The organism is Actinokineospora inagensis DSM 44258 (assembly GCF_000482865.1).
In the GTDB taxonomy this organism is placed as follows: Bacteria; Actinomycetota; Actinomycetes; order Mycobacteriales; family Pseudonocardiaceae; genus Actinokineospora; species Actinokineospora inagensis.
In genome coordinates this window covers 1-57,671 of sequence record NZ_AXWW01000025.1, presented here as the reverse complement: position 1 = coordinate 57,671, position 57,671 = coordinate 1, and the positions used below count along the sequence as shown (strand labels likewise).

The 57,671-nt window shown below is 69.4% G+C and carries 55 protein-coding genes, 2 tRNA genes and 1 riboswitch (1 of these 58 running past the window's edge); of the genes, 17 read left to right on the top strand and 40 right to left on the bottom strand.

Going from position 1 to position 57,671, the window contains the following annotated elements; translation table 11 throughout:
- A protein-coding gene (locus H504_RS0110640) for a 4-(cytidine 5'-diphospho)-2-C-methyl-D-erythritol kinase (RefSeq protein WP_026422760.1) crosses the window boundary here: on the top strand, positions 1-722 show its 3' portion. It extends 247 nt beyond the left edge of the window; 722 of the gene's 969 nt are visible here — the last part of the coding sequence; its start codon lies off the left edge, out of view; the stop codon is at positions 720-722.
- Positions 723-1,164: 442 nt separating this feature from the next.
- Here the strand turns inward: H504_RS0110640 and H504_RS0110635 are convergent, their stop codons facing one another.
- From H504_RS0110635 to H504_RS0110595, 9 genes are all read right to left on the bottom strand, one after another.
- A complete protein-coding gene (locus tag H504_RS0110635; protein WP_026422759.1) occupies positions 1,165-2,172 on the bottom strand; it encodes a methionine ABC transporter ATP-binding protein in 1,008 nt (335 codons plus the stop codon).
- 201 nt (positions 2,173-2,373) lie between these two features.
- A riboswitch (SAM riboswitch) is annotated at positions 2,374-2,463 on the bottom strand.
- Positions 2,464-2,572: 109 nt separating this feature from the next.
- On the bottom strand, positions 2,573-3,427 hold the full coding sequence (gene rsmA, locus H504_RS0110630) for a 16S rRNA (adenine(1518)-N(6)/adenine(1519)-N(6))-dimethyltransferase RsmA (RefSeq protein WP_035303940.1): 855 nt from the start codon (positions 3,425-3,427) through the stop codon (positions 2,573-2,575).
- 920 nt (positions 3,428-4,347) lie between these two features.
- Positions 4,348-5,901, bottom strand: coding sequence for a resuscitation-promoting factor (locus H504_RS43600; RefSeq protein WP_026422757.1), 1,554 nt, complete (start codon positions 5,899-5,901; stop codon positions 4,348-4,350).
- 298 nt (positions 5,902-6,199) lie between these two features.
- Entirely contained in the window at positions 6,200-7,060 is an 861-nt protein-coding gene (locus tag H504_RS0110620; protein ID WP_026422756.1) for a TatD family hydrolase, read from the bottom strand.
- On the bottom strand, positions 7,057-8,850 hold the full coding sequence (metG, locus tag H504_RS0110615) for a methionine--tRNA ligase (RefSeq protein ID WP_026422755.1): 1,794 nt from the start codon (positions 8,848-8,850) through the stop codon (positions 7,057-7,059). Before metG ends, H504_RS0110620 begins: the two co-directional genes overlap by 4 nt.
- 141 nt (positions 8,851-8,991) lie before the next feature.
- A complete protein-coding gene (locus H504_RS0110610; protein WP_026422754.1) occupies positions 8,992-9,972 on the bottom strand; it encodes a glycoside hydrolase family 183 protein in 981 nt (326 codons plus the stop codon).
- Between the two features lie 13 nt (positions 9,973-9,985).
- A complete protein-coding gene (gene rsmI / locus H504_RS0110605) occupies positions 9,986-10,813 on the bottom strand; it encodes a 16S rRNA (cytidine(1402)-2'-O)-methyltransferase (RefSeq protein WP_035303938.1) in 828 nt (275 codons plus the stop codon).
- Positions 10,810-11,220, bottom strand: a complete 411-nt coding sequence (locus H504_RS0110600; protein WP_026422752.1) for a hypothetical protein — start codon at positions 11,218-11,220, stop codon at positions 10,810-10,812. Before H504_RS0110600 ends, rsmI begins: the two co-directional genes overlap by 4 nt.
- 22 nt (positions 11,221-11,242) lie before the next feature.
- Positions 11,243-12,106: a helix-turn-helix domain-containing protein gene (locus tag H504_RS0110595; protein ID WP_026422751.1), complete on the bottom strand. Its 864-nt coding sequence runs from the start codon at positions 12,104-12,106 to the stop codon at positions 11,243-11,245.
- A gap of 188 nt (positions 12,107-12,294) precedes the next feature.
- Here H504_RS0110595 and H504_RS0110590 point away from each other — a divergent pair, with 188 nt between their 5' ends.
- Positions 12,295-13,863, top strand: a complete 1,569-nt coding sequence (locus H504_RS0110590) for a dolichyl-phosphate-mannose--protein mannosyltransferase (RefSeq protein ID WP_026422750.1) — start codon at positions 12,295-12,297, stop codon at positions 13,861-13,863.
- 242 nt (positions 13,864-14,105) lie between these two features.
- A complete protein-coding gene (locus tag H504_RS0110585) occupies positions 14,106-15,062 on the top strand; it encodes a GlxA family transcriptional regulator (protein ID WP_026422749.1) in 957 nt (318 codons plus the stop codon).
- A 6-nt stretch (positions 15,063-15,068) separates the two neighbouring features.
- Here H504_RS0110585 and H504_RS0110580 read toward each other — a convergent pair whose 3' ends face one another.
- A complete protein-coding gene (locus H504_RS0110580) occupies positions 15,069-15,281 on the bottom strand; it encodes a KTSC domain-containing protein (RefSeq protein WP_026422748.1) in 213 nt (70 codons plus the stop codon).
- Between the two features lie 287 nt (positions 15,282-15,568).
- Here H504_RS0110580 and H504_RS0110575 point away from each other — a divergent pair, with 287 nt between their 5' ends.
- Complete coding sequence (locus H504_RS0110575) at positions 15,569-17,401, top strand: serine/threonine-protein kinase (protein WP_026422747.1); 1,833 nt, start codon at positions 15,569-15,571, stop codon at positions 17,399-17,401.
- A gap of 456 nt (positions 17,402-17,857) precedes the next feature.
- On the opposite strand, the gene trxA is transcribed toward H504_RS0110575, so the two are convergent.
- Positions 17,858-18,232: a thioredoxin gene (trxA, locus tag H504_RS0110570; protein WP_026422746.1), complete on the bottom strand. Its 375-nt coding sequence runs from the start codon at positions 18,230-18,232 to the stop codon at positions 17,858-17,860.
- A gap of 228 nt (positions 18,233-18,460) precedes the next feature.
- On the opposite strand from trxA, the gene H504_RS34400 reads away from it, so the two are divergent.
- Complete coding sequence (locus H504_RS34400) at positions 18,461-19,741, top strand: GAF domain-containing protein (RefSeq protein ID WP_157440332.1); 1,281 nt, start codon at positions 18,461-18,463, stop codon at positions 19,739-19,741.
- Here H504_RS34400 and H504_RS0110560 read toward each other — a convergent pair.
- Complete coding sequence (locus H504_RS0110560; RefSeq protein ID WP_211239298.1) at positions 19,691-20,332, bottom strand: TetR/AcrR family transcriptional regulator; 642 nt, start codon at positions 20,330-20,332, stop codon at positions 19,691-19,693. The genes H504_RS34400 and H504_RS0110560 overlap by 51 nt on opposite strands.
- Positions 20,333-20,407: 75 nt before the next feature.
- Between H504_RS0110560 and H504_RS0110555 the strand changes: the two genes are divergently transcribed.
- Complete coding sequence (locus tag H504_RS0110555) at positions 20,408-20,974, top strand: TIGR03086 family metal-binding protein (protein ID WP_026422744.1); 567 nt, start codon at positions 20,408-20,410, stop codon at positions 20,972-20,974.
- On the opposite strand, the gene H504_RS0110550 is transcribed toward H504_RS0110555, so the two are convergent.
- The 4 genes from H504_RS0110550 to H504_RS0110535 are packed head-to-tail and all read right to left on the bottom strand — an operon-like array spanning position 20,931 to position 25,238.
- Complete coding sequence (locus H504_RS0110550) at positions 20,931-21,773, bottom strand: putative RNA methyltransferase (protein ID WP_026422743.1); 843 nt, start codon at positions 21,771-21,773, stop codon at positions 20,931-20,933. The genes H504_RS0110555 and H504_RS0110550 overlap by 44 nt on opposite strands.
- Position 21,774: 1 nt before the next feature.
- Positions 21,775-23,133 (bottom strand): dihydrolipoyl dehydrogenase family protein, encoded by a 1,359-nt coding sequence (locus H504_RS0110545; RefSeq protein WP_026422742.1) that lies wholly within the window; start codon positions 23,131-23,133, stop codon positions 21,775-21,777.
- Positions 23,126-24,316 carry a glycosyltransferase 87 family protein gene (locus tag H504_RS34395; protein ID WP_084467529.1) on the bottom strand — a complete coding sequence of 397 codons (1,191 nt, stop codon included), beginning with the start codon at positions 24,314-24,316 and terminating at the stop codon, positions 23,126-23,128. Before H504_RS34395 ends, H504_RS0110545 begins: the two co-directional genes overlap by 8 nt.
- A gap of 22 nt (positions 24,317-24,338) precedes the next feature.
- Positions 24,339-25,238, bottom strand: a complete 900-nt coding sequence (locus H504_RS0110535) for a M48 family metalloprotease (RefSeq protein WP_084467528.1) — start codon at positions 25,236-25,238, stop codon at positions 24,339-24,341.
- A 268-nt stretch (positions 25,239-25,506) separates the two neighbouring features.
- Between H504_RS0110535 and H504_RS0110530 the strand changes: the two genes are divergently transcribed.
- The 3 genes from H504_RS0110530 to H504_RS34390 all read left to right on the top strand — a co-directional run bounded on the left by H504_RS0110530 (position 25,507) and on the right by H504_RS34390 (position 27,680).
- The gene (locus H504_RS0110530; protein ID WP_026422740.1) at positions 25,507-25,887 is read left to right on the top strand and encodes a hypothetical protein; all 381 of its coding nucleotides are present in this window, start codon (positions 25,507-25,509) and stop codon (positions 25,885-25,887) included.
- 135 nt (positions 25,888-26,022) lie between these two features.
- Positions 26,023-26,787 carry a maleylpyruvate isomerase family mycothiol-dependent enzyme gene (locus H504_RS0110525; protein WP_026422739.1) on the top strand — a complete coding sequence of 255 codons (765 nt, stop codon included), beginning with the start codon at positions 26,023-26,025 and terminating at the stop codon, positions 26,785-26,787.
- 44 nt (positions 26,788-26,831) lie between these two features.
- Positions 26,832-27,680 carry a hypothetical protein gene (locus tag H504_RS34390; RefSeq protein ID WP_051385707.1) on the top strand — a complete coding sequence of 283 codons (849 nt, stop codon included), beginning with the start codon at positions 26,832-26,834 and terminating at the stop codon, positions 27,678-27,680.
- Positions 27,681-27,684: 4 nt separating this feature from the next.
- On the opposite strand, the gene H504_RS0110515 is transcribed toward H504_RS34390, so the two are convergent.
- From H504_RS0110515 to H504_RS0110485, 7 genes are all read right to left on the bottom strand, one after another.
- Positions 27,685-28,086, bottom strand: coding sequence for a DUF3806 domain-containing protein (locus H504_RS0110515; RefSeq protein ID WP_169735367.1), 402 nt, complete (start codon positions 28,084-28,086; stop codon positions 27,685-27,687).
- Between the two features lie 129 nt (positions 28,087-28,215).
- Positions 28,216-29,433: a serine--tRNA ligase gene (gene serS, locus H504_RS34385; RefSeq protein WP_245614174.1), complete on the bottom strand. Its 1,218-nt coding sequence runs from the start codon at positions 29,431-29,433 to the stop codon at positions 28,216-28,218.
- A gap of 439 nt (positions 29,434-29,872) precedes the next feature.
- Positions 29,873-29,945, bottom strand: a tRNA-Ala gene (locus H504_RS0110505).
- Positions 29,946-30,000: 55 nt separating this feature from the next.
- Positions 30,001-30,660, bottom strand: a complete 660-nt coding sequence (gene sepX, locus H504_RS0110500) for a divisome protein SepX/GlpR (RefSeq protein WP_026422737.1) — start codon at positions 30,658-30,660, stop codon at positions 30,001-30,003.
- A 184-nt stretch (positions 30,661-30,844) separates the two neighbouring features.
- Positions 30,845-31,498, bottom strand: a complete 654-nt coding sequence (locus H504_RS0110495; protein ID WP_026422736.1) for a GNAT family N-acetyltransferase — start codon at positions 31,496-31,498, stop codon at positions 30,845-30,847.
- On the bottom strand, positions 31,491-32,705 hold the full coding sequence (gene glp, locus H504_RS0110490; RefSeq protein ID WP_026422735.1) for a molybdotransferase-like divisome protein Glp: 1,215 nt from the start codon (positions 32,703-32,705) through the stop codon (positions 31,491-31,493). Before glp ends, H504_RS0110495 begins: the two co-directional genes overlap by 8 nt.
- Positions 32,706-32,738: 33 nt before the next feature.
- Complete coding sequence (locus H504_RS0110485; RefSeq protein WP_425394050.1) at positions 32,739-33,629, bottom strand: UTP--glucose-1-phosphate uridylyltransferase; 891 nt, start codon at positions 33,627-33,629, stop codon at positions 32,739-32,741.
- A 24-nt stretch (positions 33,630-33,653) separates the two neighbouring features.
- On the opposite strand from H504_RS0110485, the gene H504_RS0110480 reads away from it, so the two are divergent.
- The 4 genes from H504_RS0110480 to mscL all read left to right on the top strand — a co-directional run bounded on the left by H504_RS0110480 (position 33,654) and on the right by mscL (position 35,868).
- On the top strand, positions 33,654-34,262 hold the full coding sequence (locus H504_RS0110480) for a 5-formyltetrahydrofolate cyclo-ligase (protein ID WP_026422733.1): 609 nt from the start codon (positions 33,654-33,656) through the stop codon (positions 34,260-34,262).
- Between the two features lie 108 nt (positions 34,263-34,370).
- A complete protein-coding gene (locus H504_RS44010) occupies positions 34,371-34,721 on the top strand; it encodes an FmdB family zinc ribbon protein (protein WP_084467526.1) in 351 nt (116 codons plus the stop codon).
- Between the two features lie 116 nt (positions 34,722-34,837).
- A complete protein-coding gene (locus H504_RS0110470; protein ID WP_026422731.1) occupies positions 34,838-35,410 on the top strand; it encodes an SAF domain-containing protein in 573 nt (190 codons plus the stop codon).
- 59 nt (positions 35,411-35,469) lie between these two features.
- On the top strand, positions 35,470-35,868 hold the full coding sequence (mscL, locus tag H504_RS0110465) for a large-conductance mechanosensitive channel protein MscL (protein ID WP_026422730.1): 399 nt from the start codon (positions 35,470-35,472) through the stop codon (positions 35,866-35,868).
- A gap of 62 nt (positions 35,869-35,930) precedes the next feature.
- Here mscL and H504_RS34380 read toward each other — a convergent pair whose 3' ends face one another.
- From H504_RS34380 to H504_RS0110405, 12 genes are all read right to left on the bottom strand, one after another.
- Complete coding sequence (locus tag H504_RS34380) at positions 35,931-36,176, bottom strand: hypothetical protein (protein WP_035303933.1); 246 nt, start codon at positions 36,174-36,176, stop codon at positions 35,931-35,933.
- 5 nt (positions 36,177-36,181) lie between these two features.
- Entirely contained in the window at positions 36,182-36,682 is a 501-nt protein-coding gene (locus tag H504_RS0110455; RefSeq protein ID WP_035303932.1) for a MogA/MoaB family molybdenum cofactor biosynthesis protein, read from the bottom strand.
- A gap of 89 nt (positions 36,683-36,771) precedes the next feature.
- Positions 36,772-37,089 carry a hypothetical protein gene (locus tag H504_RS0110450; protein ID WP_026422728.1) on the bottom strand — a complete coding sequence of 106 codons (318 nt, stop codon included), beginning with the start codon at positions 37,087-37,089 and terminating at the stop codon, positions 36,772-36,774.
- Between the two features lie 1,281 nt (positions 37,090-38,370).
- On the bottom strand, positions 38,371-40,038 hold the full coding sequence (locus H504_RS41020; protein WP_157440331.1) for a S1C family serine protease: 1,668 nt from the start codon (positions 40,036-40,038) through the stop codon (positions 38,371-38,373).
- 84 nt (positions 40,039-40,122) lie between these two features.
- Positions 40,123-41,175 carry a galactose-1-phosphate uridylyltransferase gene (galT, locus tag H504_RS0110440; protein ID WP_026422727.1) on the bottom strand — a complete coding sequence of 351 codons (1,053 nt, stop codon included), beginning with the start codon at positions 41,173-41,175 and terminating at the stop codon, positions 40,123-40,125.
- Positions 41,172-41,984, bottom strand: coding sequence for a DeoR/GlpR family DNA-binding transcription regulator (locus H504_RS0110435; RefSeq protein ID WP_026422726.1), 813 nt, complete (start codon positions 41,982-41,984; stop codon positions 41,172-41,174). Before H504_RS0110435 ends, galT begins: the two co-directional genes overlap by 4 nt.
- Before the next feature lie 66 nt (positions 41,985-42,050).
- The gene (locus H504_RS0110430) at positions 42,051-43,445 is read right to left on the bottom strand and encodes a sensor histidine kinase (RefSeq protein WP_026422725.1); all 1,395 of its coding nucleotides are present in this window, start codon (positions 43,443-43,445) and stop codon (positions 42,051-42,053) included.
- The gene (locus H504_RS0110425; protein ID WP_026422724.1) at positions 43,445-44,152 is read right to left on the bottom strand and encodes a response regulator transcription factor; all 708 of its coding nucleotides are present in this window, start codon (positions 44,150-44,152) and stop codon (positions 43,445-43,447) included. Before H504_RS0110425 ends, H504_RS0110430 begins: the two co-directional genes overlap by 1 nt.
- Before the next feature lie 41 nt (positions 44,153-44,193).
- Positions 44,194-44,805 (bottom strand): trimeric intracellular cation channel family protein, encoded by a 612-nt coding sequence (locus H504_RS0110420; protein ID WP_026422723.1) that lies wholly within the window; start codon positions 44,803-44,805, stop codon positions 44,194-44,196.
- A 23-nt stretch (positions 44,806-44,828) separates the two neighbouring features.
- Entirely contained in the window at positions 44,829-45,989 is a 1,161-nt protein-coding gene (locus tag H504_RS0110415) for a GNAT family N-acetyltransferase (protein WP_051385706.1), read from the bottom strand.
- Complete coding sequence (locus H504_RS0110410; protein WP_026422721.1) at positions 45,983-46,825, bottom strand: 3-hydroxyacyl-CoA dehydrogenase family protein; 843 nt, start codon at positions 46,823-46,825, stop codon at positions 45,983-45,985. The genes H504_RS0110415 and H504_RS0110410 overlap by 7 nt, the downstream gene beginning before the upstream one ends.
- A complete protein-coding gene (locus H504_RS0110405) occupies positions 46,822-47,139 on the bottom strand; it encodes an EthD family reductase (RefSeq protein WP_026422720.1) in 318 nt (105 codons plus the stop codon). Before H504_RS0110405 ends, H504_RS0110410 begins: the two co-directional genes overlap by 4 nt.
- A 52-nt stretch (positions 47,140-47,191) precedes the next feature.
- On the opposite strand from H504_RS0110405, the gene H504_RS0110400 reads away from it, so the two are divergent.
- The gene (locus H504_RS0110400) at positions 47,192-47,833 is read left to right on the top strand and encodes a histidine phosphatase family protein (protein ID WP_026422719.1); all 642 of its coding nucleotides are present in this window, start codon (positions 47,192-47,194) and stop codon (positions 47,831-47,833) included.
- A gap of 390 nt (positions 47,834-48,223) precedes the next feature.
- The gene (locus tag H504_RS0110395) at positions 48,224-49,792 is read left to right on the top strand and encodes a GGDEF domain-containing protein (RefSeq protein ID WP_245614172.1); all 1,569 of its coding nucleotides are present in this window, start codon (positions 48,224-48,226) and stop codon (positions 49,790-49,792) included.
- Here the strand turns inward: H504_RS0110395 and H504_RS0110390 are convergent.
- A complete protein-coding gene (locus H504_RS0110390; protein ID WP_026422717.1) occupies positions 49,768-50,415 on the bottom strand; it encodes a response regulator in 648 nt (215 codons plus the stop codon). The genes H504_RS0110395 and H504_RS0110390 overlap by 25 nt on opposite strands.
- A gap of 198 nt (positions 50,416-50,613) precedes the next feature.
- Here H504_RS0110390 and H504_RS0110385 point away from each other — a divergent pair, with 198 nt between their 5' ends.
- Positions 50,614-53,352 carry a penicillin acylase family protein gene (locus H504_RS0110385; RefSeq protein WP_026422716.1) on the top strand — a complete coding sequence of 913 codons (2,739 nt, stop codon included), beginning with the start codon at positions 50,614-50,616 and terminating at the stop codon, positions 53,350-53,352.
- A gap of 53 nt (positions 53,353-53,405) precedes the next feature.
- Here the strand turns inward: H504_RS0110385 and H504_RS0110380 are convergent, their stop codons facing one another.
- Both H504_RS0110380 and H504_RS0110375 read right to left on the bottom strand, forming a co-directional pair.
- Entirely contained in the window at positions 53,406-54,605 is a 1,200-nt protein-coding gene (locus tag H504_RS0110380; protein ID WP_084467524.1) for an ABC transporter permease, read from the bottom strand.
- Complete coding sequence (locus H504_RS0110375; protein ID WP_026422714.1) at positions 54,602-55,522, bottom strand: ABC transporter ATP-binding protein; 921 nt, start codon at positions 55,520-55,522, stop codon at positions 54,602-54,604. Before H504_RS0110375 ends, H504_RS0110380 begins: the two co-directional genes overlap by 4 nt.
- A gap of 166 nt (positions 55,523-55,688) precedes the next feature.
- Here H504_RS0110375 and H504_RS0110370 point away from each other — a divergent pair.
- Positions 55,689-55,761: transfer RNA gene (locus tag H504_RS0110370), tRNA-Arg, on the top strand.
- Between the two features lie 403 nt (positions 55,762-56,164).
- On the opposite strand, the gene H504_RS38565 is transcribed toward H504_RS0110370, so the two are convergent.
- Both H504_RS38565 and H504_RS34365 read right to left on the bottom strand, forming a co-directional pair.
- Positions 56,165-56,500 carry a hypothetical protein gene (locus H504_RS38565; protein ID WP_026422713.1) on the bottom strand — a complete coding sequence of 112 codons (336 nt, stop codon included), beginning with the start codon at positions 56,498-56,500 and terminating at the stop codon, positions 56,165-56,167.
- A 226-nt stretch (positions 56,501-56,726) separates the two neighbouring features.
- Entirely contained in the window at positions 56,727-57,563 is an 837-nt protein-coding gene (locus H504_RS34365; protein ID WP_051385705.1) for an IS982 family transposase, read from the bottom strand.
- Between the last annotated feature and the right edge of the window lie 108 nt (positions 57,564-57,671).

Below are 57,671 nucleotides of genomic sequence, written 5' to 3'. Positions count from 1 at the left end.
CCCGGCACGTGGGTCGGGACGCGGACGAGCCGAAGGTGCGCATCGTCATCCGCAAGGGGATCCCGGTGTCCGGCGGCATGGCGGGCGGCAGCGCGGACGCGGCGGCGACGCTGGTCGCGCTGGCGTCGTTGTGGCGGCTGGAGATCGGGCGGGACGAACTGGCCCAGGTCGCCGCGAAGCTCGGCAGCGACGTGCCGTTCGTCCTGCATGGGGGCACTGCTCTGGGGACCGGCCGCGGCGAGCAGTTGGTGCCGGTGCTGACCCGCCACACGTACCACTGGGTGCTGGCGTTCGACCGCCGCGGCCTGTCGACCCCCAAGGTCTACGGCGAACTCGACCGGCTGCGCGACGAGGGCGACCCGCCGCGCATCGGTGGTGTCGAACCGGTGCTGGAGGCCCTGGCCACCGGCGACCCGCGGCAACTCGCGCTGCTGCTCGGCAACGACCTGCAGGCCGCCGCCGTCTCGCTGCGCCCCGGACTGCGCCGCACGCTGCGCGCCGGGGTCAACGCGGGCGCGCTGGCGGGCACCGTCTCCGGTTCCGGCCCCACCTGCGCTTTCCTCTGCGAGGACGCCGACGCCGCCCTCCGCGTCGCCGCCGAACTCTCCGGCGCGGGCGTCTGCCGCACCGTCCGCGTCGCCCACGGCCCCGTCCCCGGCGCCCGCGTCATCACCGGCGACGACGCGCCGCGGACCATTCCCCCACCCGAAGCCCACGCCTGACCCGCGTCCCCGGCTCCTCGCGCGCGAGTTGTCCACACCCCCTCCGGCTTTCCACAGCCCACCTCGCCCCACCCTGTCGATCACCGCAAGCCGGTAGACTGGCACCGGGGTCGCCCCCCGGGAAGGGTGGGGGCCGCCCGGAGGGCTAGGGGCGGGGCAGCGGTTTGTCAAGGGGTGGCGGCGGGGGTGTGGGTTGTTGCTGGGAGACGGCCACCGGCGGGGCTCAGCGTGATGGGGCGTCGAGTGGTCGTTCGGGGTGAGCTTGCGGTGTCGGGCGAGGAGTTCAGCCGTGCGGGCTGTTTGACGAACCTTGTGCTGGGTGGTTGATCGGGGCAGTGCGGGCGCGGACATGGTGGTCTTGCTGACGGTGTCGCGCCGCGGAGCAAGGTCGGGGAATGAAACCGGCCGCCCACGGGAGAGTGGGCGGCCGGGGGGCGTCGGGTCAGGCGGCGATGGCGGCGGTGAGGGTGGGCTGTTGGCGGATGACGGCGCCGCGGGTGGTGAGCCAGGTGAGGGTTTCTTGGGCGTGCGGGCCGGTGAGGCCGACCAGGAAGCGGGCGACGGGGGTCTCGCCGACGCGGGTGAGGCCGCCGCCGAGGATGGCGATGGGGGTGGCGAAGCGGGCGGTGGCCTCAGGGAGGAGGGCGCCGACGGCGGCGAAGCCGATGAGGGTGATCTCGGCGGAGCGGTCGTGGCCTGCGGTGGCGCCCTTGGGGGCGTCGATGGCGGGGAGCAGGGACTGGGCGACGTGGCTGGTCGGGTCCTGGACCAGGGTCAGCAGGTTGCCCGCCTCCTGGACCCGGCCGCCGTCGAGGAGGGCGACGTCGTCGGCGATGCGGCGGATGACGCCGGTGTCGCTGGTGACCACCAGCACAGTCGCGCCGAGCTCGGCGCGGGCCCGGTCGAGGACGGTGAGGACACCGGCGGCGGCGTCGGCGTCGAGGGACCTGGTGGGGTCGTCGGCGAGCAGGAGGCCGGGGTCGCCGACGAGGGCGCGGGCGACCTCGATCCGGGCGCGCTGGCCGGGGGTGAGGGTGTCGGGGTAGTGGGCGGCCTTGTCGGTGAGGCCGATCAGGTCGAGCAGCTTGCCGACCTTCTCGCGGCGCTGCGGGCCATCGACCCCGGCCTGCTCGAGTGGCAGGGCGATGTTCCCGGCGGCGGTGCGTTGCGGCAAGAGGTCGCCCTGGGTGACGACCCCGATTCGTCGGCGGGCGGCGCGCAGTCTGCGCGGGTCGAGGGCCGCGGTGTTGAACCCGTCGACCCGGATGACGCCGCTGTCCGGGCGTTCCTGCAGGGCGATGAGGCGGGCCAGGGTCGACTTCCCGGACCCGGCGGGTCCGACGACGCCGGTGATGGCGCCGGTCGGCACGTCCAGGGTGACGTCTTCGAGGGCGACGACGGGGCCTGCGTTGCCCCAGAAGGACTTGCTGAGGTTCTCGACGGTGATCACAGTGCTACTCCAAGCGGGCGCGCGACGGCATACCGCGAACCGGTCGGTCCACAGGGGACAGTCCGGTGCGGAAAGGGTGGCGAAAGACGTGGTGCTACGCGGAAATCAGCTAGCTACGCACATCGGTCGACATGCCGTCACGGTTCGCCTGCACTGGTCGATGACCCGCCGCGTCGTGAGGATCGGCATCCGCTCTCAACTCCTCCATCGCTCCTGGCGGTAGCACCTGCCCACGGTGGGTGGTTGCTGCGGCGTCAACGAGCCAGGTCTCTCAGCCGCTCGGGATGGAATGCCCACAGAGTAGACCTGACGCGGACCACCAAAATCAAGCACCGGAGGGCAAGACGAGGTCACCCCGTTCCACACATCACACCGGGGGAGTAATCCGGGCAGGTCAGCCCTACGACACCCGAGTGAACGCCTGGGCTATTCGGACGAAGTCGCTTACCGACAACTGCTCACCCCTTACCGCCGGGTCAACCCCCGCGGATGTGAGCACCGCCTCGGCTTTCGCGGGTGAACCGGCCCAATCGGACAGTGCGGCGCGCAGCGTCTTCCGCCGCTGCGCGAACGCGGCGTCGACCACGCGGAACACGGCGGCCCGGTCGACCCCCGTCGGGCTGGGGCGACGGGTGAGCAGGACCAGCGCGGAGTCGACGTTGGGTACCGGCCAGAACACGCTGCGCGACACCGTGGCGACCCGCCGGGCCTCGGCGTACCAGGCGACCTTGACGCTGGGCACCCCGTACACGCGGCTCCCGGGTCCCGCCGCCATCCGGTCGGCGACCTCCGCCTGGACCATGACCAGCACCGTGCGCAGGCTCGGCAACTCCGCGAGCAGGTGCAGCACGACGGGGACCGCGACGTTGTACGGCAGGTTCGCGACGAGGGCGGTGGGTTCGTCACCGAGCTCGGGGCGCGTGACGCGCATGGCGTCGGCGTGGACGACGGTGAGGCGGTCGGCCGTGTCCGGGGCGCGGTCACCGACGGTGTGGGGAAGTCGGGCGGCCAACACGGGATCAAGCTCGACGGCGACGACGGAGGCGCACGCGGGCAGCAGCGCGAGGGTCAGGGAGCCGAGGCCGGGGCCGACTTCGAGTACCCGGTCGGTGGGAGCGAGGTTCGCCGTGGTGACGATGCGGCGGACGGTGTTGGGGTCGTGGACGAAGTTCTGGCCGAGCTTCTTGGTGGGGCGGATGTCGAGATCGGCGGCGAGCCTGCGGATGTCGGCAGGGCTGAGCAGCGCCGGGGTCATTGGGGGGAGGGTACGGGATTGGGGGGAGGGGGTTCTTGGCGGGAGTGGGCTGGGACTCGGGTGTGGATGGGTGTTCCACATGTGAGTGGTGTGCCATACGCGAGTGGGGTGGGGGTTGTGGATCGGTGTTTGTGGATGGAGGTTCCACAGGGATGTGGGTGGGTGATCCACAGGGGGTGTGTGTTCTACAAGGGGGTGTGGATGGGTGTTCCACAAGGGGGGTGGGTGTGCACAGGGGCGGGTTGTGCGGGGGTGTTGGTGGGGGGATCTCTCGTAGGCTGGATTCGGGGGGTGCATTTTTGGGGTGCCGGGTGACTGCTTGTCGCCTTCGGCGACGCCGCTGGATCGCGCCAGATTTTCGCGGGCTGTGCCCGCTGGGGTGAAGTTGTTTTGTTTGGGGCCCCTGTGCGGTGGCCTGGGTAAGGCTAAAAGGCGGGGCCACTGGAAAGCGTGGCCTTACCCGCCAGCCGGCTTAGGCCACCGCCTCCCCCAAACAAAACAACTCCACCCCAGCGGGCAGTTGGTATCGGCGGGTTTCGAGGCGCGCGGGGTGGGTTGGCGGCCGTCGTCGATGTAGGACGGGATTTGAGGCGCGCGGGCAGGCTGGCGGGCTTTGTCGATGTAGGACGGGATTTGAGGCGCGCGGGGCGGGCTGGCGGGCTTTGTCGATGTGGGGTGGGGTGTTTCGAGGCGCGCGGTGTTGGTTGGTCGTGGTGGGTTGTGGTGCGGTGGTTTGTTGGGGGGCGGCGCGGGGTTGGCGGGCTGGTGTTGCCTGAGCTACTGCTGGGTGAGGTGGGATATTTCTAGGTTTTTGTCAACTTGACTGTTGGTATCTGAAAAGTCGCTGCGCGATGGGGTTCAACAGAAAAGGCGGTCCCCAAGGGATGGGGACCGCCAGTGGAAAGAAGAAAAGTGGGGGGTCAGGTGGGGAGGCCGAGCTTGGCGGCGCAGGCGGGCCAGGCGCTGTAGCCGCCGCGGGCGTCGCGGACCTTGGTGGCGATGGCGATTTGTTGTTCGCGGGTGGCCTGGCTGGGGAGGGGGGCGTAGGCGCCGCCGCCGTTGGAGAGCCAGGTGCCCTTGTCGAACTGGAGGCCGCCGTAGTAGCCGTTGCCGGTGTTGATGGCCCAGTTGCCGGTGGCCTCGCAGTGGGCGAGGGAGTCCCAGACCGAACCGTCGGAGATGACGGGCTGGGGGGGTTTCTTGGAGCCGACCTTGATGATCTTGGGCTTGGGGTCGACGAGGGTCTTGGCGCCGATTTCCTCGCGCTTGACGACCTTGCCGTCCTTCTGGGTGATCCGGTAGGTCACCATCCGCTGGCCGGGGGTGCCGGGGTCGACCACGGTCTGGGTGCCCTTGTCGGCGTCCGGGTCGTCGACCGTCTGCACGGGGGCGTCGACCGGCTCGGCCTGGTTGATGACGGTGACCCCGGTGCGGCTGATGTGGATCTCGGCGCCGTCCTTGAGGCCCGGGTCGGTGCCGGACTGCAGGGCGTCCTGCGGGCCGAGGGACAGCTTGAGCTGGTCGAGCAGCTCCTGGACGGTCACCGCGGTGGTGTGCACCGGGGAGGGGGCGTTGCCGCCGTCGTACAGGGTGACGGTCTTCGGGGTCTTGATCTCGACGGTGAGGCCGGAGAGCGGGACGGCGGCGTCGGCGGCCGCGGACATCCAGGAACCCTCGGGAAAGGCGGTACCGGCCTGGCGCAGCGCCTCGCCGAGGTTGTCGGCGCGGACCCAGACGTCGCGCTGGGCACCGTCGACGGTCAGGTGGAGCTGGCGGCCGCGCTGCAGGACGATCTTGCCGTCGTCGCCGATCTGGGCGTTGGGCGACGGGCTGAGCGAGTCGTGCGGGCCGACCTGGACGCCGTCCTCGGCGAGGACCTCGCCCACCGTGTCGGCGTAGGTGTTGACCCGGTGGGCCTGGCCGTCGACCTCGACGGTGACCGAGTTGTTCATCGCGATCGCCGCGCCGCCGCCACCGATGAGGGAGACGAGGACGGCCGCGATGGTGGCCTTGAGGAAGGTGCCCTTCCACCGCTTGACGGCGGCGATGAGGCCGGGGGCCGGGGCGTCCGGGTCGGTGACCTTGAGCGGCTGCGGCGCGGCGGACAGCTCGTCCGGGAGGGCGGGCAGCACGGTCGTCTCGGCGTTGATGAGCCGGATCAGCTCGTCGACGTCGACACCGGCCGTGGCCATGATCTCGTCGGCCTGCGGGCCGAGTGCGTGCCGGACGTCCTGGTCGGTGATGGCCAGCGAGGACGAGTAGCCGGACTCGTCGAACTCGCGGCGGACGTCGTAGAAACCCGTGGACTGGGCGTCGGGGAAGTTCGGCAGGCTCGGGAACTCCGACTGCCAGGCCCGGAAGTCCTCGTCGAGCTCGGTGCCACCCGGCGCGGCGACGGGGGTGAACCAGTCGGTGTCGGCGAAGAAGCTGTCGTTCCCGGGGCGGTCGAGACCGCCGCGCTGTTTACCGCTCACAGGGTCGATTCCTCCAGCGGGCGCGGGCTCCGGCCCCAGCACGGGCGTGGCTGTCGGTCGGGTCTTGCCACCGGCGTCCACTCCCTCTCGTGCTCGGCCGCTCTCGCGCCTCGTGTGTGTCCGACGACCCGTAGCGCGCCACCCCGACGTGCTCGCTGGCTGACTGCGGGCCGACTCGGGGCTGGTGCCCCTAGTCGTACGGTCACGGGACAGTAACGAGGGGAGGCGGGTTGCGCAAACACATCGAGCGATCTCGTGAGTCCTGTCACACCCCTGTCCGCGATTCGCCATCCCCCGATCATCGCAATTTCTCACCGTTGGTCAGGTCCGATGTCACGGAGCGGAGTCGGAAGAAGCGGTCAGCGGTCGTGGACACCGCGCCGGCCAGTTCCGCGACGTCGTCGCCGCGCAGCGCAGCGATCTCCCGCAGCGTGTAGGCGGCGCAGTAGGGCTCGTTGGGCCTACCGCGGAACGGGTGGGGGGTCAGGAACGGCGCGTCGGTCTCGACGAGCAACTGGTCCCGGGGCACGAACGCGGCGGCCTCGCGCAGCGGCGCGGCGTTGCGGAAGGTCACCGGGCCCGCGAACGACAGCAGGTACCCCCGCTCGACGCACTGCCGCGCGTAGCCGAGGTCGCCGGAGAAGCAGTGGAAAACGACCTTTTCCGGCGAACCCTCCTCGGTGAGGATCCGCAGGATGTCGTCGTGCGCGTCGCGGTCGTGGATCATCAACGGCTTGCCGACGCGTTTGGCCAGGTCGATGTGCCACCGGAACGCCTCGTGCTGGGCCTCGGGCGGGCTGTAGTCCCAGTAGTAGTCGAGGCCCGTCTCCCCCACCGCGACGACCCGGGGCTCGCGCGCCAACCGCTCGACCTCCGCCTTGTCCGCGTCGGTGAACGACGCCGTGCGGGTCGGGTGGACGGCGACGGCGGCGAACACCCGGCTGTCCCAGGTGGACGCCTCGGCCGCCCACCGCGCCGACGCGAGGTCGTCGGCGACGGTGATCACCCGGTCGACGCCGACCGACGCGGCCCGGTCGACCATTGTGGACACGTCGGCGGAGTCCTTGGCACCACAGGCGTCCAGGTGGGTGTGCGCGTCGACCACCGGTACCGGGAGTGGCTCCGGGACCGGTGGTCGCTCACCGCGGCGGGGGGTCACTTCTGGATCGGCGCCCACTCGGGACCGGTCTCGCCGAGCTCGGGGTCGAGCTTGGCGAACAGCGGCACCGGCTTGTCCAGCGGCCTGCCGACCTCGATGTCGACCGACTTCCACGCGGCCTGCTCGCCCGCGTAGTCACCGGTCAGCACCGGGTACCGGATCGACGGGTCGTCCAGGTCGTCGACCTCGCGGACCTCCGGCTGGGCCGCCCACACGCCGGTACCGCCGAGCGCCTCGTGCACCTTCTGCGCCGAGTGCGGCAGGAACGGGGTGAGCAGCGTGTTCGCGTCGGACACGACCTGCAGCGCGGTGTGCAGGATGGTGTCGCGGCGGTCCGGGTCGTCCTTGCGCTTCCAGGGCTCCTCGTCGGACAGGTACTTGTTCGCCGCGCCGACCACCCGCATCGCCTCGGTGGCCGCCGCCTTGAACCGGGACCGGCGCAGGTTGTCGCCCACCGTGTCGAAAGCGGCCTTGGCCAGCGCCTTGAGCTCCGCGTCCGCCGCGGTCGGGCTGGTCGGCTTCGGCACGGCGCCGACGTTCTTGTGCGCCATCGAGATGGACCGGTTGACCAGGTTGCCCCACTCGTTCGCCAACTCGAAGTTGGTCCGCCGGACGAACTCGTCCCAGGTGAAGTCCGTGTCCTGGTTCTCCGGGCCCGCGACCGAGATGAAGTACCGCAGCGCGTCCGGGCCGAACTCGCGCAGGAAGTCACCCACGTAGATGACGGTGCCGCGCGAGGTGGAGAACTTCGAGCCGCTCATGGTGAGGAACTCGCTGGAGACGACCTCGGTGGGCAGGTTCAGCGCGCCGAACCGGCCGGGGGTGCCGCCCTTGTCGCCCGCCCCGTTCTGGCCGAGCAGCAGCGCGGGCCAGATCAGCGAGTGGAAGACGATGTTGTCCTTGCCCATGAAGTAGTAGCCCTGGGCGGACGGGTCGGTCCAGAACTGCTGCCACGCGTCCGGGTCGCCGGAGCGGCGGGCCCACTCGACGCTGGCCGACAGGTAGCCGATGACCGCGTCGAACCACACGTAGAACCGCTTCATCGGCAGGTCGCGCCAGCCGTCCAGCGGGATCGGGATGCCCCAGTCCAGGTCGCGGGTGATCGGCCGCGGCCGCATGTCGTCGATCAGGTTCTGGCTGAACTTGAGCACGTTCGGCCGCCACTCCGAGCGGGTGGACAGCCACCGGCCCAGCGTCTCGGTGAACTGCGGCAGGTCGACGAACAGGTGCTCGGTCTCGACGAACTTCGGCGTCTCGCCGTTGATCCGCGACCGCGGGTTCTTCAGGTCGACCGGGTCGAGCTGGTTGCCGCAGTTGTCGCACTGGTCGCCGCGGGCGCCGTCGTAGCCGCAGATCGGGCAGGTGCCCTCGATGTAGCGGTCGGGCAGGGTGCGGCCGGTGGACGGGCTGATGGCGCCCAACTGGGTCTGCGACTGCACGTAGCCGTTGCGCCAGAGCGCGAGGAACAGGTCCTGCACGACCTGGTAGTGGTTGCCGGTCGTGGTGCGGGTGAACAGGTCGTAGGACAGGCCGAGCCCGTGCAGGTCCTCGGCGATCACCCGGTTGTACTTGTCGACGAGCTGGCGGGCGGTCAGTCCTTCCTTGTCGGCCTGGACGAGGATCGGCGTGCCGTGCTCGTCGGTGCCGCTGACCATGAGCACTCGGTGGCCGGACATGCGCATGTAGCGGGAGAAGACGTCCGAGGGGACACCGAATCCGGACACATGACCGATATGGCGGGGGCCGTTGGCGTAAGGCCAGGCCACCGCGGTCAACACGTTGGCGCTCATGGGCCACTAGCGTACGGAGCCCGGCCCGAGCTGGGCCATCGGGTTACACGCGGCGCAGAGCGGTGGCCGACAGTTGCTGGTGAACAGTGCCGCGACCACCCGCGCAAACGCTTGCAGCCATCATGGCCGTCGTCCGGAGGCTTAAGACAGGTCTGCCCGCATCAGGTAGACGTTGTAGGGGGACCACTGCGACATCGTGAAGTGGATGACCGGGCCGTGTGCGGACGCCGGGTGGAGGAAGCCGCCGTAGAGGCCGGGGTAGTCACGGCCGGTGGCCAGCACCTCGGGTTCGCTCCACGGTCCGGTCAGCTCGTCCGCGCGGCGCAGGACCAGGGCGGCAAGGGCCTCGTCGAGGTGTACGGCCAGCCATTGTCCGAAGTGGACAGAGTAGATGACGGACAGCTCGGCGACGTTGCCGAGCAGCACCGGGGTCGCGCGCAACTCCTCGCGTGGGTACCAACCGGCGCCGTTCCAGTAGTCGTAAGAGCGGAGGTTTAGTACGTCGTTCTTGGGCACTCGGGCGAGGCTGGCGCCGTTCCATCGACCGTTTTGTGTGCCTAAGAGGTAGAGGTAGTCGTCGGCGAGGGCGAAGGCGCCCATTTGGAACGGGTGGTCACGTTCGGCTCTGTTGGGCCATCTGGCGCCTACGGGCTTGTCCCAGGTTTCGCCGTCATCGGTGGAGACAGCGATACCGCCGTAATTGGTGGCCCACCGGCCTCGGCTGCCCCACGCGTGCACTGACATGTAGTGCAGGTAGTGCGTATCCCCTATCGCGACCCCCGAGCACGGGATGACGGTTTCCTCGGTGCCGTAAGAGTCGCGGTCGAGGATTTGACGGGCGTGGCCGTTGGGTCCGGCGATGACGTAGTCGAACTTGAGGCCGTTGTCCAAGTCCTCGTCGGTGGATACGGCGAGGAAGTTGCACCGCCAGTCGCTGCCCTCGGACGGACCGGCGCCGTCACCGCACCAACCGTGGCCATAGGTGTCGCCGAAAGCCACGAACGTGCGGCCGCCGCCCCCGTCCCACATGACACCGAGGTCCGTGGCGTGCACGCCGAACCGCGCCGCCGTGTCGTTGACCGAGCCGTGCCCGGTTATCCGCTCGACCAACTCCGCTGCCATGCTCGACTCACTCTCATGCCCGACTGACGGCCGCGTCGTACAGGGCCTTCTTGCTCATCCCCGTCGCGGCCGCGACCTCGGCGGCGGCGTCCTTGAGCCGGGTGCCCTCCGCCGCCAGCGCCCTGACCCGACCGACCAGGGTGTCCAGGTCCAGTGTGCGCGGCTCGGCGCCCGCCAGCACGACGGTGATCTCCCCGCGCACCCCGTCCTTGGCCCATTCGGCCAGTTCGGCCAGGGTGCCGCGCTTGACCTCCTCGTACGACTTGGTCAGCTCCCGGCACACCGCGGCCCGCCGCTCGCCGCCGAGCACGTCGACCGCGTCCGCGAGCAACGCGTCGATCCGGTGCGGCGCCTCGAACAGCACCGCCGTCCTCGGCTCGTCGGCCAAGACCTGCAGCCACTTGCGCCGCTCCCCCTGCTTCCGCGGCGCGAAACCCTCGAAGCAGAACCGGTCACACGGCAGCCCGGACAACGCCAACGCCGTCGTCACCGCTGACGGTCCCGGTAGGCACGTCACGGGCAGGTCGGCCTCGACGCACGCGGCGACCAGGCGGTAACCGGGGTCGGACACGCTGGGCATGCCGGCGTCGGTAATGAGCAGAACGGTTTGACCGGTGCGGATAGCGTCAACGAGCGCGGGCGCCCGAGCGGTCTCAACAGCGTCGTAGAAGCTCACGACCCGACCGACCGGAGTGACACCGAGCGCCACAGCGAGCGACCGCGCTCGCCGTGTGTCCTCAGCCGCGATCACATCCGCCGACCCCAACGCCTCCACCAACCGCGCCGAGGCGTCCCCAACCTCACCGAGCGGGGTCGCCGCCAACACCAACCGACCGCTCACACAACTCCTTCGACAACAGACCTGACCGGCAGCGCGCGCCAGTCGACCGGGAACATCCAGACCGGCACCCGGTACCGCAGACGCCGCGCTGCCCAGCGGGAGAAGAAGTCGCCGTTGTGGTCGACCTCGCCCGCGCGGAACCGCAGTCGGCCCCGTCGGTACTCCTGGAAGTCCACCCAGTGGTAGGTCAGGCGGAATCCGTTGGCCACGTACTCGCAGCCGTCCTCGGTGACCGCCAACCACTGGCGGCGAGCGTTGACCGCACCGATCACCAGCCACATCACCCCGGTGAACCCGATGGCGATGGGATCCGGGCGCGGCAGGACCAGCAAGACCGCCGTGGTTACCAGGGCCAGAACCGCACCGAGCCCCAGCACGATGCTCCAGCGCGGGCGGTAGGTGGTCACGGTCGAAGGGTACTCGCCCAGGTCACGCCGGATCTCGGGAAGCGGAGACGGCCAACTCGGTGATCAGGTCGGCGGATTCCGGTGCGGGCAGCGCGGCCGCCGCGATGCGGTCCCAGGCGTGGCGGTGGGTTTGGACGGCGCTGTCGTCGTCGAGGAACAGGGTGCGGGAGCGGTGCTCGGTGTAAACCAGGGACCGGTCCTCGGCGAAGTCCATCAACAGGAACGACCCCTCCAGCCCGGGGTGGGCTCCCGCCGCCATCGGCACGACACGGACCACCACGTGCGGTTTGCGGTTCAGCTCCGCGAGGTGCCGCAGTTGCGCGGACGCCACGGCCTGGCCGCCGACCGGGATGCGCAGCGCGGCCTCGCCGATCAGGGCGTGCAGTGACGGCGGTCGCTCCCGGCTGAGGATGCCCTGCCGGGCCAGCCGGGCGGCGACCTTGCCGTCCAGTTCGACGTCGCTGGGCCGGACGGCGGCGGTGTCCCGGATCGCGGCGCGCGCGTAGTCGGCGGTCTGCAGCAGGCCCGGCACCAGGCCGCCGTGGTGGGCGCGCAGGGCCAGCGCCTTGGACTCCCAGTCGATCAGGGTCTGCCACTGCTCGGGCAGGCCGCGGCCGTGCACCTGCACCCAGCCCGGCTCAGCGGCCCGGCGGACCAGGTCCAGGATCTCCTCTTGGCGCGGCTCGGGCACCCGGTAGAGGCCCAGCATGGCCTGCACGTCGCGCAGCCGCAGCCCGCTGCTGCCGGTCTCCACCCGGCTGACCTTGGCCTGGGACAGGCCGAGCCGGGCGCCGACCTCGCCCGTGGTCAGCCCGGCCTGCTTGCGCAGCCTGCGCAGCTCGCCAGCGACCTGCCGCGACCTGATGGTCGGCCGTCCAGGAGGCACCGTGCACCCCGCCCGTGTGTTGACCCGCGGTCCCGTCGAGCGCGGCTGATGATCCTCTTGTACCGTGCCTGAACTGGGCAAACAACTACACGATCAGTTGATCCCACGGCGGCGGCCGGACTGCGACCCGGCCCGATCGAGGAACTTCCGACGCGGATACCACACCGGTCCGCCTACGATCTCCCCCCGTGAGCGCCCTGCTAGCCCAAGACGAGGCCAGCCGCACCCTGTCACCCGACCAGGTGACGCCGGACGCGGACCCGATCGAGGCCACCCGCGCGCGGCTGGTGGGCACCCCGCTGCCGACCGACCGCCTGCGCGGCTGGCTGGTGACCGCGTTCGTCGGCGTCCTGGCCGCGATCGTCCGGTTCCAGAACCTGGGGTTCCCCACCGACAAGGGGACCCCGGTCTTCGACGAGAAGCACTACGTGCCGCAGGCGTGGCAGATGCTGCGCAACGGCTGGTTCGAGGACAACCCGGGGTACGAACTGACCGTGCACCCGCCGCTGGGCAAGGTCATGATCGCCATCGGCGAGGCCCTGTTCGGCTACAACGGCTGGGGGTGGCGGTTCACCGCGGCGCTGTGCGGCGCGCTCATGGTCGTCATGGTGGTGCGGATCGCGCGCAGGTTGACCCGGTCCACGCTGCTCGGCGGGATCGCGGGCATCCTGCTGATCGCGGACGGTGTGTCGCACATCCAGTCCCGGATGGGCATGCTCGACATCTTCCAGGCGTTTTTCGTGCTCGCCGCGTTCGCGTGCGTGCTGCTCGACCGCGACCTGGTGCGCCAACGGCTGATGCGGGCTGTCGAGGCGGGCTGGGCTACCGAGTCCCCTTACGGCCCCCGGCTCGGGGTGCGCTGGTGGCGTCTCGCTGGTGGGGCGCTGTTGGGCCTGTCCTGTGGGGTCAAGTGGTCAGGTCTGTACTTCATGGCCGCCTACTTCCTGCTCACGATCGTGTTCGACCTGACCGCGCGGCGGGCCGTCGGCGTGCGGCACCCGTGGTGGGGGACACTGCTGCGGGACGCCCTCCCCGGGCTGCTGGCGTTCCTGGCCCTGCCGATCGTGGTCTACGTGGCCTGCTACGCGCCGTGGTTCGCCAGCGAGACCGGCGTCTACCGGCACCGGGTCGAGACCGGTGGCACCGACGCGTGGTCGGTGGTCAAGGGCGCGGTCGGGTCGCTGTTCCAGTGGCACGAGAAGGTGCTCGACTTCCACGAGCACCTGGTCACCAGACCCGAGTCGCAGCACCCGTGGGAGTCCAAGCCCTGGGTGTGGCCGATGAGCCTGCGGCCGATGCTCTACTACTACGAGGGCGGCACCACCGCCTGCGGCGAGGCCAAGTGCGTCTCCGCGACGATGCTCATCGGCACGCCCGCCCTGTGGTGGTTGTCCCTGCCGATGCTCGGCTGGGGTCTCTGGCGGATGTTCAGCCGGTTCGACTGGCGCTGGGCCGCCGTCGTCACCGCGTACCTGGCGGGCTACCTGCCGTGGTTCCTGAACCTCGACCGGCAGATGTACTTCTTCTACGCCACCCCGATGGCCGCGTTCCTGGTCCTCGGCATCACGCTCGGTCTGGGGCACGTGCTGGGGAAGGCGACCGACGGGCCGGAACGCCGTCGTACCGGCCTGCTCGCCGTCGCGCTCTACGTGGGCCTGGTGGTGGCCAACTTCGCCTGGCTGTGGCCCATCCTCAACGGCGACTCGATCACCGAGTGGCGTTGGCAGGCGGAGCTCTGGTTGCCGTCCTGGCGGTAGGCCTGCTGGAGGGCGGCCAACTCGGCGGCCACCCGTGCCCGGTCGCGATCTTCGACGTGGCTGCCACCGGCCGGTTCCCGGGTGCGGACGTGGTTGCGGTTGAGGCCGTAAGTCACCGCTGCGACCAGGGTGACCAGCACTAACACTGTTGTCATGGCACTAAGTTTGCGTTGGCGGATTTACTGCCAACAGTGGCAGTTCTGACCTTGTGCGATAAAATCCTGCCAGCTACTCTTCTCGGCATGTTGAAGACCGTGGCCGCCGTGCTGATCGACGGCGTGGCCCCGTTCGAGTTCGGCGTGCTGTGTGAGGTGTTCGGCACCGACCGGACCGAGGACGGCGTGCCGCCGATCGAGTTCCGTGTGTGTGGCGCGCAGGCAGGCGTGCCGGTGCCCAGCACCGTCGGCGTGCCGTTGATCCCGCCGAACGGTCTTGACGCGTTGATCGGCGCGGACCTGGTAGCCGTACCAGCCACCAGAATCCGTGAGCACTACCCGCCGGTGGTTCTAGAGGCGCTGCGGGAGGCCAACCGGGCGGGCAGCACCATCCTGTCCGAGTGCAGCGGCGCGTTCGTCCTCGGCGCCGCGGGCCTGCTCGACGACCGCGCGTGCACCACCCACTGGCGCCACGTGAGCGAGTTCGCCGAGCGCTTCCCCCGCGCGCGGCTCAACCCGGACGTCCTCTTCGTCGACGACGGCGACATCGTCACCAGCGCGGGCACCGCCTCGGGCATCGACGCCTGCCTGCACGTCATCCGCCGCGAACAGGGCTCGGCCGCCGCCACCGCCATCGCCCGCCGGATGGTCGTCCCCCCGCAGCGCGACGGCGGCCAACGCCAGTACGTCGAACTCCCCATCCCCGAGTGCTCCGCCGACAGCCTGCAGCCGGTGCTCGCGTGGATGCTGGAGAACATCGCCGACGACCACAGCGTCGCCGCCCTCGCCCAGCGCGCCCGGATGTCCGAACGCAGCTTCGCCCGCCACTTCGTCGCCGAGGCCGGGACCACCCCGCACAAGTGGCTCTCCACCCAGCGCGTCCTGCACGCCCGCAGGCTGCTGGAGCAGACCGCGCTCCCGGTCGACGAGGTCGCCCGCCGCTGCGGCTTCGGCAGCGCCGCGCTCCTGCGCCACCACTTCCAACGCATCGTCGGCGTCGCGCCCAAGGACTACCGCCGCACCTTCGCCGACCAGGCGGGCTGACCGGGCTCAGTCGACCGACCTGGCCTCGTAGCGGTCCTTGATCTCGTGGTTGAGGAAGGCGCCGAGGCTGGGCGCGGACGCGAACTGCCAGTACAGCTTCTTCGGCACGTCCAGGTACTGGTAAACCCGCCCGTTGTGGAACTCCACCTCCAGCACGCGCGCGTCGGCGTCGTAGCCGATGGCGGCGACGCTGGTGGAGGCGACCGGTCTGCGGTCCACGGTCAGGTCCCGGGTGGGACGCGGCCGGGGGGCTGGTTCGCGTTGTACCGCACCGGTTCCGGGCGGGTGGGGCAGTCCATGGGCGGCCTCCGTCGCGTGCGCCTGGGACCACCATGCCACCAAAGCGGGCCCGTCGTGGCCGTAGGGCGCACGGGGACGGCTCGATAGACTGGCCGTGGCGACCGCCACCACAACCCCGGCACCGGCTGTGGCGTCCTGTGGACAACCGACCGGGTTCCGGTCGCGGTTCGCCTACCCTGGAGCCCGCGTGTGCCGGGGAACGGCCGGTGGAGAGAGGAGCTGGGGACGCGGTGCTGGAGCTGGCTGCCTCACTGCTGTCCTTCGCGCACAGCATCTTCGGGCCGGGCATCTGTCCGGGCGACTGGGTGTGGGCGACGGGCACGGCTGGCGCGTTGATCGCGTTGTTCCCGGTGCTCGGCACGGTGATCATCGCCCTGGTCCGGAAGTTCACCGGCAACACATACAACGCGGCGACGCTCACCGCGTTCGGCGTGGTGGGCGGGGTCACCGCGTTCCTGCTGCCGTGGCTGCTGTTCAACGGCGTCAGCAGCGTGTTCCGCAGCCTGTTCACCGGCGACGGCGAGGTCGCGCTCAGCGGCGTCGAGCTGCGGTCGTTCCACGAGGGCACCTGCTGGGTGAGCGCGCAGGACCGGTATCTGGGTGGCGGCGCCACCGGGTACGAGGTGCTGTTCCACCCGTTCGAGTCGTGGCCGCTGTACCTGCTGCGGATCGGCGCGCTGGTCGTGCTGCCCGCGGCGAGCCTGCTGTTCGTCATCCTGCAGGTCCGCGCGGCGACGCGGCGCGGTCCGCGCTGGCCGGGCAGGCTGGTGTGGGTGCCGTTCGCGGTGATGGCGTTGCTGAGCCTGCCGGTTGAGGCGAACACCGCGGGCTACCTGTGGCTGGGGTTCCTGCCGATCAGCGTGTTGGGGTTGATTCCGGTGTACGTGATCGGGCCGCCGAGTTGGTCCACCGTCGAGCGCAACTACCAGCGGCCCGAGTCGGGGCCGCCGCAAGCCCAGCAACAGCAGCCGCCGGGGCCGCCGCCGTACGTGCCGCCGCCTCCGGTGCCGCCGTATGTACCGCCCGCCTCGACGAGGAAGGCGCCGTTCGGGGCACCGCCGTTACCGCCGCGCCGCGAGCCCGAGCCGGATCGGGCGCAGTTGGCCGCCGATCCGGGGCCGTTGCCGTTCACGCCGCGAGGGGCGAAACCGCCGCCTCCGCCGGTCCGGCCTGCCGGGGGGCGTTTCCGCAAGGTTCGCGCGCTCGGGCATGGCGGGTTCGGGACGGTGTGGCTGGCCGTGGACACGCAACTCGACCGGACTGTGGCGGTGAAGACGGCGCACGCTCCGGACGCGGAGACCGAGGAGCGGATGCTGCGGGAGGCGCGCGCGCTGGCCGCGGTGCACCACCCGAACTGCGTGCGTGTGTACGACATCGTGTCCGAGCCGGATGGGCTCGGGCTGGTGATGGAGTACATCGAGGGGCAGCCGCTGGCCGACCGGGTCACCAAGGGTGGGCCGTTGGACGACGTGTCGGTCGCGCGGTTGTGGATCACGATGGCGGGGGCGTTGGCGGCGGCGCACGCCAAGGGGGTGCTGCACCGGGACGTGAAGCCGTCGAACATCATCATCGATCCGGACGGGAACGCGCACCTGATCGACTTCGGGATCGCGCGGTCGAAGGGGGACTCGACGCTGACGGCGACGGGGATGATGGTGGGGACACCGGACTTCCTGGCGTCGGAGACGGCCGCGGGGGAGAACGCGACTCCGGCTTCTGATGCCTGGCAGTTGGCGGCGACGGTGAGCTATGCGTTGACCGGGAAGCCGCCGCGGGGGAATCGGGAGAACGCGATGGCTGCGTTGATGGCTGCGGCCAAGGGGGAGCGGTTATCGGAGCTTCCGTTGCATAGTGCGCATCGGCGGCTGCTTTATGCGTCGCTTGATGCGGATCCGGCGCGGCGGCCTACCTTGCGGACGGTGGCGCGGGAGTTGAGTGATTGGTTGGCGCGGGAGGGGCATACGGAGACGGGGCCGGTGACGCAGATTGTTCATCGGAAGGCTATTGGGGATGTTGATCGGACTCGGCCGATGCGGTGAGTTCACTGGGCCTGGGGGACTGCTTGTCGCCTTCGGCGACGCCGCTGGATTGCGCGGGTTTTCGGGCTGTGCCCGCTGGGGTGAAGTTGTTTTGTTTGGGGCCCCTGTGCGGTGGCCTGGGTAAGGCTAAAAGGCGGGGCCACTGGAAAGCGTGGCCTTACCCGCCAGCCGGCTTAGGCCACCGCTCCCCCCAAACAAAACAACTCCACCCCAGCGGGCAGTTGGTATCGGCGGGTTTCGAGGCGCGCGGGGCAAGTGTGGGGCTTCGTCGATGGGGCCGGGGGTTCCGAGGCGCGCGGTGCGGGGGTGGCGCTTCGTCGATGCGGGGTGGGTTTCGAGGCGCGCGGGGCCGGTTGGTCGTGGCGCTTTATCGCGGGCGGATTTGGTTTGTTCCGAAATAGAGTGAAGGCCCGGCGGGATGCCGGGCCTTCGGTTTAAGTCGTGAGGGTGTCCCTGTTACTCCGCTGCGTTGGGTTGGGCGGCGGCGACCTGGGCGTGGACCTCGTCCATGTTGACGGCGCGGACTTGGCCGATGAGGTCTTCCAGGGCGGGGGCGGGGAGGGCGCCGGGCTGGGCGTAGAGGACTACGCCGTCGCGGACGGCCATGACGGTGGGGATGGAGGTGATGTTGAAGGCGGCGGCGAGTTGCTGCTGGGCCTCGGTGTCGACCTTGGCGAAGACGATGTCGTCGTGCTTGGTGGAGGCGGCGTCGAAGACGGGGGCGAACTGGCGGCAGGGGCCGCACCAGGAGGCCCAGAAGTCGACCAGCACGGTTCCGCCACCGCCTACGACCTCGTCGAAGTTCTCGGTGGTCAGCTCGACCGTTGCCACGGGGCCTCCTCAGGGGGCGGGGTTCGCCAAGGTGTTCGGAGCTACAGCGGTACCAACGAGCCGGGATGGGTAAACATTCCCGGGTGGTGCCACCAGTCGCGGGACGTGGCGCGTGGGTACCTGGTCATTCGGCCTCCTGGGTTGGGGCGACCAACGTTAGGTGCGACACCGTTGCAGTCGGGTTGCACGGGCTGCGGCGGGCGGTGGCGGGACCGCACCATCGGGGTGATGAGTGAGCCGACGCGACACCACCGCGTAGTGGACGAGGCGCCGCCGATCGCGTACGCGGCGGATGACCTGGTGGAACTGCGGGCCGGGCACCCGCTGGCGGGGGTGCTGCCGGTGCTGCGGGCGACGCTGGTCGACATCGCCGACGAGGCCGAGCACGTGATGGTCGTGGCGGACGCGGCGGCGACCGTGCTGTGGCGGGAAGGGCGGTCGGACGTGCGGAACCGTGCGGACGGGATCGGGCTGACCGAGGGTGCTCGGTGGAGTGAGCAGACGGCCGGGACCAACGCCATCGGGACGGCCTTGGCGGCGGACGCTCCGGTCGCGGTGCACGGGGTCGAGCACCAGGCGTCGGCCGCGCACCCGTGGACCTGCGCGGCGGCTCCGATCCACGACCCGGACACCGGTGCCGTGCTGGGCGTGGTCGACGTGACCGGGCCCGCGCACACCCGGCATCCCACGACACTCGCCCTGGTCACGGCCGCCGCCCGGCTAGCGGAGGCCGGTTTGCGTGAGCTGATGACTACCCGCGACGAGCGCATGCGGCAGCAGTACCGGCTCCAGGATGGTGTTGCTCTGCTGAGTTCGACAGGCAGGGTTATCGCGGCTGAGGGCTGCGGGCTGTTGCCCGCCCGGATTGACCTGACGGCGCCCACCGGGGCTCTAGAGCCCATCGCGGGGGGCTACCTGTTCCACGCTCATGCTCGACAGCGGCATCTGCGTCTGGACTTCCTCGGCGCTGATAGCCCTGTCGCGGTACTGGACGGCGTGCTCACCCCGTTGTCCATGCGGCACGCGGAGATCTTGGCGTTGTTGGCCATCCACCGAGATGGGCTTACCGCCGATCGGCTCGCTCTCGCGCTCTATGGCGAGTCGGGCAATCCGGTTACCGTGCGCGCCGAGGTCCACAGGCTGCGTGCGGCTACCGGCATTGTGCTCACCCGGCCCTACCGGCTGTCGGCAGAGGTAACGGCGGACTTCCTGGAACTCCCCCACCTCATCAGGTCGGGCAAACTGCGGGAGGCTGCTGCTCGCGGGCCGCTGCTGCCGCGCTCGGACGCACCTGAGATCCGCGCACTACGAACCGAATTGGTCACCGCGGTGCACCGCGCCGTCATCGACACGGGAGACCACGAGGACCTTTGGACGTTGGTCCAAGGCCCTACCGGCTCATCGGACCTGGAGGTCGTGCAAACGCTCTTGGATGTGCTGCCACGCACGGATTCCCGGCTACCGATCATCCACGCCCGGCTCACGCGCCTGTTGGCTGACTCCGCCTGACTCACCCAACCGCGCGCGGATGGCGGTAAGAGCGCGGTCGTAGTGGATGTTGGCGTTGGTGAGAACGCCGTCGTGGTTGGCGGCGCGGCCGAAGGCGTTCAACTCGAAGGCGAGCTGGGCGACGTCAGTGTCTTCGGGGAGGTGGCCTTCCTCGACGGCCTCGGACGCGAGACGCTGCAGCAGGTCCATCCACACCTGCCGCCACTCGACCACGACGTCGTGCACCCGGCCTTCCCGCGCGTCGAACTCCGCGGTGACCGCCGAGAAGAAGCAGCCGCCGGTGAAGACCCGGCCGCGGGAGAAGGCCATCCACCGCTCGAACAGGGCCAGCAGCCGGGGTTTGCCCCTGGGCATCTGGAACGCGGGCCGCAGCACGTGCTCGGTGAAGATCTCCTCGGCGAACGCGATGGTGGCCAACTGCAGCTCCTCCTTGGAGCCGAAGTGGGCGAAGATGCCGCTCTTGCTCAACCGCAGGTCGGCGGCCAGCCCGCCCAGGGTCAGCCCGTCGAGGCCGGACACGGTGGCCAGGTCGACCGCGCGGGCCAGGGTGACGCGGCGGGTGTGGATGCCGCGGGCGTGTCGTCCGTCCACGCGAAACAATGTAGACGGTCGTGCCGGGTTCTGACACTATTTGACCGATCGTTCGAATACTCCTGGAGGGGACTCGTGGACATCAGGGACCTGGACCGGCGCGCGGTCGAGTCGACCGGCGCGATCGTCGCCCGGCTCACCGACGCCCAACTGGACGCGCCAACGCCGTGCGAGCGGTGGACCGCCCGAGACGTGGTGGCGCACATGAACGACAACAAGCGCAGGCTCCTCACCCGGCTCACCGGCGGCGCCCCGGAACCCACCGGCGACGTGCGGGCCGAGTTCGCCCACCTGGGCGCGACGCTGGCCAGGGCGCTGGCCGACGAGTCGGTGCTGGACTTGCCGATCGAACTGCTCGGCAAGCCGTACACCGTGGGGGTCGCGCTCGGCGTGCACTTCTCCGACACGCTCGTGCACGGCTGGGACCTCGGTAGCGCCATCGGCCTCGACGTCCGACTGCCCGAAGACCTGGTGGCGGCCGTCTCCAAGGTCATGTCGCAGTTCCCCAACGACGGCACCATCTGGGGGCCAGACGGTCTGTTCGCCGAACAGTTGTCGGTTCCCGAAGGCGCGACACCGCAAGAGCGGATGTTGGCGTTTACCGGCCGCCCGGCACAGTGGACTCCGGCAAGTACGTCGTAACCGTCACCGAGCCGGTAACCGTGACCGGTTCCGGCAACGCCAACACCTGCGCGGTGATGGTGTCTGCATCGGTATGAAACGCCGTAGGACCCATACCGACCAAGGCTGCGGCATCACGATGGGACAAGGTCATCGTGAACTCGCGCAACACGCGGTTTTCCTCGGTGAAGTAAGGCGCGAGCCGCGTGGAGACCTGTTCACCCTTGCCCGCCGCGACCGTCAACATGTCCACTGTGGACATCAGCTCGCCCAGGTGGCGTTCGGTCGGCGCAACGACGACGAGTCGGCCGGATGGATGCAGGACCCGGTGCAGTTCAACGGGATTACGTGGAGCGAACACGTTCAACGCAAGACCCGCCGAGCCTGTCCGCACCGGTAGCGGCTGCCAGGCGTCGCACAGGACAGCGCCAAGTCGCGCGTGCGCCCGAGCGGCCCTACGCAACGCGGGTTTAGCCGCGTCCAATGCGATGCCAACGCGATCGGCGCGCGCGTCGAGAACGGCGGCCAGGTAGTGCCCGATACCCGCGCCGACGTCCAACACACACCCGGGACCCGGTTCAACCGCGAGCAGTTCGCGAACGATCGAGGCGTAGTGGCCCGCGCCGAGGAACGCGGCCCGCGCCTCGATCATCGCGCCGGTGTCACCGGTGAACGAGGTCGCCGCGCGCAACAGGCTCACATAGCCCTGTCGTGCGACGTCGAACGTGTGCCCGTCGGCGCAGCGCAACGATGAACCGATTTGCCCAAGGGCGCCGCCGCAGTGCGGGCAGACCAGGTACGGCAGGACGTCGGCGAGCACGCTAGGCGCGCAGGTCGGCCAACGCCGACTCGATGGCCCGGTGGAACGTGGGGTACGCGTAGATCATGCGCCGCAACTGGTCGACCGGGATGCGCGCGTGCACGGCGAGGACAAGAGCGCCGAGCACCTCACCCCCGGTCGGACCGACCGACGTGGCCCCTACGAGCACGCCCTGGTCGGCATCCTCGACCAGCTTGATAAGCCCGTCGGCCTTGTGCAGGAACCCGCGCGTGGACGACGACAACGGGGTAAAGCCCGTGCGCACGTTAAGACCGGCGGCGCGCGCAGCAGCCTCGGTAAGGCCAACAGAGCCGATTTCCGGGTCGGTGAAGGTGACCCTGGGTACGGCGTGGTACTCGGCGCCGGGGTTCTCCTCGCCCAGGATGTCGGCGGCGGCGATGGCGGCCTGGTACATCGACATGTGCGTGAAGGCGCCCCTACCGGCGATGTCGCCGATCACCCATAGACCGTCCGCGGCGCGCATGTGCTCGTCCACGGTGACCCCGCGCGCGGACTCGTCGAGCCCGTAGGCGCCGATCCCCAGCTCGGCCAGGTCGGACTTGCGGCCCGCCGCGACCAGGACCTGCGCCGCGGTGATCGGCTCCGCGGCCGCCAACTCCAGGGTGAACCGCTCGCCGTCGTGGCGCACCGAGGTGATCTTGACGCCGGTCCGCACCCGGATGTCCTCGGCGGCGAACCGCTCGGCGAGCAGCGCGCCCGCCTCGGGCTCGTCCTGGGGCAGCAGCCGGTCGTTGGACTGCAGCAGGGTCACCGCCGCGCCGAACCGGGCGAACACCTGGGCGAACTCGCAGCCCACCGGACCGCCACCGATCACCACCAGCGACTCCGGCACGGCAGTGGCCCGGACCGCGTCCCGGTTCGTCCACACCGGAGTGTCCGCGAGCCCCGGCACCGGCGGGACGGCCGGATCGGTGCCCGGGTTCAGCACGATGCCCCGGCGGGCCCGCACCACCCGGTCCGCCACGGCGAGCAGCCCCGGCTCGGTGATCTTCGCGCGGCCGCGCACGACCTGGACCCCGGCCGACTCCAGCCGGTCGACGGCGGCCCGGTCGTCCCAGTCGGCGGTGATCTCGTCGCGCACCCTGGCCGCGACCTTGCCCCAGTCCGGGGTGACCTGCGCGGTCCCGGCGAGGTCGGGCACCCGGCGGGCCTCGGCGAGCACGTCGGCGGCGCGGATCATGGCCTTGGTCGGCACGCACGCGTAGTACGGGCACTCGCCGCCGACCAGCCGGGACTCGACGCCCGCGACCGCCAGCCCGGCCTGGGCGAGCCTGGTCGCCAGCGCCTCACCGCCCGGACCGAGGCCGACCACAGCGACGTCAACGACCAACTCAGCCACGTCCACCAACTCCTCGACTCGACTCCGGCACAACCCCAGCACGTAGTACCCGGCCGCGCAGGGTCAACACAACCACGACCGGGGCGGCGAGCACCGCGGCGATCACGTACGAGTTGCCGAGGAGGATGTCCGCCGCCGTCCACCTCAGTTCACTCTTGGCACCGCTGGGAACCAGGCGGAACTGCCACCCGGTGAACACGACGGCCACCGCCACCAAGGCCCACCAGTTCCGGCGCGTGATGAGGTAACCGATGAACGGTATAACCCACACCCAGTGATGCGTCCAAGACACAGGGCTCACCAACAGGCCGACAGCCGCGGTCACCAGTAGCGCGCCCAGGTTGTCGCCGTCGCGGTGCAGCCGCCGCACCAGCAAGGCCCCCACGGTTAACGCCACCAGCGAAGTGACTGCATAGAGGGCCAGTGCGGAATGACTTTCACCGGTCAATCGCTGGAAGATGCCGTTGAGGGACTGGTTGCCGATCCAGGAGTTGGTGGTGGCGTCGTTGCCGTCGATAAGAGCGTTGGTCCAGAAATCGACGGTGTCGCGCGGTAGGACCAACGCGGCGATCAGGTTGAGTGCGACAAAGGTCCCGAACGCGCGCGCCGCGTCGGCCCAACGTCGAGTGAGGGCCAAGTGCGCCACGAAGATCAGCGGGGTGAGTTTGACCGCGGCGGCCACTCCGATCAAGAAGCCGGCACCCTTGCGGCCACGCAACAGCAGGACATCGACCATCACCATGGCCATGAGCAGCAGGTTGACCTGCCCGAGCCCCAACGACCGCCACACCGGCTCCAAGACCAAAGTGGACAGCAGCAACGCGCCGAACCGCCAGCCGGACCGCAGTCTTTCCGGCAGACTTTCCCGGAACGCGAACCCGAGCGCGAGAGCCGACAACGCGGCCAACAGACCCCAACCCAACTGCGACGGTAGGGCTGTCAGCGGGAGGAACAACAGACCGGCGATAGGCGGGTACGCGAAGGGCAGCGGCGGCGCCCACGAGTCCTCTGTCGTAAGAGGCGCGTAGAGAGAGTCACCGTGCAAGAGGGTCAACGCGCCTGCGCGGTAGACAGAGCTATCGACGCCTAGACCACGGTCCGCGTACCAGTAGGCGACAGCGAGCACGACAAACGCCCCGGCCATCACCAACGCGGCGTGCGGCACCCGTCGCGCAACCCCCATGCGGTCACCCTAACGGCGCAGCTCACCTGGCCGCGCGCAGCCTGCGGATCCGATCGGCCGTGGCCGGGTGGCTGGCCAGCATCCGCACCCGCCACGGCCTGCGCCGCCCGTGCTCGGCGGCCAACCAGCCGGACAGCACGTCGACCAGCGCGGGCCCGTAGCCGAACCCGGCCGCGGTCGCGTCCGCCCGGTACTCGCCCAGCCGGCTCGACCACGCCAGCAGCGGGCTGAGCAGCGGCATCAGCAGCAACCACGGGTTCAAAGCGATCAACCCGACCAGCAGGACCAGGCTCACCAGCACTGACGCCAACGCCCCCGCCGCGCTGCCGAACCGGGCGAACACCCGCCCGACCAGCAGCACCGCCCGGGTCGCCAACCCCACCAGCCAGATCGACGCCCGCGCGGGCAACTCGTACCACCACGCCAGCAGCGACACCCGCGAGTGACCGGACAGGTGGTGGCCCAACTCGTGCGCCAGGATCGCCTCCAGCGCCCGCGCGGGCAGCTCCACCGCCCGCCTGGTGACCGCGACCGTCCGGCCACCGGCCGCGAACGCGTTCAGCTCCCGCGACTGCTCGACCCACAGCACGTACCGCGCACTGTCGACCCCGGCCGTCGCGCACACCGATTCCCACAACGGCCCCAACCGGGTCATCTCCACCGTCGAGGGCCTGCGCATGTCGAACATCCCGCGCGCGAGCAGCGACTCGACCGACGGGAGGAACGTGACCGCCCCGGACAGCACCCACAGCGCGACGACCGTCCACACGACCCAGGGGGCGGCCCAGATCAACCGGGCCACCAGCGCCACCACGACCGCGCTGCTGACCAAGGCGGGCAACGCGAACAACACCCCCAACACCGCCGAGGCGTCCGGCCGCACCCCCCGCCGGGGCTCACGCGGGATCCAGGTCCCCTCCACCGCGCTCCTCACAAGATCGACAGCAGTCGCCCCAGCCTGGCGTCCACCGACCCGGCTGTCCACCCCGGGCGCCGGGTACCGCACGATGGCAATATTTCTGGAGCATTGATATGCTGTGAATCCGCTGTGCACCGCGCATTTATGGTGAATTTAACACCCATTGGGCCGCATAGCGGTAATTGATACTTTGTTTGGGAGGTCCGCGCGGACCGGGCACCCCGCCATCATGGGTTCTCCATATTCCCGACAACGATGGAGGAACCCACCCGTGAGGTTGACCAAACGCACCCTCGCCCTCTTGGGGGTGAGCGTCACCCTGGCGTCCCTGGCGTGGACGGGCACCGCGTCCGCCGACGACAACCCCACCCCACCGCCGCCGGACCACCCGCACCCGCCGTCACTGCTGTGCGCCGTCGGGTTCGACCCGCACCTGCCCAAGATGGTGATGGGCAGTTGCGTCGGCGAGGGCGCGTTCGTGCTGCAGGCGTTCTGCGCCGACCCCGGCCCGCACATCAGCTCGCCGATCCGGTTCCACGGCCAGGCCGACACCTTCGTCGCCGCCTGCGCCCACGGCCCGACCTGGGCCAAGGTGTTCGAGTTCGACGAACACGGCGGCCCGCAGAAGGAGCTCGCCGCGGCCAACGTGTAAGCGACAGGTGGGGCGCCGGGATGTCTGCTACACACCCCGGCGCCCCACCCGATTGTCCCAGTACCGCTGTCGAACGCGGCCATCCCGCTCCGTCATCCTCGCCACCGGAACCACCCCGCCCGTGAGGAGCAGCCGATGCTGACCGACGCCGACCTGCGCGCCGAGATCGTCACCCAGACAGCCCTGCTGACCAGCACGATCGCCGACGCCGACCTGCGGACCCCCGTCCCGTCCTGCCCCGGCTGGACCGTCGGCATGCTGCTGCGGCACATCGGCCACGGCCACCGCTGGGCCGCTGAGATCCTCACCACCCGCACCACGGAGCCCCTGGCCGACGCCGCTCTCCGGGACCTGACCGGCTACACGGACGAGGACCCCGCCGTCCTGTCCCCCTGGCTCACCGAAGGCGCCCACCTCCTGCACGACGCCCTCGCCGCCACACCCGCGTCAACCCCGCTCTGGAGCCCCATTCCCGGTGGCAACGCCGGGTTCTACGCCCGCCGCTTCACCCACGAAACCCTCATCCACCGCGCCGACGCCACCCTCGCCCTGCACCGCCCGTTCACCGTGACCGCCCCGGTCGCCATCGACGCGATTGACGAATGGATGGCGCTGACCACCCTCCCCGCCATCCTCGATTTCTACCCGGAACGCAAAACTCTTCTCCACCACCCCAAATCCATCTCCTATTCCGCCACCGACGCCCCCATTTCCTGGCAGGTCGACTTCTCCGGCCCCGTTTTCAGGTACACCACCCACACCACCCCCGCGACCGCCACCGTCAGCGCACCCCTCACCCTGCTCCTCTTGGACCTCTACCGGCGTCTCGCCGACCCCCTCCCCGCCACCGGCGACCAGTCCCTCGTGTCCGCCTGGCGCACCCACTCCACCTTTGGCTGACGCCCTGACTAGAGTTCCCGTGTGCTTCGTTGGCTGGATGAGCCGTGAGTGAGTACCAGTACTTCGAGTTCCTGGCGATCGACCGGCCACTGGACGATGACCAACTAGCCGAGGTCCGGTCGCTGACGACCCGGGCGAGCATCACCGCGACCAGGTTCGTCAACGAGTACCACTGGGGCGATTTCAAGGGAGACCCGCACCAGTTGATGGAGCGCCACTACGACGCGCACCTGTACCTGACCAACTGGGGCACCCACCAGGTGATGTTCCGCCTACCCCGCGACGTTGTGGACCTCGGCACCATCGAGGACTACTGCGTCGGCGACCAGGTGACCGCCTGGACCACGGACGAGTCCGTCATCCTCGACTTCACCATCGAGGAATGCCTCGACGATTTCGACTACGAACCCGAGACTTTGCTGCCCGCGATAGTCGGCGTACGCGCCGAACTCGCCGCCGGTGACCTCCGCCCCCTCTACCTCGCCTGGCTGGCCGCCTACGGCGTGTGGGAACGAAACGAAGACGCCTTCGGCCCCGAAGCCGACGACGACATCGAACCCCCCATCCCCCCAGGCTTGAACGCGCTCACCACCCCTCAACGCGCCCTAGCCGACTTCCTACACCTCGACACCGCCCTACTCACGATCGCCGCCGCCCCCTCTCAACCCCTGAACGAACGCGTGGACGCCCCCGACGACCTCGCCACCTGGATCACCCACCTCCCACCCACCGAAAAGGACCGACTCCTCACCCGAGTAGCCCAGGGCGCACCAGTCCACCTGGAACTCCTCCGCCGCTTCCACCAGGAAACAACCCCACCCACCCCCACCCCACCCCACCGAACCGTCGCCCACCTACTCGACACCACCGCCCACCACCGAGCCACCCACTAGCCAGTCACTTGGCGGTCCCCCGAATCCCATCAACTCGTCGGACAACGTCATCCACGAACCCCGGCAGAAACCCGCGCTCCCGAACAACCCACCGCTTCGCGACAACATTCGTCGGATAGATCAGGACATCGCCAACCTCCCCGTAAACAGCGATCTCCGCCCCCTGCCCGTCCTCCACCACAACCCAGCGCAGCCCACACCGCCGCACCAGGTGCTCCCCCAGCCCCAACCCAATGAGGTTGATGGTCGGATTCGGATCCAACCCAACGTTCTCCCCACCCACCCCCCACTCGTCAAGCTGGGCGTCATAAAACTCCCCCAACCACCCACCATCCCCAACGTCAACCCCCAAGTCCCCAAGAACCCCCAAATTCCCCAAAACCCACTCCCACTCCCCCTCACTCAACGGAAGCACCCCACCCGGCCGTCTCCCCCACCTAAACCAAGCCACACCCACTCCTAACGCCAACCCCGTGCACCGGAATTCGGGGCAAGCGTCCTATGTGATCGCGATACGCCACCGCCCTGATCTTCATCAGCTTGTCCTTCCGTCAGGGTTGATCCGCGCATAGCCGAGATACGGGGCGAGTGCTTTAGGCAGCACGACCGAGCCGTCCGCCTGCTGCCCCTGCTCCAGGATGGCGACGAGAGTCCGGCCGATCGGCAAGGCAGAGCCGTTGACAGTCGCGGCGTAGCCCCTCTTCCCGTCTTTGCTCTTGACGCGGATGCCCGCACGACGCGCTTGGAACGTCGAGCGATCCGAGCAACTGGAGATCTCGCGGTAGCGCTGCTGGCTGGGCAACCACACCTCGATGTCGTAGGTGAACTGCGCCGAGAAGCTGATGTCCCCCGCAGGCAACGCGACAACCCAGTAGGCGAGACCCAGGTCCTGGAGACACGCTTCGGCGTGTCCCAACATCTTCTCCAGCTCCTGGCTTGACGTCTCCGGATCGCAGAATCGCACCATCTCCACTTTGGCGAACTGGTGCTGGCGGATCAGGCCACGGGTGTCGCGTCCGTAGGAACCGGCTTCCGACCGGAAGCAAGGTGTCCACGCTGTGTAGGCGAGCGGAAGGTCGTCAGCGGCCAGCACTTCGTCCGCGTGCAGGTTGGTCAACGGGACTTCCGCGGTAGGCGTCAGGAACAGTTCCCGGTCGCCGATACCGGTCTTGAACAAGTCTTCCTCGAACTTCGGAAGCTGACCGGTACCGGTCCTCGTCTCGCGGGTAACCAGGGCGGGCAGCGAGAACTCGGTATAGCCGTGCCGTTTGGTGTGAATGTCCAGGAACAGTTGAGCGATCGCTCGCTCAAGCTGGGCGCCGACGCCTTTCGCGACGACGAACCGAGGCCCCGAGAGTTTGGTCGCCCTGGCAAAGTCGAAGATCCCGATGCGTTCACCGATGTCCACGTGATCCGCAGGCGTGAAGTCGAACGCGGGAGGCGTGCCCCACGTCCGCACCTCGACGGCAAACTCGTCCGAATCCCCGTCAGGACAGCGGTCCTCGGGCAGATTCGGCACTCCGAGCAGAAACGCCCGCAGCTCGCCCTCGACCTTCTTATGGTCCTCCTCGGCCAAGGCGATCTCAGCCTTCAGCTCACGGGCCCGTTCGACAAGACTGGAGGTGTCCTCGCCGGCTTTCCCCGCCGCACGGACCTCACCGGCGATCCGGTTGGACTCGGCGCGAGCATCGTCCCGACGTTGGATCAGGGTGCTTCGACCAGAGACCAGACTGCAGGGCACTTCCGAACCCACCAGTACCAAGCGAGGTGCCGTTGGCGATCAAGGTTCGCCGCTCCCGCAGTCGCTCGGCAGAAGATGGCGCAAACCACGAGGTCCTTTCGGACCCGTCACCACTCGTGTGCACAAGCACCCGGACTCACATCGTTCGTGACATCCGACGCCACAGCCCAGCGCATGCCCCGCACCTCACCAGGGTCCAAGCGCCTGCCCCAGCTAGAACCATGGGGGCTTGGACCCCCGAACCCGAACCAAGAATGGCGTCCGCTCCCCTCGAGCACCCACCCACACTCGCGGAGCAACCACAGTTTTGTTCAACCCCGACCCACTCACCGCAACCACAGCCGGGGGTTCGGGGGCGCGAGCCTCCCGAGCGGGGTTTGGGGTCGCACCCCCAATATGATCGCGAAACGCAAACGGCCCGCGCCCTCTGCGGGCACGGGCCACCTATGCGTGGAGCTGCGGGGAATCGAACCCCGGACCTTCTCGATGCGAACGAGACGCGCTACCAACTGCGCTACAGCCCCTTGTTCGTGCTCGCAGAGCTTAGCAGTCCTGGCGGCGGGTGCCGCGCAGGGGGTCTTATTCGCCTGCGGCGCGGCGGTAGGTGGCGGTGGGTTCGTCGAGGTCGTCGAACCAGGGGTCTTCGTCGTCGAGGGAGACGATGGTGGCGGTGGGGTGGAGGCGGGTCGGGGGGACGTGGTCGGCGACCGGGGCCTCGGTGGGGCGGGCGTGGGAGCGGCGGACGGCGGTGGCGCGGGCGGCGCGGCGTTCGCGGATGTCCTGTTCGATGCGGACTTGGCGGCGCAGGTAGGTCAGGTAGCCGACGAGGGTGGCGCCGACTAGGGCACAGGCCCACCAGAGCAGCGGGATGACGAGGCCTGCGGCGACGCCGGTGCCGATGGCGGCGAGCAGCATGAGGACGACCACGCGCTGCCGGAAGGCGTACTTGGCGCGGGCGGAGCGGGCGGCGGCGTCGGGGTCGTAGCCGCCGCGGCCGGGGCGGTAGCGGGGGGTGTCGACCTCGTCGTACTCGGGGTCGTCGTACTCGGGCTCGGGGTCGAAAGACGCGTCGGGCTCCACGGCGGCTTCCTCCCGGGGCTGGGCACCGCTGCGGACGACGCGGGCGGCGAGCGCGGTGTCGGTGGTCCGGGCCACCTCTTGGCGCTTGCGCACGACCATCGGTACGAGGACGACGAGCCAGGCCACGACCAACCCGACCACGATCAGCGAACTCGGCATGGTCCCGTCACCTCCCCCTGCTCAGCGGCGTCCTGGTGATCGCCACGTTAGTCACAACAGTCACACGTGCGGCGGAGGCGCGCCGACCTCCGCCGCACGGGGTTACCCGATCGGGTAGTTCGCTTGTGGACCGTTCCCCGTAACGGGGGTGATCAAACTTCACCCGGGGAAAACATGAATCCGACTACGGCCGGGTGGCCAGTCCGGCCGCGACCAGCCGGGACACCAGGCCACCCGGGGCGTCCTCTGTGGTCAGAGCGAGGCACAGGTGGTCGCGCCAGCCACCCGCGACGTCGAGGTAGCGGCGGAACAGGCCCTCCTCGCGGAACCCCAGCTTGGCCAGCACGCGCAGGCTGGGCGCGTTCTCCGGCCGGACGGTGGCCTCGACCCGGTGCAGGCCGCCGACGGTGAAGCAGTGGTCGACGACCAGGGCGGACGCCGCGGTGGCCACTCCCCCGCCGACCGCGTCGGTGGCCACCCAGTAGCCGACCCAGGCCGAGCAGAGCGACCCGCGCACCACGTTGCCGACGGTGACCTGACCGGCGAACCGGCCGTCCACGGTGATCACGAACGGCAGCGACATGCCGCGCCGGGCCAGGGCGCGCAGGGTGGACCACTGGCTGAACCAGGCGGTCGGCGCGTTGCGCTCGGCCCAGTCGCCGGGCGCGGTGGGTTCCCAGTTCTCCAGGTAGTCGCGGTCGCGCATCCGGATGCGGCTCCAGGCGCGGCCGTCGGTGAGCCGGGGACCGCGCAGTTCCACCACACCCGCGGCGACCTGGAGCGGGCCGAGGCGGGCAGGCCAGCCGGGGTGCCTGCCCGCGTACGGGGGGCTAGCCACGCTGGGCGAGGAACATGACCTGGACTTGCTCGCCGACCGAGACCTCGGTGGTGTCCTCGTCGACGACGATGAGGCAGTTGGCCTCGGCGAGCGAGGCGAGCAGATGGGAGCCGGACATGCCGAGCGGCTGCACCAGGTACTCGTTGGTGTCCTCGTCGCGTAGCAGTTGCCCGCGCAGGTAGCCCCGTCGAGCTTTGGTGGAGGTGATCGGTGACAGGAGGCTGGCGGAAACCACCCGGCGATGGGGTTGTTTGCCCTGGACGGTCCGGATGAGCGGGCGCACCAACACCTCGAACACGACCAGCGCGCTCATCGGGTTGCCGGGCAGCAGGAACGTGGGAGTGGCGTCCGGGCCGAGCCTGCCGTAGCCCTGCACGGAGCCGGGGTGCATGGCGACCCGGGTGAGGTCCAAGTCACCGAGGTCGCGTAGGGCGGAACGGACCTCGTTGCCGATCTCGCCCGCGACACCACCGGAGATGAGCACGATCTCGGACAGCAGCAGCCTACTCTCGATCGTCTCGCGCAACCGTCGCGTGTCGGTGGAGACGATGCCGACGCGGATGACATCGGCTCCGGTATCGCGGGCGGCCGCGGATAGCGCGTACGAGTTCACGTCGTAGACCTGTCCCTGGCCGGGGGCTCGGTCGACGTCCACGAGTTCATCGCCGAGGGAGATAACCGAGACCCGCGGCCGCGGGTACACAAGAACCTTCGACCGGCCCACCGCGGCGAGTAGACCCACCTGCGCTGAGCCGATCACCGAGTTTCGGCGCACGGCGACGTCACCGGTCTGCACGTCCTCACCGGTCCGCCGGACGTAGGCGGCCGACGGCACGGGTTGGTTGACGGTGACGCGGGCGTGGTGGCCATCGGTATAACCGACCGGGACTACCGCGTCGGCCAGGGTGGGCAGCGGTGCTCCTGTCGCCACGCGCACCGCTTGCCCTGGTTGAAGCCTGCGTGGTTGGCGAGACCCGGACGCGATCTCACCGACGACCGGTAGCACTACCGGCTCGGCGCCCTGGGTGTCGACGCTGCGCACGGCGTAACCGTCCACGGCAGCCTGATCGAACCCGGGCAGGGCGCGCTCCGCCACGATCTCTTCGGCGCAGAGCAGCCCCTGCGACTCGGAGATGGCGACCCGCACGGGGGCGGGCCGGACCGCGGCAGCCAGTGCCCTGGCGAGTTGCTCGTCGACTGACCTCATCCGGTTTACCTTGGTTTCGTCCGCTGTTCTCGGCTACTCGGAACCGACCCGGTCCCGCAGCCACCCGCGCAGGCTCGGCCCATACTCCGGGTGCTCGAGCGCGAAGTCCACGGCGGCACGCAGGAACCCACCCGGATTCCCCAGGTCATGGCGCCCACCTCGGTGCACGACCACGTGCACGGGGTGGCCCTCGGCGATCAGCAGCGCGATCGCGTCGGTCAACTGGAGTTCACCACCGGCGCCCGGGGTGATCCGCTTGAGCGCGTCGAAGATCGCCCGGTCGAGTAGGTAGCGGCCCGCGGCGGCGAAGGTCGACGGGGCCTCATCCGCCGGGGGCTTCTCCACCATGCCGTTGACCTTCTTGACGTCGTCGTCATCGGTCTCCTCGACGTCGAAGACGCCGTAGGCGGAGATCTCCGCGCGCGGGATGTCGAACGCGCACAGGACGGAACCGCCCTTCTCCGCGCGGACGGCGGCCATCCGGGCGAGCACACCGGTGGGCAGCACGAGGTCGTCGGGCAGCAGCACCGCGACGGCCTCGTCCTCCGGCCGCAGGTTCGGCTCGGCGCAGCCGACAGCGTGACCGAGACCCAGCGCCTGTTCCTGAATGGCTGTCTCCACCGAGAGCAGGTTGGGGGCACGCCGGACCTTCTCCAGCAGCTCCGTCTTACCACGGTCCTCGAGGGTCTTCTCCAGCTCCGGGCGGGGCTGGAAGTACTGCGCCACAGCGTCCTTTCCCGGCGAGGTGACGATGATCAGCCTGGTGGCACCCGCCTCGGCGGCCTCCTTCGCGACGTACTCGATGCCGGGGGTGTCCACCACCGGCAGCAGTTCCTTGGGCACGGCCTTGGTGGTGGGCAGGAACCTGGTGCCCAGTCCCGCCGCGGGCACGATGGCGGCGGTGAATGCGGTCGACGCGCTCATGGACATGCAGCCTAACCTCGACGTGTGGCAGGCCCGGGTAATGATCTCGACGCGACGCGCGCGTGGACCAAGGACCAGTGGCGGCGAGCACTGCTCGCCGAACGGCGCCGGGTGCCCGCGAGCGTCCGGTTCGCCGAGGCGATGCAGCTCACGGGCCTGCTCACCAGTGGCAGGGTGGTCGGCCGGGGACAGACGTTGTGCGCGTACGTGCCGATCGGGTCGGAGCCGGGGTCGGTGCAGATGCTCGACGAGGTGGCCGACCACGGAGTGCGGATACTCCTGCCCATCGTCACCGGGCCGGGGCCGCTGGACTGGGCGTGGTACGACGGTCGGGAGTACCTGCGGCCGGGTCCGTTCGGGCTGTACCAACCGATCGGGGAGCGGTTGGGGGAGACGGCGCTGCGGATCGCGGACGTGGTGCTGGTGCCCGCGTTGGCGGTCGACCGGTACGGGACCCGCCTGGGTCGCGGCGCCGGGTACTACGACCGGTCGCTGTCGCTGGCGGCACCGGACACGCCGTTGGTCGCCGTGGTGCGCGATCCGGAGGTGTTCGACCGGCTGCCCGCCGAACGGCACGACGTGACGATGACGGGGGTGCTCACCCCGGGTCGCGGATTGCTGCGCCTGTACTGACGGTGTGTGACTTCGCACCGGAACATTTGCGCTCCGCACACGCGTTACCGCAGAATCGGTTGGCACTCTGTCCGGCGGAGTGCCAAGTGCGACAAGGGAGCCCAGTCCGTGCCCACGTACCAGTACGCCTGTACGGCATGCGAGCACCGCTTCGAGGCGGTGCAGTCGTTCACCGACTCCGCGCTGTCGGAGTGCCCGGAGTGCTCGGGCCGCCTGCGCAAGCTCTACGGCTCGGTCGGGGTTGTCTTCAAGGGCAGCGGCTTCTACCGCAACGACAGCCGGTCCGGTTCGTCGAGCGGCACCCCGGCCGCGACGCCGTCGACCACGAAGACCGAGTCCGGGTCGAAGTCGGACTCGCCCGCTCCGGCGACGGCGACCTCGTCTTCGTCGGGTTCCTCATCCGCGTCGACGTCCTCGTCTTCGTCTTCGTCGTCGACCGCCACGGCCAAGGCGTCGTAGGTTACCGACGAGTTATCCACAATGCCCGGGGTTGTCCACGGCCGCGATCCCGGGCCCCCGCTGGGCGCGCAATCCTCCTAACGTCGAGGTCAGACCCGATCTGACCAGGAGGAACCGTGATCACCCCGCGTCTACCCCGTTCGCTGCCGCACGCCATGACCGTGCGCCGGGCGCTGGCCGCCGTGCTCGTGCTCGCCGCCGTGGTGGTGGCCTGCCAACCTCCGCGCGCGGAGGCCTCGGTGCCGCTGCTCGTGGCCGTGCGACCGCTGGCACCCGGCGTCGCGTTGACTGCGACCGATGTCCGGGTGGTGCGGGCACCACCGGATCTACGGCCACCGTCCGCACTGTCCGAGCCGCGTGAGGTTGTCGCGCGCATACCCGCCGGAGCTATCGGCGAGGGTGAGGCCGTCACGTCGGTCCGCCTTGTCGGCGCGGAGAACCTCTTAGCGACAGCAGGGTCGGATGCCGCCGCTGTACCCGTGCGGGTGGCCGACACTGAACTGCTCTACCCGGGTGCCCATGTCGACGTGGTGACCGCTGATCACGTCGTGCTCGCCCGGGACGCGATGGTGGTGACGGTGCGCCCGTCAGACGACGGTGGCCTGGCCGTACTCGCCTTACCCAGGGCCGCGGCGGCGGAGGTAGCGGCGACGGCATTGACCGCGCAGGTAGCGGTTACGCTCCGGTAGCCCAACGCCCCCGGACGGTGACGAGCACACCGTCCCACCCCCGAGAATGGAGCGCACACGTGCTGAAGGGCTTCAAGGACTTCCTGATGCGCGGCAACGTCATCGACCTCGCGGTCGCCGTGATCATCGGCGCCGCGTTCACCACCATCGTCACGTCCTTCACCGACGGCCTGATCAAACCGCTGATCAACTCGGCCGGTGGCACGCACGCCGCCGACGGCCTCGGCTTCCGCGTCATCGGCGGCAACCCGTCGACGTTCCTGGACTTCGGCTCGGTGATCAACTCGGCGGTCAACTTCCTGATCGTCGCCGCGATCGTGTACTTCGTCATCGTGCTGCCGGTCAAGCACATCCAGGACCGCCGCAAGCGCGGCGAGGAGCCCGGCCCGGCCGAGCCCACCGACGTCGAGCTGCTCACCGAGATCCGCGACCTGCTCCGCCAGCAGCAGAACCGCTGAGTCCGGTCCGGCGTGGGCCACCCGCACCGGTGGCCCCGCCGCGCCCGGGGACGGCGGCCCGGTCAGCCACCGTGGTGAGGTGGGCGGTTGCGCAGGTACCAGTCGTCCGGGGTGGCCGCGGGGGTCGTCGGGTCGCGCTCGTCGGCGGTGGTGTCCGGGAGGACGTCGCCGAAGATCTCGTCGAGGGTGGGGCGGCGGCGCTTGGCGGGCTCACCGGCCTCAGGTGCGTTCGACTGGGGGGCAGGTCCGGCCGAGGCCCCCGAGCCCTCGGGGGTGTGGGGGTCGGGCGAGACCGGTGTGGTGGGCATGGGCCTCAGTTCGTGTCGAGGCCGGACAGCTCGCCGATGACGTAGGGCACGAGGGAGGACAGGGTCGCCATGCCGTCGCGGACGGCGCTGCGGGAGCCCGCGAGGTTGACCACGAGGGTGCTGCCGGAGACACCGACCAGGCCACGGGAGACGCCGGCGTCCACGGCGCCCGCGGCGAGGCCGGAGGAGCGGAGGGCCTCGGCGATGCCGGGGATCGGGCGGTCCAGCACGCCCTGGGTGGCGTCGGGGGTGACGTCGCGCGGGGAAACGCCGGTGCCGCCGACGGTGACGACCAAGTCGGCGCCGCCGATGACGGCGGTGTTGAGCGCGTTGCGGATGGCCACGGTCTCGCCCTCGACGGTGACGACGCCGTCGACGATGAAGCCCGCCTCCTCCAGCAGCTCGGTCACCAGGGGGCCGACGGTGTCCTCGTGCTCGCCGTGGGCGACCCGGTCGTCGACGATCACGATCAGAGCCCGGCCAAGCCGCTGCGCGCTGCGTTCCATGGGGCTCACCGTAGTCGTCGGAACCACCGAGAGCCGCCGGAGGGCGGTGCTGTCAGTCACTGTTCACCACCTGAGCGCGCACGGCCCGATCAAGCGAAGCTGACCGACAACAGGAAGGCCAGATACAACGCGACAGCCACCATCGCCGTCCGGTTCAACACGATCCGCTCCGCCCCGAGGGCGTATTCCAGGCACACCGCGCCGAGCACTATCCACACCGCCGGGTGCGCCCAGTGCACGAAGAACGCGTGCGTCCCGGACAGCCCGTCGGTGCGGATGGTCAGCACCGTCGCCTGGAGCACCGCCACCCCGACGCACACCGCGGCGGCGAGCACGCCCAGCGGCAGCCGCACCGGTCCGCGCAGCGTGTGCCGGACCCGGCGCAGCGACGTCGCCATCGAAGCCATAGCCCCATTGTCACGGCTGCGAGGCCGCGTTGTCGCGGGAGAACGCCTGCTGGTAGATCACAATTCGCGATCCTGCCGCTGTTCTGGAGTCAATTGTGCCGCTACCACCGTGCAAAGTGCAGTTCGCAATGCCGTTACTGGGTTGCGAAGTCCGGACCAGACACTCGACGGGGGCCGAACGGAGTATCGCCAACTGTAGCCCATCCCGCCACACCGTCCACTACAACCGGTGACGAAAACGGCCACGGAGAGCGAATATGACGTCCCTTCAACGATTTGCCAGGTTGACCTGAGTGGACAGTCAGCTCGGGCCCCGACCGGAACTGGGAGCGCTACCAGTCCCGTGCACCGGCACCGGCCGTCCGCCGAGTCGTCGTACCGTGATCCGGCGAGCGCATTACCGGAAATCCTCCCCGGTATCCGGGAATGGAGATGTCGGGACACCGAGCGGACCGGGTGCCGCTTTTCCGAGGTCCGCCTTCGACAATTCACACCGAACCGTTTGACGAACTGGTGATGAACCACCGGGACGCGGCTCTCGGTCGCGAGGGCGGGGGTGTCGGGCTTGCCGCCGACCCGATCTCGGGCCGAACTCCGCGACCCGTTCCGGTGGCCGATCTTGTCGCCGGCATTGTTGGTGATCTTGTCGGTGGTCGCGGCTAGGGTGTGCATTCGGGGGCTCGGAGCGGGTTGATCATGCTTGGGCGCGGTAGCCGATTTTGTCGGTGGGTCTGTTTAGGCTGTGCATTCGGGGGCTTTGTTCTCGGTTGATCTTGGTGTGAGGGGTCTCTGGGCCTCGGCTGCGCCTCGGGGTTCGGCCTGGTCGCCTTCGGCGACGCCGGCCTCGGGCGCCAGATGACGCGGCTGCGCCCGCTGGGGTGAACTTGTTTTGTGTGGGGCCCCTACGGCAACCGCACGGTAAGGCTAAAAGGCGGGGCCACTGGAAAGCGTGGCCTTCCCCGCCAGCCAGCTTCGCGGTCACCGTCCCCCCACACAAAACAAGTCCACCCCAGCGGGCGGTTGGTGTCGGCGGGTCCCGAGGCGCGCGGGGCCGGTTGGTGGGCTTCGTCGATGGGGCTGGGGGTTTTGGGGCGCGCGGGTGGGGTGGGTTTCGACGGTCCTGTGCTTGGACGACCAGGAGCCGCAGCGGGCGGTGAGGGGATTGCCGTCCGCGTGCGGCTTCTGGGGCGGGCTCCCGACGGGGGAGCCCGGTCCGGTTCGGGGGCAGCGAACCGGGGTTGGTCTCGGGCGCTGGGCGCCCGAGCGTCGTTGGGCTAGTGGCTAGTTGGTCGTCACTGGCTGGCCGCCGAGGGTGGCTTGGACGGTGCGGTTGTCCTGGAGGGTCAGGGTGACCTTGTCGCCGGGGGCCAGGGCTCGGACGGCGGCGACGAGGGCGTCGGAGGTGTCGATTCGGCGGTCGTTGAGCTTGGTGACCACGTCGCCCTGTTTGAGGCCTGCCTTCTCACCTGCGCCGCCTGCGACGATGTCGGCGATGAGGGCGCCGCCGTTGTCGTTGTCGCGGACGGAGACGCCGAGCACGGTTTGGGTGGCCTTGCCGGTTTTGACGATCTCGTCCGCGGTGCGCCGGGCCTGGTCGATCGGGATGGCGAAGCCGATGCCGACCGAGCCAGCCGACGCCTCGCCGGACTGGGGGCTGTAGATGGCCGAGTTGATGCCGATGACCTGGCCCTGCATGTTGACCAGCGGGCCGCCCGAGTTGCCCGGGTTGATCGCGGCGTCGGTCTGGATGGCGTCCATGACCGTGGTCTGGCTGCCGCTGTCGCCACCCGCGCGGGTCGGGCGGTGCAGCGAGCTGACGATGCCGGAAGTCACGGTGCCGGACAGTTCGAACGGCGAGCCGACGGCGACCACGGCCTGGCCGACCCGCAGGTCGTCGGAGCGGCCGAGTTCGGATACCTGCAGGCCGCTCACGCCCTGCGCCTTGACCACGGCCACGTCCGATGTGGGGTCACGCCCGACGACGGTGGCGGTGGCGGTCTTGCCGTCCTGGAACACGGCCTGGATCTGACCGCCGTCCGCCGCGACCTCGACGACGTGGTTGTTGGTGACGATCAGCCCGTCCGCGCTGATCACGAACCCCGAGCCCTCACCGGCGGCCGAGCGGCCGCGCACCTGCAACTGGACGACGGTCGGCAGCACCTTCTGGGCGACCGACTCGACGGACCCCGCCGTGGCGGACCCGGTCTGCTTCGCGGGCGGCTGCGCGTCGAGCGCGGTCGACGAGGAGCCACCGGTCTTGTCGTGGTTGGCACTGAGCAGCCCACCCGCCACACCCGCGCCACCCCCGACGAGCAGCGCGAGCACGGTCACCCCCACGACAAACCCGGTGCGCCTCGGCTCCCGCCGCTGCTGCGGCGGGAACTGCTGAGTCCCCGCCGCGCCGTAGTACGCGGTGCCGGAAACCCCGCCGGTGTCGTACCGCGGCTGTCCGGCCGCACCGCCGAAGGTGGCGTGCTGTCCCGTGTCACCCGCCTGGTGGCTCGGGCCGAGGCCGTAGAGAGCCTGTTGTTCGGGCGCCCCGGCCTGGCCTGCGCCATGGTGCGCCTGCTCACCGGAGTACTGGCCGGAGTGGCCTACTTCCGGCTGGGAAGCGGCGCCGTGCGGCGTCGGACCCGTGACCGAGCCGTGGGCGGTCTCCGGCTGAGTGCTGCCCGCGCCGTGGACGGTCGGCTGGTCGCCGGTGTGCCGGCTCGTGGCGAAGCCGCTCGGCTGCCCGGTCCAGGTCTGGTTGGGGGTCTGGTCGGAAGCTCCGGCCCCCGACGCGGCGAGGCCCTGCTCCTCGCGCGCCGGGGTGCCGGCCTCCGGACGGACGGGGCCCTGTTCCCCGTCCGGCGTCCGATCGCCCGACTGCCCGGCGGCCGCGTTGGCGCCTCGGGCTGACCACGGGCTGATGTGTCCTGCCTGGTCATCGGGTCCGTTCTCCGTCATGTGCACCACCTTGCGCGTCGCGACTGAGAAGCACCTGAGACCGTCCTGTGCGCAACCCGTGGTTTTCCGGGCCGCGCGAACCGGTCAGCGCAGGCGCGCGGCCATGTCCTCGGGCGTGACGTCGTTGATCCAGACCGCCATGCCGGACTCGGAGCCCGCCAGGTACTTCAGTTTGTCCGCCGCCCGCAGTATGGAGAAGACCTCCAGGTGCAGCCACGCGAACTCCCGACCCTCGCGCACGGGGGCTTGGTGCCACGCGGCTATGTAAGGCAGTTCCCGGTTATAGAGACCGTCTAACCTACCCAACACTCTTAGGTACAGATCGGCGAAGTCATCACGCTCCGCGGGTGATAGAGCGGGTAGGTCGGGAACTTGGCGGTGTGGCACCAGGTGTACTTCGATCGGCCAACGCGCGGCGGCGGGGACGTAAGCGGTCCAGTGCTCGGAGGACGCCACTACGCGACTTCCGTCGGATCGTTCGTAGGCGAGGACTTCCCCGAGGACAGGCCCACCGTGCGCGCGGGCTACCGCGAGCATCTTCTCGGTGCGTGGTGTCACGAACGGGTAGCCATAGATCTGCCCGTGTGGGTGGCTGAGTGTCACGCCGATCTCATCGCCACGGTTCTCGAACGGGAAAACCTGCTCGACACCCGGTAGCGCTGACAGTGCCTCGGTGCGGTCGGCCCAAGCGTCTACGACAGTGCGTACGCGTGCGGGACTCAGTTGACCGAACGCGGAGTTGTGGTCGGACGTGAAGCACATGACCTCACACCGCCCGACTCCCGGTGCTCGCTCGACCAAACCGCGCTCCACCACCCCGATCGCGTTCTGCGCGAAGGAGGGGAACCTGTTCTCGAACACCACCACGTCGTAGTCGGCCTCCGGGATCTCCGTCGGCCGGTCCGGTGCGGACGGACACAGTGGACAGAGGTCGGCGGGCGGCTGGTACGTGCGGGTCTGCCGGTGGGCGGCGATCGCGGACCACTCGCCGGTCAGCGGGTCGCGGCGGATCTGCCCGGAGTTCTCGGTGGGCGGCAGGTCGCGGCGGTCGACAGCGGTGCGCGTCGGCGCGCCCGGGGTGTCGTCGAAGTAGATGATCTCCCGGCCGTCGGCGAGCCGCGCGCTGGTGCGCCTCACGCCTCCGCCTCGGCGAGTTCCCCGACCTCGGGCCGCGCCTCGGCCACCACGAGCTCGCCGACCCGGTCGCGCAGCACGGCGACGGCATCGGCGGGCAGGCCGTCGTCGGTGATGAGGACGTCCGCCTCGTCCAGCCGGGCGATGGTGGAGATGCCGACGACCCCCCACTTGGTGTGGTCGGCGATCACCACCAGCCGTCGCCCGGCGTCGACCAACGCGCGGTCGGTCTCGCTCTCGTTGATGTTCGGCGTCGTGAACCCCGGTCCCTCGGCCATGCCGTGCACACCGAGGAACACCATGTCCAGGTGCAGCGACTTGAGTGTCTGCACCGCGACCGGCCCGACCAGCGCGTCGGACGGGGTGCGGACGCCGCCGGTGAGCACGACGGTGCGGTCGCCGCGGCCGCCCGCGCGCAGCACGTCGGCGACCCGGATGGAGTTGGTGACCACGGTCAGCTCCGGCACCTCGTCGAGGAACCGGGCGAAGGTCCACGTGGTGGTGCCCGCGGAGATCCCGATCGCGGTGCCGGGCCGGATGAGCGCGGCGGCGTACGCGGAGATGGCTTCCTTCTGCGGCAGCGACCGCACGGACTTCGCCTCGAAACCGGGTTCGTGCGCGCTGGGCTGCCCGACCGCGGCGGTGGCACCCCCGTAGACCTTCTCCACCAGGCCGCGTTTGGCCAGCACGTCCAAGTCGCGGCGGATGGTCATGTCGGACACGCCGAGCCGGGCGACAAGGGCGTGCACCTGGACGGCGCCGGTGCGCCGTATCTCCTCCAGGATCACTTCCTGACGCTGACGAGCGAGCACAACACAATTCTACGCAGTCAAACGCTCGGTCTTGTTGGTCCGCGATGCGCTCTTACCCCGGTCGGCTCAATCCGGACTACCGGGCAGACGCATCGCCATCAGCGCGCCGCCGTCGACAGAACGTCCCGCGAACACAGACCCACCATGGCGTTCCGCGGCTTGTTTCACAATTGCCAGACCCAGCCCGGAGCCGGGCAGCGTGCGCGCTTCCTCCGACCGGTAAAACCGGTCGAAGACGTGCGGCAGGTCCTCGTCGCTGATGCCCGGTCCCGCGTCCGCGACTTGCAGGAACGCGAAACCGTCGCCCGCGGACGCCAGGTCGACGCGGACAACGCCGCCCGGCGGGCTGAACTTGACCGCGTTGTCCAGCAGGTTGAGCACCGCGCGTTCCAACGACGCCGCGTGTCCGATGAGGTGCCACGGCTGCAGCCGCACGTCGAACCGCACGTGGACCGCCCGCCTGCGCGCCCGGTCCAGGGCCTGCTCGACGACCTCGACCATCTCCACGTGTTCTTGCACCGACGGCGCGGCGTCCTCACGGGCCAGTTCGACCAGGTCGCCGATGAGCTGGGTCAGCTCGTCGAGCTGGGCGCGCAGGTCGTCCTGGATCTCGGAGCGGTCCAGCGCGGACAGCGTGGGCGCGCCGGGCGCCTCGGACGCCAGCAGCAGCTCCAGGTTGGTGCGCAACGAGGTCAGCGGCGTGCGCAGCTCGTGACCCGCGTCGGCGACCAGCCTGCGTTGTCGCTCCTGCGCTTCGGCGACGGCGCCCAGCATGGTGTTGAAGCTGTGCGTGAGCCGGGACAGCTCGTCGTCGCCCGCGACCGGAATCGGCCGCAACTCACCGGTTCGGGTGACGCGTTCGGCGGCGGCGGTGAGCCGCTGCACCGGCCGCAGGCTGCCCCGGGCGACCGCGGTGCCCGCCAGCGCGGCGACGATGATCCCGGACCCGCCGATCACGATCAGCACGACGGCCAGCTTGCTCATCGTGGTCTTCGTCGAGTCCAGCGGCTCCGCCAGCACCAGTGCGGTGTTGTCCAGGAAGGGGTAGTCGACGGCCAGCACCCGGGAGTCCGTGGCGGTGTCGGTGCGGACGTTCGAGGTCTTGTCGCCGGAGGCGACCTTCAGCTCGTCCGGCCCGACCGGCGGCCGGATCACCTGCTGGCGGATCGCGGACCGGCCGCTGCTGTCCACCACGTCGAACTTGATGTCGGACAGCTCCAGGAAGTACCGCGGGATCTGGGTGAACCCCTCGGCGACCACCTGGGTGTTGCTGACCATCGCGTCGGCCCGCGCCCGCAGGTTGTCGTCCACCTGCTGGTAGAGGCCGCGGTAGACGGTGATGTAGGCGCCGAGGGACACGAGGGCCACCGCACCGCCGACGCAGAACGCGGCGAGCAGGGTGATGCGGGACCGCAGCGACATCCGCTGCGCCGATGGTTCCCCCGGGTGGGTGACCGCCATCAGGGGGGCGTCTCGCGCAGCACGTAGCCGACGCCGCGGACGGTGTGGATCAGCCGCGGCTCACCGTCCGCCTCGGTCTTGCGGCGCAGGTACCCGACGTAGACCTCCAGCGCGTTGCCCGAGGTCGGGAAGTCGTAGCCCCACACCTCCTCCAGGATCCGGCCGCGGGTGAGCACCTGCTTCGGGTGCGACAGCAGCAGTTCCAGCAGCGCGAACTCGGTCCGGGTGAGGCTGATCGGGCGGTCGCCGCGGCGCACCTCGCGGGTGCCCGGGTCCAGCTCCAGGTCCGCGAAGCCCAGCGTCGGCTCGGCGGCGCTGGCCTGCTCGTGGACGGCCCTGCGCAGCAGCGCGCGCAGCCTGGCCAGCAGTTCCTCCAGCGCGAACGGCTTGGGCAGGTAGTCGTCGGCGCCCGCGTCGAGGCCCGCCACCCGGTCGGACACCAGGTCGCGCGCGGTGAGCACCAGGATCGGCAGGTCGTCGCCGACCCCGCGCAGCCGCCTGCACACCTCGAGCCCGTCCAGCCGGGGCATCATCACGTCGAGCACCATGGCGTCGGGCCGCTCGCCCGCGTCGCCGCCGGTGCCGAGCACCGACTCCAACGCCTGCTGGCCGTCGCTGGCGAGATCGACCTGGTAGCCGTTGAACTGCAGCGACCGCCGGAGTGACTCGCGCACGGCCCGGTCGTCGTCGACTACGAGGATGCGCATGCGGTCAGTGTTCCCTGTGCTGCTGAGACGCGCCTGAGAGTTCACCGGTCGAGCCCCCTGGCCACCGGCGCGTGCCACTGCCGCCACAACGACACCAACCGGATGGTGACGACAATCGCGGCGGCCGCGACGGTAACCGGCACCGCGGGCCACGCCACCCTGGCACCAACCACGACGACGACGGCCCCGGCGAGCGAGGCCAGTGCATAGATCTCACGGCGAAGGACGAGTGGGATCTCCCGCAGTAAGAGATCCCGCATGGCACCGCCGCCGATGCCCGCGGTCATCCCGATCAAGCAGGCCGTGTAAGCCGGGACGCCGGTCTTGAGCGCGGTAGCGGTACCGGAGACCGTGAACAGACCGAGCCCGATGGCGTCGGCGAGCAGCACGGCTCGCCGCAGCTTCGCGACCTGCGGGTGGAACCCGAAGACCGCGAGCGCCGCCGCGACCGGGACCAGCAGGTACGGCCAATCCCTGAGACTGGTCGGCGGGTGCACCCCGAGCAGGACGTCCCGGATCACGCCCCCGCCCAAGGCCGTGGTGAGCCCGAGGACGACGACGCCGAACACGTCGAGTCGCGCGCGGACGGCCGCCAGCGCCCCGGAGGCCGCGAAGACCACCAGGCCCGCCAGTTCCAGGACTACGAGCAGCACAAACGCGCAGGGTAGTGGGCGGGTCAGAAGGTCTCGGCCATGTGCACCGGGTGCGGCGCGCCGGTCAGCCGGTCGAGTGCCACCCCGGCCGCCGGGTCACCGGTGAGCAGCCCGGCCGTGCGCAGCGCGGCGGCGGTGGCCGAGCCCGCGTACCAGGGGCCCAGGGCGCGGGTGGTGAGCTGGAGCGCACCGCTACCGCCCGGTTCGGCGGCGACGACACCGTCCTCGTGGACGAGCCGCCAGCGACCGGACTGCCACGGCGCGTGCGGGTCGGCGACCTCGATGTCGACCGTGAACGGCTTCGACTCCGCGACGGCGGGCCAGCCGCGCGCGGCCACCGCCGCCGGGAGGTCGACGACGCGCAACATGAAGTCGTGGACCTCCAGGCCACGCCGCAGCCCGCCGGGGACAGCCAAGTCGAGGGTGTGGCCCAGGACACGGATGCGCGCGTCGGTGAGCGTTCCGGCCCACCCGGCGAGCTGACGGAGCAGGGCGTGCGCGGTATCGAGGTCGTCGGCGACCAGGTCATAGGCGCGCAAACGCTTGCCGTCTGGGCGGTCGGCGTTGAGGTAACCGCGGATCCCGTGTGGGCCTGGGGCGACCGTCACCACGTCTCGTTCGACTAACCAGGTCAGGTCAAAACCGGGGGCGGAGCGATCGATCATCCCGTCGACCGTTGACGCTGTCCGCAGGTAGCACTCGTGGATGTCATCCAGGTCCTCTTGGACCGCTGGGCGCAGGGCGACCGACGAGCGTGGAGTCGAGGCGAGACCTGAGAGGGTCAACAGCGCCAGTTCCGTCGTGCCGACGTGTTCCCAGCCGTAGCGCCGGTATGGGGGGATCACGTACGGGTATAGCGCCGAGATGACCTGCCCTGCCTCGCGCATGACGCTCAACGACTCGGTCAGCAACGAGCCCGCGACGCCGTTACCGCGCGCGTGGGGCTGCACGGCCACGCTCGCGATACCGCCCATCGGCACCGCTTTGCCGCCGAAGAACTGGTGGTAGGCCCAGATCCGCAGGAAGCCGACCAGGCCCGTGTCGTCGTCGGCGACAAGACCACGCCACGCGTCCGGATGCTCAGGCGGCGTGGCAGACCGCTGGGCGGGACCACCGAAGGCTAGTCGCCGCAACTGGTACGCGGCATCAGCATCTTCACGCGTGTACGGACGGACAGTCACCATGTGAAGAACCCTTGCCCCGTCTTGCGTCCCAGTTCACCCCGGGCGACCTTGTCACGCAGCAACTGCGGTGGCTCGAACCTCGGACCGAGTTCAGCGGCAAGGTGCTCGGCGATGGACAGCCGGACGTCCAAGCCGACGAGGTCGGTGAGCCGCAGCGGACCCATCGGCCACGCGTATCCCAGCCGCATGCCGGTGTCGATGTCCTCCGCCGTCGCGACCCCCTCCGCCAGCATCCGGATCGCCTCCAATCCGACGACGAGTCCAAGTCGTGACGTGGCGAAGCCGGGCGAGTCGCGCACCTCGATCACGGTCTTGCCAAGCGCCTCAGCCCACCCGCGCACGGTCGCGACGGTCTCGGCGGCCAATCCCGGGTGCAGCACCAGTTCCACCAGTGCCTGAACCGGGACCGGATTGAAGAAGTGCATCCCGATCACCCGCTCACCGGGCAACCCGCCGGCCAACTCGGTGATCGACAGCGACGACGTGTTGGATGCCAGCACCGCTCCCGGACACCGCCGCGCCACGGCGTCGAACACGGCGCGCTTGAGGTCCAGCTTCTCCGGCACCGCCTCGACCACCAGCGCGGTGTCCTCGGGCAACGCACCCAGGTCTTCCACTGTGGACAACCGGCCAAGCAGCTCGGTCGCGGACCGGTCGAGCTTGCCGCGTTCCTCGGCCTTGCGCAGCGAAGCCTCGACGTTGCTTAACCCCACCGCCGCCCTTACCGCGTCAGCCTCGGCAAGCACGACAGAACTACCGGCCGCGAGGAAAACATGGACGATGCCTGCGCCCATGGTCCCGCCGCCCACTACGGCAACAGTGTTGGGAACGCTCACGACAGCACCTCCGCGGCGAACATGGCGACAAGATCCAGCCCGCCGATCTCGGACAGGTTCGCCCCCGCCACCTGCCATTCAGGCGACTGCAGCGCGGCCTTCATCGCCGCTTCGTCCGCGAAGTACATCTCCGCCACCAGGTACGGTTCGCTCTCGCCGAGGAACCCCGGCACGAACACCCGCCGCACCTTCGCCACCTCGGTGCGCAGCAGGCCAGGGGTGTTGCCGACCAGGTCCAGGTGGCTGCCGAAGTACTTCTCGTCGAAGGCCCCGGGGTCGTCCGGTCGCCGGTACAGGGCGATGTACTTGATCACGGGTGTCTCCTCGGCACGTCAACGGGCTCCGACATTGGGCACCATAGTGTTCGTGCGGATCATCCTGCTGCGGCACGGCGAGAGCCTGGGCAACGTCGACGAGCTCGCCTACTGCCGCATCCCCGACCACGCCCTCCCCCTCACCCCCCGCGGCGAGGCGCAGGCCAGGGCCGAGGGCGCCCGCCTGCGCGCCGTCCTCGCCGGGCGCCCGGTCGCGGCCTACATCAGCCCGTACGTGCGGACCATGCGCACCTTCGAGTTGCTGAACCTCCCCGTGGAACGCCACGTCCAGGAACCCCGCCTACGCGAACAGGACTGGGGCAACCTGCAGGACCCGGTGGAGCAACAGGTCCAGAAGCAAAAACGCCACGAGTTCGGCCACTTCTTCTACCGCCTCGCCCACGGCGAATCCGGCGCCGACGTCGACGACCGCGTCGCCAGCTTCCTCACCGAACTGGAAACCCGCGTCGAACACGACCCCACCCACCCCGACACCGCCCTGGTCGTCTCCCACGGCCTGACCATGCGCCTGCTGTGCCGACGCATGTTCTCGTGGAGCATCGAACTCTTCGAGTCCCTGTCCAACCCACCCCACTGCGACCACCGCGTCCTCACCCTCACCAACGGCCGCTGGACCCTCGACCGCCCCTTCACCCAATGGCGCCCCTCCCCCGACACCACCACCCAACTCTGACCCCAACACCACCCCAAAGCCCAACCACCGCCCCCACGGCCCTTCACCCAATCCGGCACCCCCACCCCAAACCTCTTGCCAACCCACCCCCAACCCCCCAAGGGCGGCCCCCACCCTCCCGGGGGCAGCCCTCGATGCCAGTCTACCGGCAGGTACCGACAGTGGATCTTGGCTTGACCAGGGGAGAGTCTCTCCTGTGGATAACTCCTGTCGCTGAGACGGGTGAAAGTCCGCGAGAGGTCAAAGCGGGCCGATGTGACTTGACCTGCGGTTCGTCCCGGATCGCCCGGCTCCCCACAGCACGGCCCCACGGCGGTCAGCAAAAAACACAGGGACCCGCGACTACTCCGTTCGGGCCACGAGTCGCGTGGCGGGTAATCTTGCCGCACTGTGTCGCAGGCCACGAACGGGCCGCCGTTCGCTGAGGGACATGTCGAGGACGGTGTGGGGCACGACGACCGCGGGGCGACGACGGAGGCGTTGTTGGCGGACCAAGAGGTCCGCCTGCTCATCGACGCCGGTCGGGCGGAAGAGGCGAACACGCTGTTCGACCAGCTCTTGGCCAAGGTCCCGGCCGGGTTGGACCCGTGGGCGCGGGCCGCGATCCTGACTCGGCGGGCGGTGGCGGCGTGGCGGTTGCGGCGGATCCCGCTGGCGTTGGAGTTGGCCGCCGAGGGGTGGAGCGACATCGACGCGGAGCAGCCGCGGGGGTCGTTCGCGGCGGACACGTTGGGGCGGTTGGGGTATCTGCTGGAGGGGATCGGCCATCGCCGTGCGTCGTTGGACATGTGCCGGTTGGCGGTCGATGTCGCTCGAACCGGTGATGACCGGGAGATCCTCGCTCACTGTCTGCAGGGCCTGGGTGGGACGCTGAACTTCCGGGCGTGCGAGCTGCCCGAGGACCTGTCGATCGCGACCTTCCGTGAGGCCATCCCGCTGCTGGAGGAGGGCCTGTCGCTGCTCGACGAGGGTCGGATCCACCTGGCGCTGCTGGCGGCGTACGGGGCGTCGCTGGCCGGGGTCGGCGAGTTGGCGCGGTCGGAGCAGACGGCCAACGAGGCGTTGACGTTGGCGGCGCGGCAGGACAACAAGTGGGCGCGGTCGGTCGGCAACTGGGTGTTGTCGATGATCCGGCGCAGGCAGGGCCGGTTGGACCAGGCGAGCACATTCGGGCGGGTCGCCGTGGCGGAGGCCGACCGGATCAACGACACGTCGCTGCTGCAGCGGTACTCGCAGGACCTCGCCGACATCTGCCGCGACAACGGCGACGCGGTGGGTGAGGCGGAGGCGTTGCGGCGCAACATCGTGGCCCGGCGGACGGCGATGGAGACGCTGCAGGAGGGCCTCGGTCAGGCGTTGGAGCAGCGCAGGCTCGCGATCCGGGCGCAGCGGTTGGCGACGGCGGCGCAGGAGTTGGCGGCGCGCGACCCGTTGACGGGGTTGTCGAACCGGCTCGGTTTGGAGCGCACCGCACCCGGCATCCTGGAACGCGCTGTCGCGACGGGTCGCATCCCGTGGTTGGTGCTCATCGATGTCGACTGGTTCAAGGGCGTCAACGACGCCGCGGGGCACGCGGCCGGTGACGCCGCACTACGGGAAATCGCGCAGCTTCTACGCGCGGAGTGCCGTGGCGGGGATGTGATCGCGCGGTGGGCCGGTGACGAGTTCGTCGTGCTGCTTACCGACGCGGTGGTGGACCACTCGGAAGGCCGTACCAGTCCCGTCGGTGTGGCGGTGGCCGAGCGGATAAGGCAAGCCGTTGACCGCCACGACTGGATGGCGGTGTTGGGCAGCACGCAGCGGCCCACCGTGAGCATCGGCGTCGCGACCGGCCCGGACACCTTGGAGCGGTTGTTCGCCAATGCGGACGTGGCGCTGTACCGGGCGAAGCGGCACGGTCGCAACCGGGTCGAGGTGCACTCCCCGGCCGACGACTACGCGATCAAGCCGCCCCGGTAGGCCACCAGGGCCGCCTGCACCCGGTTCGCCGCGCCTATCTTGCCGAGCACGGCGGAGACGTACCCCTTAACGGTCGCCTCGGACAGGTGCAGTTGCTGGCCGATCTCGGCGTTGGACAGACCGTGCCCGACGAGGGTCACGACCTCCAACTCGCGGTCGGAGAGCATCGACAAGAGCCTGCGAGCCGGTTCCGCAGCGCGGGCGCCATCAGCGACGGTAGAGACAACGCGCGCGGCAACCTTGGGATCTAAGACAGCGCCACCGCGCGCCAAGTCCCGCACGGCCTTGATGAGGTGTCGGGGTTCGGTGTCTTTGAGCAGGAAGCCGCTCGCACCCACGCGTAGGGCCTCGCGGACATACTCGTCGACGTCGAAAGTCGTCAGCATGGACACGGCGGGCGGCTCAGGTAGCATCATCAGCCCGCGGAGGGCGTCTATGCCGTCCGAGGTGCGCATGCGGATGTCGAGCAGGGCCACGTTGGGGCGGTGTAACCGGGCCAGTTCGGTGACGTGGACACCGTCGTCGCACTCGGCCACGACCTCGATGTCGCCCGCGCTGGAGAGGATGGTCCGCAGACCCGACCGGACCAGGTCCTCGTCGTCCGCGATGAGAACTTTGATCACACGCGCCTCCTGAAGCGGCGTCCGCAGCCCAGTTCACAGGTCAAGCCATCACCAACTAGCAGTGTATGTCGTGAGATCTTACCCTGCGCCGTGCCGATCACACTTTGACAACCGGTGGCAAACCCGAACTCCTGTCGCGACTGTGCTACGCGCCGGTAACATCACCCGGCGTCACGCCTTCGCGAGAGGAGTCTCGGTATGGCCAAAGCCGCCCTGCCCGTGGCCTGCCTGCTGGTCGCGCTGACGATCACCCCACCACCGGTCTCGGCCGAACCGCACCGAACAGCCGCCAACGACTACTGCTCAGGCCAGTGCTCGGACATCGTGCCGCCGGGTGAGAACGGCAGCGCGACGCTCACCGAGATCCTGGCGCACAAAGCGTTCGGTGTCCGTCCCCGGCACTCGGACGACCAACTCGACCGCTACGACAGCCTCGCCAAGGGATACTCCACCCTGACCACCGACAAAATCAACGCGTTCTTCAACGACGCGTCGTTCGGGGTACCTGCTGGTCAGGTTGAGAGCACTCGCAAGCCGCGCGCGGATGTCACCATCGTGCGCGACAAGGCAACCGGCACACCACACGTCTACGGCACCACCCGCGCGGGTACGACGTTCGGCGCCGGTTATGCCGCCGCGCAGGACAGGTTGTTCCTGATGGACGTGTTGCGGCACGTCGGCCGCGGCCAGTTGACGCCGTTCGCGGGCGGTTCCGAGGCGAACCAGCAGCTTGAGCAGAGCTTCTTCGCCGCGGCCCCGTACACCGAGGCCGAGCTGCAGAGACAGGTCGACCAGGCCGCCGCGTCCGGCCCGGAGGGCGCGCAGTCCATGGCCGACGCGAAGTCTTACGTGGACGGGATCAACCAGTACATCACCGAGTCGTACAACGGCCGGTACTTCCCCGGCGAGTACGTGCTGCTCGGCCACATCGACCCGATCACCAACGCGGGCAAGATCGACCCGTTCACCCTGACCGACCTGGCCGTCGTCTCCGCGGTGATCGGCGCGCAGTTCGGTGGCGGCGGTGGCGGCGAGGTGCAGTCGGCCATCGCCAAGCTGGCCCTCCAGGAGCGCTATGGCGTTGTCCAGGGCGAGAAGGTGTGGCAGGGGCTGCGTTCCGAGGACGACCCCGAGCACGTCAAGACCATCCACAACGGACAGAGCTTCCCGTACGGCAAGACCCCCGCCAATCCGCAGGGGGCTGCTCTACCGGATAAGAGCTCTGTTGCGCCTCAACAGTTGGTGTTTGACCGTACGAGTTCAGCCGCTCCCGCACCTACCTGGCCCGGCTTAGACTCTGTGCGGGGGATATTCGACAAGGGTGTCTTGCCGGGCGACTTGTTGGAGAACAAGCACGGTATGTCCAACGCGCTACTGGTCTCTGGTTCGCATACCGCGAGCGGCCACCCGGTAGCCGTGTTCGGGCCGCAGACCGGGTACTTCGCACCACAGTTGCTGATGCTGGAGGAGCTGCAGGGTCCGGGCATCAGCGCGCGGGGTGCGTCGTTCGCCGGTATCAGCTTCTATGTGCTGCTGGGCCGCGGGCAGGACTACTCGTGGAGCGCTACGAGTTCGAGCCAGGACATCACGGACACCTACGCGGTCGAGCTGTGCTCACCAAACGGCAGTCCGGTGACGAAGGACAGCAACTACTACCTGTTCCGCGGCCAGTGCCTGCCCATGGATGTCGTGGAGCGCAAGAACTCCTGGTATTCGTCGGTAGGCAGCACGGCACCTGCGGGCTCTTACACGCTCCGGTCGTACAGGACCAAGTACGGACCCGTGACGTACAGGGCCACTGTCGGTGGTAAGCCCGTCGCGTACGCCGAGTTGCGGTCGACGTACATGCGCGAACTCGACGCGGTGACCGGGTTCCAGAAGTTCAACGACCCCGACGCGATCCACTCGGCGACCGACTTCCAGCGCGCGGCCTCGCACATCGGCTACACGTTCAACTGGTTCTACGCCGACTCCAAGGACATCGCTTACTACAACTCCGGCAACAACCCGGTGCGGCAACCGACCGTCGACCCAGCGATGCCCGTATGGGGCAACGCGGGGTATGACTGGGCTGGCTGGGACCCGGCGACCAACCTCGCGAACTACACCCCGTACGAGCAGCACCCGAACGTCGTCAACCAGGACTACCTGATCTCGTGGAACAACGGTCAGGCCCCGGGGACAGCGGCCGCAGGCTTGGAGCGGCAGTCGGTACACCGGGCGGATCTTCTCGACACACGCGTGAAGGCCCTGATTGCCAACGGCGGCAAGGTAGACCGAGCATCACTGACCAAGGCGATGGCGGAAGCCGCCCTTACCGACCTTCGCGCGGAGAGGGTGCTACCGCTGCTTCTTAGGGTCGTCGGCAACGGCGACTCGTCGACGTCAACGGCGATTACCGAACTGCGCCAGTGGCTCGCCGCGGGCGGCCGCCGCACCGAGACAACACAAGGCAGCAAGGTCTACGCCGACGCGGACGCCATCCGGATTCTTGACGCGTGGTGGCCTTTGCTGGTGAAGGCGGAGTTCGAACCGAGCATGGGTAACGCCGCCTACGCCGAGATGACCAAACGCGTGAAGGTCGACGAGACGCCCGCCAGCCACGAGGGTTCTTCGTTCCAAACCGGCTGGTGGGGCTATGTGAACAAAGACCTGCGCGCCGTGCTCGGCGACCCGGTGACCGCACCGTACGCCACGAAGTTCTGCGGCGGCGGTGACCTGGGCACGTGCAGGCAGGCCATGGTGGACAGCCTGCGCCAGGCCGTCGCCACCCCGAAGGAGCAGGTCTACCCGGCCGGGAGCGGGTGCGCCGCCGGTGACCAGTGGTGCTCCGACACGATCATCCACAACCCGCTGGGCGGCATCACCCAGAAACCGATCAGCTTCCAGAACCGACCGACGTTCCAGCAGGTCGTCGAGTACCCGAGCCACCGCTGACCAACGCCGATGGGGTCCTCGGCGACCGAGGACCCCATCGGCGTTCGCGCGGGTCAGGCCGCGCGCAGGGCGTCTCGCAGCTTCACCCGGGCGCCGCTGCGGGTCACCGCGTTGCTGTAGATGCGGCCCGCGAGCCACACCAGGGCGGGGATGAGCAGTACGACCAGGACCACGGCCAGGCCCGCCTCCCACACCGGGACCCCGCCCATGGCCAGCCGCATCGGCATCAGCGTCGGCGCGAACAGCGGGATGATCGACAGGACCTCGACCAGGTGGCTGCCCGGGTCGCTCGGCAGGATCGAGATGCCGAGCACGTAGCCGAGGATCACGAACATCAGCGGCGGCGTGATCACCCCGCCGACGTCCTCCTGCCGGGACACCAGCGCGCCGAGCGCGGCGAACACCAGCGAGTAGGCCACGAAACCGAGCAGGAACCACACGACCAGCCAGATCACCGTGCCGATCGCCGTCGACACCGACAGCGTCAGCACCCCGGTCGCCAGGCCCGCGGCGATGCCGACCCCGCCGATGATCAGCATCTGCAGCAGGCCGACCGCGCCGATGCCGAGGACCTTGCCCGCCATGAGCTGCCACGGTCGGATCGTGGCCAGCAGCAGCTCCACCACCCGGCTGGACTTCTCCTCGACCACGCCCTGGGCCACCGCCTGCCCGTTGATCAGCAGCGACATGTAGATCAGGATGCCCGCGATCATGCCGATGACGAGTTGCTGGCCGTTGTAGTCGTACGGCGGCTGCATCGGCTCGACCACGGCCTTGGCCCCGGCCACCTGCTGACCGATCCTGGTCGGGTCGCCGCCGAGGTCCTTGATCTCCTCGTTGAGCGCCAACTGCCCGGCCAGCACGTTGAGGACGTTGCGCAGCTTCTCGTCGATGTCCTTCTTGACCACCACGACGATCTTGCTGCCGTCCCCGACCAGCAGCGCGTCCAGGTCACCGCTGTCGACCTGGGACCGGCCTGCGGCCTCGGTGACCTCGCGGGTGTCGATGGTCTGCCCGATCGACGTCGCGGTCGCCTTCAGCGGCGCGGCCAGGGCGGCCGACCCGCCGGACACACCCACCGTGGCGTCCGACCCGCCCGCGGCGAACTTCATCACCAACGTGAACCCCACCAGCAACACCAACGTCGCCGCCGTGGTGATCCTGAAGGCCTTGGACCGCACCCTCGTGTTGATCTCCCGGTTCGCCACCAGGCCAACCGCCTGCCAGTCGCCCACCCGCACGTCCGCGCTCACGCCGCCACCGCCTCGGTGTGCTCCGACACGACGTTGCGGAACAGCTCGGTCAACGACTGCCTGCGCCTGCTGAACTCGGTCACCGGGCCGGTCGCCAACGCCGCCCGCAGCACCGCCTGGTCGTCGGCGCCGTCGCCGAGGTCCAACACCGTCCGCGTCCCGCTGTGCTCCACCACGGTGACTCCCGCCAGGCCGTCCGCCCACCCCGGCCGCGCGCCCGGCGCGTCCACCACGAGGTGCACGACGCCACCGGCACGCAGCGCGTCCACCGTGTCACACGCCACCATCTGTCCACTGCGAACGATCCCCACCCGGTGGCACAGCCGCTCCACCAGGTCCAACTGGTGGCTGGAGAACACCACCGGCACCCCCTGCGCCGCCTTGTCCAGCAAGACGGTGCTCATCACGTCCACCGCCACCGGGTCCAACCCGGAGAACGGCTCGTCCAACACCAGGATCGCCGGGTCGTGCACCAACGCGGCCGCCAACTGCACCCGCTGCTGGTTGCCGAGGCTCAACTTCTGCACCTCGTCATCCCGCCGCCCCGCCACCCCCAACCGCTCCGTCCACTCCTCGACCGCCCGCTTCGCCCCGGTCGCGCCCAGCCCGTGCAACCTGGCCAGGTACACCAGTTGTTCGCCCACCTTCATCTTCGGGTACAGCCCCCGCTCCTCCGGCATGTACCCGATGTGCCGCCGCGTCGCCAACGTGATCGGCTCCCCCGCCCACCGCACCACCCCGCTGTCCGCCGCCAACACCCCCAACGCGATCCGCATCGTGGTCGTCTTCCCGGCCCCGTTGGACCCGACGAACCCGAACAACTCCCCCGCCGCCACCGCGAACGTCATCTCCCGCAACGCCACGACGTCCCCGTACCGCTTGGAGACCCCATCGATCTCCAACCGCCGCTCCACCACCGTCGCTCCCTTCACCAGCCATGACCCCAGGCATCCTGCCCAAACCCGAGCAGACCGCCATCCGGAATGGCCCCTAGTGGACCACCCGCACCCCTCCCCTGGCGTCCACCCCCGGTACCACCCCACCACCACCCCCAGGCCCACCCCCGGTAGGGTGAGCCCGCCAGCCCTCGTAGCTCAGGGGATAGAGCATCGGTTTCCTAAACCGTGTGTCGCAGGTTCGAATCCTGCCGGGGGCACACAAAACATGGGCAACATCAGCAGTCGGTCGGTTAACGCTCGAAGACACCTACCAGGTGTGAGCGCCAGCTGGCCGATTGCTGCTGCCGAGGGCCCACCCGCACCTACCATCTAGCCTGGTCGTGCGCTAATCGAGCGTCAATAGTGTCGTGAGTAGTTGATTCGTTCCGTGTACGTGGCGTGGGTGCAGAGGATCTAGTCGGCTGATGTGGTCCACACGACCGGTTGGGGATCCTTGTTCCACTCGTCGAGCCAGCGTCGGACGTCGGCTCCAGTTAGATGGCGCTGCGATGGCGGACCGGCGCAGCTTGCGGGTGGTCAACTCGACGAATCAGCGCTCCACGAGGGTGAGCCAGAACTGCTGGTTCGAGGTGAAATGCAGGTGGATCCGCAGGTTGTGGATCAGCCGTTGCTTGACCTTGGGCGTCTTGCGAGTTGCGTGGTTGTCAGTACGAGGTGCAGGTCCAGTCCTTTCAGAACCAGGGCGTCGATCAGCGTCAGGACCGCAGGAATATCCTGGTGACGATGGCGCCGATAGTGCTGGGTGATCACCGAGCCGCTGCCGATGGCGAAGGCGGCGAAGAGACTGGTGGTGCCGTGCCGGACGTAGTCATGCGTCATCCGCGCCAGCGTGGTGGGCAGGATCGGCGCGGCCCGGTCGATCGCCTGCACCCGCGACTTCTCGTCGACCGTGAGCACCGGGGCGTTCTTCGGCGGGGCCAGATGCAGGCCCAGCACGTCGCCGACCTTATCCACCAACTGCGGGTCGGTGGACAGCTTCCAGGCCCGATTAAATGCGGCGCCAGCTCGGCCAGGGCTCGTCGGACGAGCCCTGCGGCCGGTCGGCGAGAATCCGCGTCTGCCACTTCGAGACCGTGTACCGCTAGACGAGTAATGCGAAAGTCGGTTAGTGGTCGTAGGCGGTCAGGGATCGGGTGAGGGGTTGGCCGGTGGCGCGGTTGTGTCAGATGGCGGCGGTCAGGGCCAGGAGGCGTTGGGCGACGCGGACGCCGACGCCCTCGATGGTGCGTCCGCCGTGCTGTTCGAGGTTCAATTGCCCTTTGAGGGTGTCGTTGACTGACTCGATGAGCTGGCGGATGGACTTGAGCAGCGGCTCACCGGGATGGGGCTGGCGGTTGCGGTAGGACGGTCGGATCAGCCGGACTCCGCGTTCGCTCAGGAAGCGGTCCAGTTCGTGGGAGATGTAGCCCTTGTCGGCGATGATCAGCAGGTCGGGGCGGTCGGCGAGCAGGTGGGGTTCGTGGTCGCAGATCGCCATGAGCGCCTGTCGATCGTCGATCTTCGGGTCGGCCAGGGCCCACGTGACGGGCAGCCCGGCCGGGGTGCAGACCAGGTGCAGGCGCAGGCCCCAGAACCAGCGGGAATGTGAGCGGCAGTAGCCGTACTTGGCCCAGCTGGCAAGCTCGGAGCGCTTGACCGTGGGCCGGGAGCGGCCGCACTCGACCGGGGTGGAGTCGACGATCCAGGTGGTGTCGGTCCACAGGTCGGTGTTGGCCGCCAGCCAGCGCATCACCTGTTTGACCAGGGGTAACGCCGCCCGCAAGCGGCGGTTGTAGCCGGACTGGCCGGGCAGGTAGCGGAACGCGCCGGGCATCCGGGTGGGCAGGAACCGCAACCAGCGGGCCTCGGAGGTGAACCCCAGCAACGCCTGGGCCACGGCCAGGGTGACCAGCTCGGCGTCGGTCAGCTTCGGTGGTCTGCCCGTCCGGCGCCGGCCCGCGAGGTGGTCGTCGATCGTGACGTAGAGTGCGGTGAGAAGGGTGTTCAGGTCTGTCGTCACAAACGGATCTTGGACACCTTGGTCTCAAGTGATCGGTGCGCCACCGTGTTTGACCAGTAGTTCGTTGAGTTTCTCGACGGGTTTGTGCCAGTCGAGGGTCTGGCGGGG

What these genes read in the sequence shown, in the direction of transcription:
- rsmA (WP_035303940.1), bottom strand. Translation starts at nt 3,427, where the DNA reads ATGACCCCGGCGCTGCTCAGCCCTGCCGACATCCGCAGGCTCGCCGCC.
- metG (WP_026422755.1), bottom strand. Translation starts at nt 8,850, where the DNA reads ATGAGCGCCAACGTGTTGACCGCGGTGGCCTGGCCTTACGCCAACGGC.
- H504_RS0110610 (WP_026422754.1), bottom strand. Translation starts at nt 9,972, where the DNA reads ATGGCAGCGGAGTTGGTCGAGCGGATAACCGGGCACGGCTCGGTCAAC.
- H504_RS0110585 (WP_026422749.1), top strand. Translation starts at nt 14,106, where the DNA reads ATGTTGAAGACCGTGGCCGCCGTGCTGATCGACGGCGTGGCCCCGTTC.
- H504_RS34400 (WP_157440332.1), top strand. Translation starts at nt 18,461, where the DNA reads ATGAGTGAGCCGACGCGACACCACCGCGTAGTGGACGAGGCGCCGCCG.
- H504_RS34395 (WP_084467529.1), bottom strand. Translation starts at nt 24,316, where the DNA reads ATGGGGGTTGCGCGACGGGTGCCGCACGCCGCGTTGGTGATGGCCGGG.
- H504_RS0110525 (WP_026422739.1), top strand. Translation starts at nt 26,023, where the DNA reads ATGCTGACCGACGCCGACCTGCGCGCCGAGATCGTCACCCAGACAGCC.
- sepX (WP_026422737.1), bottom strand. Translation starts at nt 30,660, where the DNA reads ATGCCGAGTTCGCTGATCGTGGTCGGGTTGGTCGTGGCCTGGCTCGTC.
- glp (WP_026422735.1), bottom strand. Translation starts at nt 32,705, where the DNA reads ATGAGGTCAGTCGACGAGCAACTCGCCAGGGCACTGGCTGCCGCGGTC.
- H504_RS0110485 (WP_425394050.1), bottom strand. Translation starts at nt 33,629, where the DNA reads ATGAGCGCGTCGACCGCATTCACCGCCGCCATCGTGCCCGCGGCGGGA.
- H504_RS34380 (WP_035303933.1), bottom strand. Translation starts at nt 36,176, where the DNA reads ATGCCCACCACACCGGTCTCGCCCGACCCCCACACCCCCGAGGGCTCG.
- H504_RS0110455 (WP_035303932.1), bottom strand. Translation starts at nt 36,682, where the DNA reads ATGGAACGCAGCGCGCAGCGGCTTGGCCGGGCTCTGATCGTGATCGTC.
- H504_RS0110450 (WP_026422728.1), bottom strand. Translation starts at nt 37,089, where the DNA reads ATGGCTTCGATGGCGACGTCGCTGCGCCGGGTCCGGCACACGCTGCGC.
- H504_RS41020 (WP_157440331.1), bottom strand. Translation starts at nt 40,038, where the DNA reads ATGACGGAGAACGGACCCGATGACCAGGCAGGACACATCAGCCCGTGG.
- H504_RS0110430 (WP_026422725.1), bottom strand. Translation starts at nt 43,445, where the DNA reads ATGGCGGTCACCCACCCGGGGGAACCATCGGCGCAGCGGATGTCGCTG.
- H504_RS0110425 (WP_026422724.1), bottom strand. Translation starts at nt 44,152, where the DNA reads ATGCGCATCCTCGTAGTCGACGACGACCGGGCCGTGCGCGAGTCACTC.
- H504_RS0110415 (WP_051385706.1), bottom strand. Translation starts at nt 45,989, where the DNA reads ATGGTGACTGTCCGTCCGTACACGCGTGAAGATGCTGATGCCGCGTAC.
- H504_RS0110385 (WP_026422716.1), top strand. Translation starts at nt 50,614, where the DNA reads ATGGCCAAAGCCGCCCTGCCCGTGGCCTGCCTGCTGGTCGCGCTGACG.